47 protein-coding genes are annotated in these 44,608 nt (G+C 66.2%); 35 read left to right on the forward strand and 12 right to left on the reverse strand.

Annotation, left to right across the window (positions count from 1 at the left end):
• Positions 1–36 precede the first annotated feature (36 nt).
• Positions 37–210, forward strand: a complete 174-nt coding sequence (locus tag KDJ86_RS05945) for a YjiS-like domain-containing protein (RefSeq protein WP_291743928.1) — start codon at positions 37–39, stop codon at positions 208–210.
• 53 nt (positions 211–263) lie between these two features.
• Here the strand turns inward: KDJ86_RS05945 and KDJ86_RS05950 are convergent, their stop codons facing one another.
• Positions 264–917, reverse strand: a complete 654-nt coding sequence (locus KDJ86_RS05950) for an alpha/beta hydrolase (RefSeq protein ID WP_291743929.1) — start codon at positions 915–917, stop codon at positions 264–266.
• A gap of 347 nt (positions 918–1,264) precedes the next feature.
• Between KDJ86_RS05950 and KDJ86_RS05955 the strand changes: the two genes are divergently transcribed.
• From KDJ86_RS05955 to KDJ86_RS06000, 10 genes are all read left to right on the forward strand, one after another.
• On the forward strand, positions 1,265–2,431 hold the full coding sequence (locus KDJ86_RS05955; RefSeq protein ID WP_291743931.1) for a cysteine desulfurase family protein: 1,167 nt from the start codon (positions 1,265–1,267) through the stop codon (positions 2,429–2,431).
• Positions 2,432–2,488: 57 nt separating this feature from the next.
• Positions 2,489–3,958, forward strand: coding sequence for a Fe-S cluster assembly protein SufB (gene sufB, locus KDJ86_RS05960; protein WP_291743933.1), 1,470 nt, complete (start codon positions 2,489–2,491; stop codon positions 3,956–3,958).
• Between the two features lie 33 nt (positions 3,959–3,991).
• Complete coding sequence (locus tag KDJ86_RS05965) at positions 3,992–4,489, forward strand: cupin domain-containing protein (RefSeq protein WP_291743935.1); 498 nt, start codon at positions 3,992–3,994, stop codon at positions 4,487–4,489.
• A 187-nt stretch (positions 4,490–4,676) separates the two neighbouring features.
• Positions 4,677–5,432 carry a Fe-S cluster assembly ATPase SufC gene (sufC, locus tag KDJ86_RS05970; protein WP_291743936.1) on the forward strand — a complete coding sequence of 252 codons (756 nt, stop codon included), beginning with the start codon at positions 4,677–4,679 and terminating at the stop codon, positions 5,430–5,432.
• 8 nt (positions 5,433–5,440) lie between these two features.
• The gene (sufD, locus tag KDJ86_RS05975; RefSeq protein ID WP_291743938.1) at positions 5,441–6,766 is read left to right on the forward strand and encodes a Fe-S cluster assembly protein SufD; all 1,326 of its coding nucleotides are present in this window, start codon (positions 5,441–5,443) and stop codon (positions 6,764–6,766) included.
• Positions 6,763–8,010 (forward strand): cysteine desulfurase, encoded by a 1,248-nt coding sequence (locus tag KDJ86_RS05980; RefSeq protein ID WP_291743940.1) that lies wholly within the window; start codon positions 6,763–6,765, stop codon positions 8,008–8,010. The genes sufD and KDJ86_RS05980 overlap by 4 nt, the downstream gene beginning before the upstream one ends.
• Before the next feature lie 83 nt (positions 8,011–8,093).
• Complete coding sequence (locus KDJ86_RS05985) at positions 8,094–8,453, forward strand: SUF system Fe-S cluster assembly protein (protein ID WP_291744010.1); 360 nt, start codon at positions 8,094–8,096, stop codon at positions 8,451–8,453.
• Positions 8,444–8,887, forward strand: a complete 444-nt coding sequence (locus KDJ86_RS05990; RefSeq protein WP_367116755.1) for a VOC family protein — start codon at positions 8,444–8,446, stop codon at positions 8,885–8,887. The genes KDJ86_RS05985 and KDJ86_RS05990 overlap by 10 nt, the downstream gene beginning before the upstream one ends.
• 95 nt (positions 8,888–8,982) lie before the next feature.
• Positions 8,983–9,366 carry a HesB/IscA family protein gene (locus tag KDJ86_RS05995; RefSeq protein WP_291743942.1) on the forward strand — a complete coding sequence of 128 codons (384 nt, stop codon included), beginning with the start codon at positions 8,983–8,985 and terminating at the stop codon, positions 9,364–9,366.
• A gap of 13 nt (positions 9,367–9,379) precedes the next feature.
• The gene (locus tag KDJ86_RS06000; protein ID WP_291743944.1) at positions 9,380–9,751 is read left to right on the forward strand and encodes a TfoX/Sxy family protein; all 372 of its coding nucleotides are present in this window, start codon (positions 9,380–9,382) and stop codon (positions 9,749–9,751) included.
• A gap of 18 nt (positions 9,752–9,769) precedes the next feature.
• Here the strand turns inward: KDJ86_RS06000 and KDJ86_RS06005 are convergent, their stop codons facing one another.
• Positions 9,770–11,197, reverse strand: a complete 1,428-nt coding sequence (locus KDJ86_RS06005; protein WP_291743946.1) for a DEAD/DEAH box helicase — start codon at positions 11,195–11,197, stop codon at positions 9,770–9,772.
• A 233-nt stretch (positions 11,198–11,430) separates the two neighbouring features.
• Here KDJ86_RS06005 and KDJ86_RS06010 point away from each other — a divergent pair, with 233 nt between their 5' ends.
• Positions 11,431–12,405 carry a cation diffusion facilitator family transporter gene (locus KDJ86_RS06010; RefSeq protein ID WP_291743948.1) on the forward strand — a complete coding sequence of 325 codons (975 nt, stop codon included), beginning with the start codon at positions 11,431–11,433 and terminating at the stop codon, positions 12,403–12,405.
• A 6-nt stretch (positions 12,406–12,411) separates the two neighbouring features.
• Here the strand turns inward: KDJ86_RS06010 and KDJ86_RS06015 are convergent, their stop codons facing one another.
• Together KDJ86_RS06015 and parE are read right to left on the reverse strand one after the other, a co-directional pair.
• Positions 12,412–12,858: a hypothetical protein gene (locus KDJ86_RS06015; protein ID WP_291743950.1), complete on the reverse strand. Its 447-nt coding sequence runs from the start codon at positions 12,856–12,858 to the stop codon at positions 12,412–12,414.
• Positions 12,859–12,936: 78 nt separating this feature from the next.
• Positions 12,937–14,997, reverse strand: a complete 2,061-nt coding sequence (gene parE / locus KDJ86_RS06020) for a DNA topoisomerase IV subunit B (protein WP_291743952.1) — start codon at positions 14,995–14,997, stop codon at positions 12,937–12,939.
• A gap of 208 nt (positions 14,998–15,205) precedes the next feature.
• Between parE and KDJ86_RS06025 the strand changes: the two genes are divergently transcribed.
• Entirely contained in the window at positions 15,206–16,138 is a 933-nt protein-coding gene (locus tag KDJ86_RS06025) for a sulfotransferase (RefSeq protein WP_291743954.1), read from the forward strand.
• Between the two features lie 426 nt (positions 16,139–16,564).
• Positions 16,565–17,359: a tetratricopeptide repeat protein gene (locus KDJ86_RS06030; protein ID WP_291743956.1), complete on the forward strand. Its 795-nt coding sequence runs from the start codon at positions 16,565–16,567 to the stop codon at positions 17,357–17,359.
• Positions 17,360–17,374: 15 nt separating this feature from the next.
• Here the strand turns inward: KDJ86_RS06030 and KDJ86_RS06035 are convergent, their stop codons facing one another.
• The 4 genes from KDJ86_RS06035 to xth all read right to left on the reverse strand — a co-directional run bounded on the left by KDJ86_RS06035 (position 17,375) and on the right by xth (position 19,608).
• Positions 17,375–17,782 (reverse strand): hypothetical protein, encoded by a 408-nt coding sequence (locus KDJ86_RS06035; RefSeq protein WP_291743958.1) that lies wholly within the window; start codon positions 17,780–17,782, stop codon positions 17,375–17,377.
• 160 nt (positions 17,783–17,942) lie between these two features.
• Complete coding sequence (locus tag KDJ86_RS06040; RefSeq protein ID WP_291743960.1) at positions 17,943–18,242, reverse strand: hypothetical protein; 300 nt, start codon at positions 18,240–18,242, stop codon at positions 17,943–17,945.
• 103 nt (positions 18,243–18,345) lie between these two features.
• Positions 18,346–18,597 carry a DUF1344 domain-containing protein gene (locus tag KDJ86_RS06045; protein WP_291743962.1) on the reverse strand — a complete coding sequence of 84 codons (252 nt, stop codon included), beginning with the start codon at positions 18,595–18,597 and terminating at the stop codon, positions 18,346–18,348.
• A 228-nt stretch (positions 18,598–18,825) separates the two neighbouring features.
• On the reverse strand, positions 18,826–19,608 hold the full coding sequence (gene xth, locus KDJ86_RS06050; protein ID WP_291743963.1) for an exodeoxyribonuclease III: 783 nt from the start codon (positions 19,606–19,608) through the stop codon (positions 18,826–18,828).
• A 158-nt stretch (positions 19,609–19,766) separates the two neighbouring features.
• On the opposite strand from xth, the gene KDJ86_RS06055 reads away from it, so the two are divergent.
• Both KDJ86_RS06055 and KDJ86_RS06060 read left to right on the forward strand, forming a co-directional pair.
• Positions 19,767–20,186, forward strand: coding sequence for an OsmC family peroxiredoxin (locus KDJ86_RS06055; protein ID WP_291743965.1), 420 nt, complete (start codon positions 19,767–19,769; stop codon positions 20,184–20,186).
• Positions 20,187–20,279: 93 nt separating this feature from the next.
• Positions 20,280–21,767: an AMP nucleosidase gene (locus KDJ86_RS06060; protein WP_291743967.1), complete on the forward strand. Its 1,488-nt coding sequence runs from the start codon at positions 20,280–20,282 to the stop codon at positions 21,765–21,767.
• Between the two features lie 18 nt (positions 21,768–21,785).
• Here KDJ86_RS06060 and erpA read toward each other — a convergent pair whose 3' ends face one another.
• Complete coding sequence (erpA, locus tag KDJ86_RS06065) at positions 21,786–22,112, reverse strand: iron-sulfur cluster insertion protein ErpA (protein ID WP_291744014.1); 327 nt, start codon at positions 22,110–22,112, stop codon at positions 21,786–21,788.
• An 87-nt stretch (positions 22,113–22,199) separates the two neighbouring features.
• Here erpA and KDJ86_RS06070 point away from each other — a divergent pair, with 87 nt between their 5' ends.
• The 13 genes from KDJ86_RS06070 (at position 22,200) to KDJ86_RS06130 (ending at position 36,059) form a co-directional block, all read left to right on the forward strand.
• On the forward strand, positions 22,200–23,399 hold the full coding sequence (locus KDJ86_RS06070; RefSeq protein ID WP_291743969.1) for a deoxyguanosinetriphosphate triphosphohydrolase: 1,200 nt from the start codon (positions 22,200–22,202) through the stop codon (positions 23,397–23,399).
• Positions 23,399–24,433, forward strand: a complete 1,035-nt coding sequence (locus KDJ86_RS06075; protein ID WP_291743971.1) for an MBL fold metallo-hydrolase — start codon at positions 23,399–23,401, stop codon at positions 24,431–24,433. The genes KDJ86_RS06070 and KDJ86_RS06075 overlap by 1 nt, the downstream gene beginning before the upstream one ends.
• A gap of 66 nt (positions 24,434–24,499) precedes the next feature.
• The gene (gene argS / locus KDJ86_RS06080; RefSeq protein ID WP_291743972.1) at positions 24,500–26,257 is read left to right on the forward strand and encodes an arginine--tRNA ligase; all 1,758 of its coding nucleotides are present in this window, start codon (positions 24,500–24,502) and stop codon (positions 26,255–26,257) included.
• 151 nt (positions 26,258–26,408) lie between these two features.
• The gene (locus KDJ86_RS06085) at positions 26,409–28,598 is read left to right on the forward strand and encodes an SPOR domain-containing protein (protein WP_291743974.1); all 2,190 of its coding nucleotides are present in this window, start codon (positions 26,409–26,411) and stop codon (positions 28,596–28,598) included.
• Between the two features lie 17 nt (positions 28,599–28,615).
• Entirely contained in the window at positions 28,616–29,647 is a 1,032-nt protein-coding gene (nagZ, locus tag KDJ86_RS06090; protein WP_291743976.1) for a beta-N-acetylhexosaminidase, read from the forward strand.
• Positions 29,648–29,651: 4 nt separating this feature from the next.
• A complete protein-coding gene (locus tag KDJ86_RS06095) occupies positions 29,652–30,476 on the forward strand; it encodes a segregation and condensation protein A (RefSeq protein ID WP_291743978.1) in 825 nt (274 codons plus the stop codon).
• Positions 30,469–31,194 (forward strand): SMC-Scp complex subunit ScpB, encoded by a 726-nt coding sequence (gene scpB / locus KDJ86_RS06100; RefSeq protein WP_291743979.1) that lies wholly within the window; start codon positions 30,469–30,471, stop codon positions 31,192–31,194. The genes KDJ86_RS06095 and scpB overlap by 8 nt, the downstream gene beginning before the upstream one ends.
• Before the next feature lie 114 nt (positions 31,195–31,308).
• Entirely contained in the window at positions 31,309–31,530 is a 222-nt protein-coding gene (locus KDJ86_RS06105; RefSeq protein WP_291743980.1) for a twin-arginine translocase TatA/TatE family subunit, read from the forward strand.
• A 72-nt stretch (positions 31,531–31,602) separates the two neighbouring features.
• On the forward strand, positions 31,603–32,298 hold the full coding sequence (gene tatB, locus KDJ86_RS06110) for a Sec-independent protein translocase protein TatB (protein WP_291743982.1): 696 nt from the start codon (positions 31,603–31,605) through the stop codon (positions 32,296–32,298).
• Positions 32,295–33,128, forward strand: coding sequence for a twin-arginine translocase subunit TatC (gene tatC / locus KDJ86_RS06115; RefSeq protein ID WP_291743984.1), 834 nt, complete (start codon positions 32,295–32,297; stop codon positions 33,126–33,128). Before tatB ends, tatC begins: the two co-directional genes overlap by 4 nt.
• 87 nt (positions 33,129–33,215) lie before the next feature.
• Positions 33,216–34,625 (forward strand): serine--tRNA ligase, encoded by a 1,410-nt coding sequence (serS, locus tag KDJ86_RS06120; RefSeq protein WP_291743986.1) that lies wholly within the window; start codon positions 33,216–33,218, stop codon positions 34,623–34,625.
• On the forward strand, positions 34,625–35,395 hold the full coding sequence (surE, locus tag KDJ86_RS06125) for a 5'/3'-nucleotidase SurE (RefSeq protein WP_291743989.1): 771 nt from the start codon (positions 34,625–34,627) through the stop codon (positions 35,393–35,395). Before serS ends, surE begins: the two co-directional genes overlap by 1 nt.
• Before the next feature lie 4 nt (positions 35,396–35,399).
• Complete coding sequence (locus KDJ86_RS06130; RefSeq protein ID WP_291743991.1) at positions 35,400–36,059, forward strand: protein-L-isoaspartate(D-aspartate) O-methyltransferase; 660 nt, start codon at positions 35,400–35,402, stop codon at positions 36,057–36,059.
• A 7-nt stretch (positions 36,060–36,066) separates the two neighbouring features.
• On the opposite strand, the gene KDJ86_RS06135 is transcribed toward KDJ86_RS06130, so the two are convergent.
• Positions 36,067–36,867: a hypothetical protein gene (locus KDJ86_RS06135; RefSeq protein WP_291743993.1), complete on the reverse strand. Its 801-nt coding sequence runs from the start codon at positions 36,865–36,867 to the stop codon at positions 36,067–36,069.
• Positions 36,868–37,234: 367 nt separating this feature from the next.
• Between KDJ86_RS06135 and KDJ86_RS06140 the strand changes: the two genes are divergently transcribed.
• Entirely contained in the window at positions 37,235–38,431 is a 1,197-nt protein-coding gene (locus KDJ86_RS06140; protein ID WP_291743995.1) for a LysM peptidoglycan-binding domain-containing M23 family metallopeptidase, read from the forward strand.
• A gap of 10 nt (positions 38,432–38,441) precedes the next feature.
• Here the strand turns inward: KDJ86_RS06140 and KDJ86_RS06145 are convergent, their stop codons facing one another.
• Complete coding sequence (locus KDJ86_RS06145) at positions 38,442–39,329, reverse strand: ATP-binding protein (RefSeq protein WP_291743997.1); 888 nt, start codon at positions 39,327–39,329, stop codon at positions 38,442–38,444.
• Between the two features lie 258 nt (positions 39,330–39,587).
• Between KDJ86_RS06145 and yajC the strand changes: the two genes are divergently transcribed.
• The 5 genes from yajC to KDJ86_RS06170 are packed head-to-tail and all read left to right on the forward strand — an operon-like array spanning position 39,588 to position 43,778.
• Complete coding sequence (gene yajC / locus KDJ86_RS06150; protein ID WP_291743998.1) at positions 39,588–39,920, forward strand: preprotein translocase subunit YajC; 333 nt, start codon at positions 39,588–39,590, stop codon at positions 39,918–39,920.
• Between the two features lie 41 nt (positions 39,921–39,961).
• The gene (secD, locus tag KDJ86_RS06155; protein WP_291744000.1) at positions 39,962–41,566 is read left to right on the forward strand and encodes a protein translocase subunit SecD; all 1,605 of its coding nucleotides are present in this window, start codon (positions 39,962–39,964) and stop codon (positions 41,564–41,566) included.
• 16 nt (positions 41,567–41,582) lie between these two features.
• Positions 41,583–42,533, forward strand: coding sequence for a protein translocase subunit SecF (secF, locus tag KDJ86_RS06160; protein WP_291744002.1), 951 nt, complete (start codon positions 41,583–41,585; stop codon positions 42,531–42,533).
• Positions 42,534–42,536: 3 nt separating this feature from the next.
• Positions 42,537–42,920, forward strand: a complete 384-nt coding sequence (locus KDJ86_RS06165; RefSeq protein ID WP_291744004.1) for an Mth938-like domain-containing protein — start codon at positions 42,537–42,539, stop codon at positions 42,918–42,920.
• 27 nt (positions 42,921–42,947) lie between these two features.
• Positions 42,948–43,778, forward strand: a complete 831-nt coding sequence (locus KDJ86_RS06170; protein WP_291744006.1) for a phytoene/squalene synthase family protein — start codon at positions 42,948–42,950, stop codon at positions 43,776–43,778.
• A 4-nt stretch (positions 43,779–43,782) separates the two neighbouring features.
• Here KDJ86_RS06170 and trmFO read toward each other — a convergent pair.
• On the reverse strand, positions 43,783–44,608 hold an 826-nt coding region (gene trmFO / locus KDJ86_RS06175; RefSeq protein ID WP_291744008.1), incomplete at its 5' end, for a methylenetetrahydrofolate--tRNA-(uracil(54)-C(5))-methyltransferase (FADH(2)-oxidizing) TrmFO.

Genomic DNA, 44,608 nt, shown 5'->3' on the forward strand with positions numbered 1-44,608 from the left:
AAACGCCGATTGCTTCGCACGAGGAGGACATCAGTCATGTCGATCGAGCCCGGGAAGAGCCTTCTCGCCATCGCGGCGTCACGACAGGTCGCGCGAATGGAGCCGTCGGAGAGCCGCCGGACGATACGCGTGATCCGTCGCCTCTCGCCTCATCTGCTCGCCGATATCGGCTATTTCCGGACCCCGCAGGGGATCGTCAGGTCGCTTTGAAGGCTGGTCGGGAAGGAGGGCGCTCCGGCCCTCCCGCGCCATTCGCCCGCTGCCTATGCGGCGTCGATCATCGCCTGGCGCATGTCGACATAGTTGGCGCAGATGTCGAGAAGCTCGTCGACGTGGTTCTCGAAGAAGTGGTTGGCGCCGGGAACGATCTGCTGATCGATCTTGATGCCCTTCTGGGTCTTCAGCTTGTCGACCAGCGCCTGGACGTCCTTCTGCGGCACGACGCGGTCGGAATCGCCGTGGACGATGAGGCCCGAGGACGGGCAGGGCGCAAGGAAGGTGAAGTCGTGGAGGTTGGCCGGCGGCGCGATCGAAATGAAGCCCTCGACCTCGGGACGGCGCATCAGGAGCTGCATGCCGATCCAGGCGCCGAAGGAGAAGCCGGCGACCCAGCAGCCGCGCGCATCCGGGTGGACGGACTGGATCCAGTCGAGCGCGGCGGCCGCGTCCGAAAGCTCTCCGGCGCCGTGGTCGAACTCGCCCTGGCTGCGGCCGACACCACGGAAATTAAAGCGGAGAACCGCGAAGCCGCGCTTCGAGAACATGTAGAAGAGCTGGTAGATGACCTGATTATTCATCGTGCCGCCAAACGCCGGATGCGGATGGAGGATGATGGCGATCGGGCCGTTCTTCCGCTTCGCGGGCTGGAAACGCCCTTCGAGGCGGCCGGCGGGACCGGTGAAAATGACTTCTGGCATGTCTTGTCGACTTCTCTCTTCTGGGGCGCCGGCAGAACGGAGGGACACTCGGGCCGGGCCACGCCTTGTCGCGCGCGAGGGGCGGCATTCATATCACGATCGGCGGGGGCGATTTCAAGCAAAAGGGCGGACGCGTCGCGCGCCCCGGCTTTCGACCGGTGAGCGCCCTCCGATTGACGCGGAACGGGCCGATGTCGAGGGCCGTGTCATCGACCTCGGGGAGCGCCGTGGCACCATGGGCCGGACGATGGCGATCGGCCGGTCGAAATGACGAAGGACGTCGATCTCGGGCGACCCGGGCGATGTGATTTGCGTTCCGCGGCAAAGCATGGTCTTGCAAGTCCGCCATGGACCGCCTTTATCTCGACTATAACGCGACGGCGCCGCTCCGCCCGGTGGTGCGCGAGGCCATCATCGATGTCCTGGCGAAGGTCGGCAACGCGTCGTCCGTGCATGCCGAGGGGCGCGAGGCGCGCCGTCTTGTCGAGACCGCGCGGCGTCAGGTGGCTGCGCTGGTCGGTGGCGATGCCAGGCTGGTGACCTTCACCAGTGGCGGGACCGAGGCCAACAACACGGTGCTGACGCCCGACTGGCGGAGCGGCGGCCATCCGCATCGGGCGGATTTCCTGGTGACCGGCGCGACCGAGCATGCATCCGTGTTGGCCGGCGGGCGGTTCCCCGAAGACCGGGTGAGGACCATTCCGGTCGACGGTAACGGACTCCTGCGGCTCGACAGCCTGGAGCGCATCCTGGAGGGGCTCGCGGCGGAAGAAGGGCGGCCGCTGGTCTCGGTCATGCTGGCAAACAACGAAACGGGCGTCATCCAGCCGGTCGCGGAGATCGCGGCCCTCGCACACCGGGCAGGCGCCATCATCCATACCGATGCGGTGCAGGCGGCGGGGCGGATTCCGGTCGATATCGCCGCCCTCGGCGTCGACGTGCTGACGCTGTCAGCGCACAAGATCGGCGGACCGCAAGGCGCGGGCGCCATCGTCCGCGCCTCGGAGGCGCTGACCTTCGCGCCCCTGATCCGCGGCGGCGGCCAGGAGAAGCGGCTCAGGGCCGGGACAGAGAACGTCGCCGGGCTCGTCGGATTCGGAGCGGCCGCGGAGGCCGCGCTGGCCGATCTGCCGATGGCGGAAAGCTGGAGCGCATGGCGAGACCGGATCGCCGATGCCATCGCCGCGAGCGCCTCGAAGGTGACGGTCTTCGGCGGCGGGGCGCCGCGTTTGCCCCAGACCCTGTGCATCGGCGTGGACGGGGTACCGGCCGAAACCCTGGTGATTGCCCTCGACCTCGAAGGAGTGGCGGTTTCATCCGGTTCCGCCTGTTCGTCGGGAAAGGTCTCGCCAAGCCATGTATTGGCGGCTATGGGAGTGCAGGAGAAAGCCGCAAAAACGGGAATCCGTCTCTCTTTGGGGTGGGAATCCGGGGAATCCACCTTAGATTTATTCGCAAAGAGATGGGCTCGCGTGCTAAAGCACGTAGCGCCGGGACACGTTCGGGCGGCCTGAGCCGCGCCGAGAAGCTCGACCCGCGGTCCTTGAAGCCGCAGTGGATGGAGTAAGACAATGCCTGCCGTTCAGGAAACGGTCGATACCGTTCGCGGGATCGACGTTGACCAATACAAATACGGTTTCGTCACGGATGTCGAAACGGACAAGGCGCCGAAGGGCCTGTCCGAGGATACCGTGCGTTTCATCTCGGCCAAGAAGGGCGAGCCGGAATGGATGCTCGAATGGCGGCTCGACGCCTATCGGCGCTGGCTGACCATGGCCGAGCCGACCTGGGCGCGGGTCAGCTATCCGAAGATCGACTTCCAGGACATCTACTATTACGCGGCGCCGAAGAGCACGGCCGGGCCGAAGAGCCTCGACGAGGTCGATCCGGAGCTGCTCGCCACCTACGAGAAGCTCGGCATTCCGCTGCGCGAGCGTGAGGTGCTGGCCGGAGTCCAGGGCGCCAAGGTGGCGGTCGACGCGGTGTTCGATTCCGTCTCGGTGGTCACCACCTTCAAGGAGGAGCTGAAGAAGGCCGGAGTCATCTTCTGCTCGATCTCCGAGGCGATCCGCGACCATCCGGAGATCGTGAAGAAGTATCTCGGCTCCGTCGTCCCGGTGACCGACAACTTCTACGCGACGCTCAACTCGGCGGTCTTCTCCGACGGCTCCTTCGTCTACGTGCCGGAAGGCGTCCGCTGCCCGATGGAGCTGTCGACCTATTTCCGCATCAACGAGCGGAATTCCGGCCAGTTCGAGCGGACGCTGATCATCGCCGAGAAGGGCGCCTATGTGTCCTATCTCGAGGGCTGCACGGCGCCGATGCGCGACGAGAACCAGCTCCACGCGGCGGTGGTCGAGCTGATCGCCCAGGAGGACGCCGAGATCAAATATTCGACGGTCCAGAACTGGTATCCCGGCAATGCCGAGGGCAAGGGCGGCATCTACAACTTCGTCACCAAGCGTGGCGACTGCCGCGGCGCCCGCTCCAAGATCTCGTGGACGCAGGTCGAGACCGGCTCGGCGATCACCTGGAAATATCCGAGCTGCATCCTGCGCGGCGACGACTCGGTAGGCGAGTTCTATTCGATCGCCGTGTCGAACGGGTACCAGCAGGTCGATTCCGGGACCAAGATGACCCACCTCGGCAAGAACACCAAGAGCCGGATCATCTCCAAGGGCATCGCCGCCGGCTTCTCGCAGAATACCTACCGGGGCCTCGTCACCAGCCACCGCAAGGCGACCGGCGCGCGCAACTACACCAACTGCGACTCGCTGCTGATCGGCAATGACTGCGGCGCCCATACGGTGCCCTATATCGAAGCCAAGAACCCGACCGTGAACTTCGAGCATGAGGCGACCACCTCGAAGATCTCGGACGACCAGCTCTTCTACGCCAAGAGCCGCGGCCTCGGTGACGAGGAAGCGGTGGCGCTGATCGTCAACGGGTTCGTCAAGGACGTCATCCAGCAACTGCCGATGGAATTCGCCGTCGAGGCGCAGAAGCTGATCGGCGTCAGCCTTGAAGGGAGCGTCGGCTAGGCCGGCGGAGACGAAGAACAGGGAAGGGGCGAGATGGGCGAGACGGTGAAACCGGTGGTCAACATATCCGAGGTCGAGTTTCGCGATACCGGCCACGGCGACAAATTCGCCGCCAGGCTCGGCCAGGTCGCCGCCCGGATCGGCTCGAAGGGCATCGGCTGCAACGTGACGATCGTGCCGCCCGGCAAGGCCGCCTTCCCCTATCACGTCCATCACGCGATCGACGAGCTGTTCGTGATCCTGGTCGGGACGGGCGAATACCGCTTTGGCGACGAACGCTATCCGATCCGGTCGGGCGACGTCCTCGCGGCGCCTAAGGGCGGACCGGAAAACGCGCACCAGATCGTCAATACGGGCGAGGGCGACCTGCAATACCTCGCCTTCTCGACGAAGACCGAGACGGACGTGGTCGAGTATCCGGACTCCGGCAAGTTCGCGGTCTCGTCGCGTTTCGACTGGAATACGGGAAGCGGCGGCGTGCGCTATATCGGCCGCGCGGAGAATTCCCTCGACTACTGGGACGGGGAGTAGACGCCCTGAGACGGGTTTGGAACGGGCCGGCGAGCCGATGAGCGCGACATAGGCCGCGGCCGTTATTTGGCCGGGGATCGGGGCTTCCGGCGCGTGCCGGACCGTACCGGGCGGGTAGAGTTGTTTCGCCCCGATGACGACTGGCCGAGGCCGGCGCCGCCGGGACGACAGAACAGGAAACGTGTGAATGGCATTGCTTGAAATCGAGAACCTCCACGCCAATGTCGACGGACGGGAGATCCTCCGCGGCATCGACCTCGCGGTCGAGCGCGGCGAAGTGCACGCGATCATGGGGCCGAACGGCTCGGGCAAGTCGACGCTGGCCTATGTGCTGGCCGGCCGCGACGGCTACGAGGTCACCGGCGGCGCGGTCCGCTTCCTCGGCAAGGACCTGCTGGAGATGGAACCGGACGAGCGGGCCGCCGCCGGCGTCTTCCTCGCCTTCCAGTATCCGGTGGAGATCCCGGGCGTGGCGACCATGACCTTCCTCAAGGCGGCGCTCAACGCCCAGCGGAAGGCCCGCGGCGAGGAGGAGCTATCGACGCCCGACTTCATGCGCAAGGTCAGGGGAGTCGCCGAAGAGCTGAATGTGACTCAGGAAATGCTCCGCCGGCCGCTCAATGCCGGTTTCTCCGGCGGCGAGAAGAAGCGGAACGAGATCCTGCAGATGGCGTTGCTGGAGCCGTCGCTCTGCGTCCTCGACGAGACGGATTCCGGCCTCGACATCGACGCGCTGAAGCTCGTCGCCGACGGCGTCAACAAGCTCCGCTCGCCGGAGCGCGGGATGCTGGTGATCACCCACTACCAGCGGCTGCTGAACTACATCGTGCCGGATTTCGTGCATGTGCTGTCGGCCGGGAAGATCGTTCGTTCGGGCGGCAAGGAGCTGGCGCTGGAACTCGAGGAGCGGGGCTATGCCGAGTTCGTCGAGGCGGCGGCCTGAGGATCGAGATGACTGCTGAGCCACGTACCGTCCGGACCAAGGCGGAAGAGACACTCGCTGCCGAATTCGCGGCGGCGCGCGACGCGCTTCCCGGTGGCGAGCGGGTGCGGGAACGCCGCGACGCCGCCTTCTCGCTGTTCGAGCGCTTCGGCCTGCCCCATCGCCGCGTCGAGGCCTGGAAATATACCGACCTCCGGGCGCTGCTCCGCACCGCGGCACCGCTTGCCGGCCCGGCGACACCGGATCTCCTGGCGCCGGTCGCCGAGGACGATCCGATCGCCGGTCTCGACCGGGCGCAACTCGTCGTCGCCAATGGCGTCTATCGGCCGGAGCTGTCCGACCTCGATGGGGTCGAAGGCGTCACCGTCGAGGCCCTTGCCGATGTCGCGAAGAACGCGCCCGACCGCATCGGCCGGCTGTTCGAGGACAGCGACGACGTGGTGATGGCGCTGAACACGGCGCTGTTCGCGGGCGGCGTCTACGTCAAGGTCGCGGCCGATGCGAAGCCGGCCCGCCCGCTCGAGGTGGTCTATCTGACGGCCGCGGCCGAGCCGGTTTCGGTCGTCTGCCGCAGCGTCGTCGAGGTCGGCGCGAATGCCTCGATGCGCCTCATCGAGAGCTTTCGCGGACCGGCTGGCATTGCCTATCAGGTCAACGCGCTGACCGAGCTCGATATCGGGCTCGGCGCGAAGGTGACCTGGTCGCGCGTCCAGACCGAGAGCGAGGCGGCGCAGCATCTCGCCAGCTTCGTCGCGCGCGTCGCCGGCAACGCGACCCTCGATCACCTGGCGGTCAACCGCGGCGCGGCGCTGTCGCGCTGGCAGGGCTTTGTGATGATCGAGGGCAGGGGCGCCAGGACCGGATTCTACGGCGCGACCATGCTGGCCGGCACCGAGCACGGCGACAATGCCCTCGTCGTGCGCCACGTGGCGCCGGACTCGACCAGCACCGAGCTGTTCAAGAATGTCGTCGACGGCAGGGCGACCGGCGCCTTCCAGGGCATGATCGCGGTCGAGCGCGACGCGCAGAAGACCGACGCGAAGATGATGACCCGGGCGCTGCTGCTCTCCGACGAGGCGCAGTTCGCCTCGAAGCCGGAACTCGAGATCTTCGCCGACGACGTCCGCTGCGGCCATGGCGCGACCGCCGGCGATATCGACCAGACCATGCTCTTCTACCTGATGTCGCGCGGCCTGCCGCGGAAGGAGGCGGAACGGCTGCTGATCGAATCCTTCCTCGACGAGGCGATCGATGCGATCGACGACGAGCCGGTCGCCGAGGCGCTGAAGGGTATCGTCTCGGGCTGGCTCGAACGGCGGGGAGCGGCGACATGAACGCCCCGACGGCAACGACGGCGGTGGCCTATGACGTCGAAGCCGTGCGTCGGGACTTCCCGATCCTCGCCCGCACCATCTACGACAGGCCGCTGGTCTATCTCGACAACGCGGCCTCCGCGCAGAAGCCGCAGGCGGTGATCGACGCGGTGTCGGCGGCCTATGGCAGCGAATATGCGAATGTCCATCGCGGCCTCCACTTCCTCTCCAATGCCGCGACGGAGAAATACGAGGAGGCGCGCGAGACCGTCCGCCGCTTCATCAATGCCGACCGGGTCGAGGAAATCATCTTCACCCGCAACGCCACCGAGGCGATCAACCTCGTCGCCTCGTCCTTCGGCCGCGACGCGATCGGCGAGGGCGACGAGATCGTCCTCTCGATCATGGAGCATCATTCCAACATCGTGCCGTGGAACTTCCACCGCGAGCGCAAGGGCGCGGTCATCCGCTGGGCGCCGATCGCCGACGACGGGACGTTCCTGCTCGACGAGTTCGAGAAGCTGCTGACCGATCGCACGAAGATCGTCGCCATCACCCATATGTCGAACGTCACGGGCACGGTGGTGCCGATCAAGGAGATCTGCCGGATCGCCCATGCGCGGGGCATTCCGGTGCTGATCGACGGCAGCCAGGGCGCGGTGCATGCGCCGGTCGACGTCCGTGACATCGACTGCGACTTCTACTGCCTGACCGGGCACAAGCTCTATGGCCCCACCGGGATCGGCGTGCTCTACGGCAAGAGCGGACGGCTGACGGCGATGCCGCCCTACATGGGCGGCGGCGAGATGATCGCCGAGGTCACTGAAAACGGCGTGACCTATGCCGAGCCGCCGCATCGCTTCGAGGCGGGGACGCCGCCGATCGTCCAGGCGATCGGCCTCGGCGCGGCGCTGGCCTATATCGAGAGCATCGGCCGCGAGAAGATCGCCGCGCATGAGGCGGCGCTCCGCGCCTATGCGATGGAACGGCTGTCGAAGATCAACAGCCTGACCCTCTACGGAACGACCAGCGACAAGGGCGCGATCGTGTCCTTCAACATGGCGGGCGCCCATCCCCATGACATCTCGACCATCATCGACCGGTCGGGCGTCGCGGTGCGGGCGGGGACCCATTGCGCGCAGCCGCTTCTCTCCCGATATGGAACCACGGCTACCTGCCGTGCCTCTTTCGGCATGTACAATACCCTGGGCGAGGTCGATGCGCTGGCCGAGGCGCTGCAGAAAGCCCATGAGTTCTTTGTATGAGCGACGCCATGGATGACCGACCGACCGATACCGCGGGCCGCGAGGTGAAGACGTCAACCGACCCGGTCGTGCTCGACGACGGGATGGCTGAACCGGTCACCCCCCAGGCGACTGGCTCCGCCATTCCGCCGGAGGAGCTGGAACGGTTGACCCAGGACATCGTCTCTGCCCTCAAGACCGTCTACGACCCCGAGATTCCGGCCGACATCTACGAGCTCGGCCTGATCTACAAGGTCGATATCGACGACGACCGCAACGTTGCCGTCGACATGACCCTGACCGCGCCCGGCTGCCCGGTGGCCGGCGAGATGCCGATGTGGGTCGAGAACGCGGTCAGCCTCGTGCCGGGGGTCGGCCGGGTCGACGTAGCGATGGTGTTCGATCCGCCCTGGACGCCGGATCGCATGTCGGACGAGGCGAAGGTCGCCCTCGATTGGTACTGAGGGCCACGCCGGTGACCGGTCGTCCGAAGATCGACGGGGTGCTGGAGACCTGTCTCTATTGCGACGACGTGCCGGCAACCCGCGCCTTTTACGAGCGCGTCTTCGGATTCACGGCGATGGTGGCCGAGGACCGGATCGTGGCGATGGATGCCGGCAAGGGGCATGTGCTGATCCTGTTCAGGCGGGGCGGGACGACGGCGCCGGTGCCGGTCGGGGGGAGCTCCATCCCGCCGCATGACGGCGCCGGTCCCCAGCATTTCGCCTTCGCCATTCCCGCCGCCGCCTATGGCGACTGGAAACGGCATCTGGAAGACGAAGGCGTCGCCGTCGAAAGCGAGGTCGACTGGCCCTCGGGAGGCAGGAGCCTGTATTTCCGGGATCCGGAGGGCCATCTCGGCGAGCTGGCGACACCCGGGATATGGTCGAATTACTGATATCCGCCGGTGACCCCCGCGGTTGTCTGGCGAGGCAAATCACCCCATCTTAGGGGTTCGCAGGCGAAACCTGCCTACGCATGAGGAAGACCGGTATGGCAAACCCACGCCCCCGTCCGTCGGTGATGTATCTGACCGAGCGCGCCGCGGCGCGCGTCCGCGAGATTGTCGACGGCTCCGACAAGGAGCTGCTGGGCGTGCGCGTCGGGGTCAAGAAGGGCGGATGCGCGGGCATGGAATACACCCTCGATCCGGTCGAGACCGCCAATCCCGCCGACGACGTGGTCAGCGAGCACGGCGTCAATGTCTATGTCGACCCGACCGCGATCCTGTTCCTGCTCGGCAGCGTCATGGACTACGAGACGACCAAGCTCCGCTCCGGCTTCACCTTCCAGAATCCCAACGAAGTGTCGGCCTGCGGCTGCGGCGAATCCGTGATGCTGAAGCCGGCGGCAGAGGGCGCGCCGGCCGGCGCGTAGCGGGCCGGTGCCGGTGGCCAGCGAGTTCGAGGAATTCGCCAGGGAGCTGTTCGAGCCCTTCGGGCGCGTCGCCTTCCGCCGGATGTTCGGCGGCGTCGGCATTTTCCGGGAGGGGATGATGTTCGCCCTGATCATCGACGACGTCCTCTACCTGAAGGCGGACGACACGACGCGGGCCCGCTACCAAGCGGAGGGCAGCAACCCGTTTTCCTATGACGCGAAGGGGAGGACCGTGGTGACGTCCTACTGGCGGCTGCCCGACGGCGTCTACGACGAGCCGGAGCGCTTCGTCGAGCTCTCGCAAGAAGCATTTGCTGTGGCCGAGCGAGCGCAGGCACGGAAATCGGTGAAGGGCAGGAAGGGAAGGGCGAAGGGCACGCCCTGAGGCCTCGCCTCGTCTCCGTCAGGACGCGGAGGCGGGACGGACCGACCGCAGCAGGAACTGGGGGATGTCTTCCTGGCTGCCGAAGGCGTTCTGCTTTTCGCGCTGCGCTTCGGAGTCATGTTTTTCGCGGCCGCGGCGCGGCTCCCGCTTCGGCTTGCGCTCTCCGCGCCCGCGTTGGGTGGCATCGCCGTTGGCGGCTTCCTCGCCGGAGGCGCCCTCCGCCGCACCATCGGCAGCCGCAGCGACGACGTCCTGCCTGTCGGCATCGGCCTCGTGCTTGTGATGGCGCTTGCCATAGCGGGCATTGGCAAGCTCGTCGGAAGCCTCGACCTGCATCATGTCGATCGGCTGGCCGGTGAGCTTGGTGATCGCCGCGACGTATTTCTTGTCGAGCGGCGTGACGATGGTGACCGCGGTTCCCTTGCGGCCGGCGCGGCCGGTGCGGCCGATGCGGTGGACATAATCCTCCGGGTGGGTGGGAACGTCGAAATTGAAGATGTGGCTCACCGCCGGGATGTCGAGGCCGCGCGCCGCGACGTCGCTGGCGACGAGAAGGGTGAGGTTGTTGGCGCGGAAATCGGCAAGCGTCGCCATGCGCGAGCGCTGGTCCATGTCGCCATGCAGGGCGCCGACCGAGAAGCCGTGACGGGCGAGGGAGCGCTGGACGATCGCCACATCGCGCTTGCGGTTGCAGAAGATGATCGCGTTGGTGAGGTCTTCCGCCTCGCGGATGAGCTTGCGGAGCACCGCGCGCTTGTCGACCGAGTCGCGCCCCGAGGGGACGAGGAACTGGGAAACCGTGGTCGCGGTGGTCGCCGGCGCCGAAGCCTCGACCCGGACCGCGTTCGACAGGAAGGTATCGGCGAGGCGCTGGATCTCAGGCGGCATGGTCGCCGAGAAGAACAGCGTCTGGCGGGTGAAGGGCAGGAGCTTGCAGATCCTCTCGATGTCAGGAATGAAACCCATGTCGAGCATGCGATCGGCTTCGTCGATAACGAGGATCTCGACACCGTTGAGGAGCAGGTTGCCGCGTCCGAAATGGTCGAGCAGCCGGCCGGGCGTCGCGATCAGAACATCCGCGCCGCGATCGAGCTTGCGCAACTGGTCGTCGAACGAGACGCCGCCGATCAGCAGGGCGACGGTGAGCTTGTGGTTGGCGCCGTATCGCTTGAAATTCTCCTCGACCTGTGCCGCGAGCTCGCGGGTCGGCTCGAGGATCAGGGTCCGCGGCATGCGCGCCCGGGCGCGGCCGCGCTCCAGCGAGGTCAGCATCGGCAGCACGAAGGATGCCGTCTTGCCCGTACCAGTCTGGGCAATGCCGAGCACATCCCGGCGCGCCAGGACATGCGGGATCGCCTGCTCCTGGATGGGAGTCGGTGTGTCGTAGCCCACCGCCTCGACCGAAGCGAGAACCTTCGGGCTTAATCCAAGTTCAGAAAATTTCATCTTTGTGAGCAGCCCGGCCCTTGGCCGAAGTCTGACGGAACGGTTTAAGACGCGACACCGTCAATCGAATTGAATTCGATCCGGAACATATGCAAAGCCGAGGGAATGTCAACGATTACCGGGATTTAATCTAAGGTCGAGGTAAACGGCTAAGTAGATGTCCATCATGCCTCCGTGCTTTGCACCCGGGAAGCGGGTTTGCTAGGACACCCCGTCCAAAGAGATCGAACGACGTGAGCGGCCACCACCACCATCATCATCATGTCGCGGAGGGCGGCGCGGGCGACCGCCGCGTGGCATGGGCGGTCGCGGTCAACGTCTTGCTGACCGTCGCCCAGGCGGTTGGCGGCATTCTCGCCGGCAGCCTGTCGCTGGTCGCCGACGCGCTCCACAATCTCAGCGATGCCGCCTCGCTCGGTATCGCCTTCGCGGCGCGTCGCATCGCCCGCCGTCCCTCGGACGATTCGATGACCTTTGGCTACGTTCGCGCCGAGATCGTCGCCGCGCTGATCAACTACACGACGCTGATCGTCATCGGCCTCTATCTCGTCTACGAGGCGATCATCCGGTTTCTCGATCCGGAACCGGTCGATGGCTGGCTCGTCGTGATCATCGCCGGCGTGGCGCTGGTCGTCGATCTGGCCACCGCGCTGCTCACCTTCGCCCTCTCGAAGGAGAGCATGAATATCCGTGCCGCCTTTCTGCATAACGTCGCCGACGCGCTCGGTTCGATCGGCGTCATCGCGGCCGGCGCGCTGATCCTGCTGTTCGGCTGGACGATCGTCGACCCGATCGTCACCCTCCTCATCGCGGGCTACATCCTGTGGATGGCCTTCGCCGAGATCGGCGCCGCCATCCGCATCCTGATGCTCGGCACGCCGCCCGAAATCGACGTTCCCGATCTCGTCGCCGCGATGTCGGGGGTGAGGGGCGTGAAGAGCGTCCATCACCTGCATATCTGGTCGATCGACGAGCGGCATTCCGCCCTCGAAGCGCATGTCGTGCTCCGGGAGGAAGACGGCGAGGAGCCTGACGGCGAGGTCGTCAAGCAGCGCATCAAGGCGATGGTCAGCGCCAGGTTCGGCGTGAGGCACGCCATGCTCGAACTCGAACATACGGCGACCGAATGCAGGGGCGACAGCGCCCAGGTCGTCGGCCATCGGATGATGGAGACCGCGGCGGCGGGTCACGACCACCACGGACACTGAGCGCCGTCAGTTGGTCGCCGGGCCGAAGATGTACTCGGTCGGCGAGAACATGTGCAATTCGAAGGTCTCGTCGAATCCGTCACTCGGGTCGACCGTCTGAAGGAAGACCGACAGGCCGTCGGCGTCCGACTCCGTCTCGTAGTCGACGACATCGAGGCCGAGGTCGGCAAGTTCGGTGATTTCGACGGACTGGTCGATCACCGCGCTGCCATCCGCCTCGTAGGCGACCCACTGGACGAACAGCCGGGCGGTCACGGGCTCCAGGCCGGTCCGGGCGATGACGACCCGGTAGACGCCGTTCCGATCGGCATCCTCCCAGGTGCCGCTGACCCGAACGTCTTCCACCGAACCGGGAATCGCCCTGACGGACTCGGCGAGATCGTCCGCGAAAGCGCTTCCGGCCAAACCGACGCCGACACTGAAGCCGGTTATCAGCGCATACTTGCGATACATACGGTTCCCCTCACGCGACTGTCGGTCGGTAGATAGGTGACGAGAGAGGGAGGTCCACCAACCGCGGGTAGGTATCGGCTAGATGTCAAGGTCGTGGGCGAACTCGGCCCGTTCCTGAATGAAGCGGAAGCGCTCCTCGGCCTTGTTGCCCATCAGGCTCTCGACCGTCGCTCCGGTCGGTTCGTCCCCGACGATCTCGACGCGGAGCAGAATCCGGCGCTCCGGCGCCATGGTGGTCTCCTTGAGCTGGGCCGGGAGCATCTCGCCGAGCCCCTTGAAGCGCCCGATCTCCACCTTGCCCTTGCCGGTGAAGGCCGACTTGAGCAGTTCTTCGCGATGCGCCTCGTCCCGTGCGTAGACGGTCTTGCTACCCTGGGTGAGGCGGTAGAGCGGCGGGACGGCGAGGTAGAGGTGGCCTTCGCGGATCAACTCGGGCATCTGGCGGAAGAAGAAGGTGATCAGCAGCGAAGCGATATGGGCGCCGTCGACGTCGGCGTCGGTCATGATGATGACGCGCTCGTAGCGAAGGTCCTCGGCACGGTAGCGGCTGCCGGTTCCGACCCCCAGCGCCTGCATGAGGTCGGCCAGCTGCTGGTTCTGCGCAAGCTTGTCGCGGCCGGCATTCGCGACGTTGAGGATCTTGCCGCGCAGCGGCAGGATCGCCTGCGTCGCCCGGTTGCGCGCCTGCTTGGCGGAGCCGCCGGCCGAGTCGCCCTCGACGATGAAGATCTCGGTGCCCTCCTTGCTGCGGGCGCTGCAGTCGGCAAGCTTGCCGGGCAGCCGGAGCTTGCGGGTCGCGTTCTGGCGGCCGATCTCCTTTTCCTTGCGTCGACGGAGCCGCTCCTCGGCGCGGTCGATCACCCATTCGAGCAGCTTGCTGGCGTCGTTCGGCGAGCCGGCGAGCCAGTGGTCGAAGGGATCGCGCACCGCGTTCTCGACGATCCGCGTCGCCTGGGCGGTGGCCAGCCTGTCCTTGGTCTGGCCGACGAATTCCGGCTCGCGGATGAAGACGGAAAGCAGGCCGCCGGCCGAGGTCATGACGTCGTCGCCGGTGATGACCGCGGCGCGCTTGTTGCCAGTCCGCTCGGCATGGGCCTTCAATCCCTTGACCAGCGCGGCGCGGAGGCCGGCCTCATGCGTCCCGCCTTCGGCGGTCGGGATGGTGTTGCAATAGGAGCGGACGAAGCCATCGCCCGGGAACCATCCGACCGCCCATTCGGCGGCGCCGTGGCCGCTCGCCTTGTCGGTCTTGCCGGCGAAGATGGGGACGATCGTCTTCTCGCCGGCGAGCTCGGCCGCAAGATAGTCGGAGAGCCCGCCGGGGAAGTGAAATTCGGCCTTCTCTGGCGTATCCGTCCCCTCGACAAGCGACGAGTCGCACTGCCAGCGGATCTGGACACCACCGAAGAGATAGGCCTTGGACCGGCTCATCGCGAAGAGACGTTCCGGACGGAAGGCGGCGTCCTTGCCGAAGATCTCGGGGTCGGGAAGGAAGCGCACGCGCGTGCCGCGGCGATTGTGGACCTCGCCGCGCTCCTCGAGGCCGCTGGTCGGCACACCCCTGGCGAAGGTCTGGCCATAGAGTCGCCGGCCGCGTGCCACCTCGACCTCGAGCGACTCCGACAGCGCGTTGACCACGGAAACGCCGACGCCGTGGAGTCCGCCGGACGTGTCGTAGACCTTGGAGTCGAATTTTCCTCCCGCGTGGAGGACCGTCATGATGACCTCCAGAGCCGATTTCGACTTGAACTTGGGATGTGGATCGATCGGCATGCCGCGACCGTTGTCAGTGACGGAGACAAAGCCATCGGCGTCGAGCTGCACGTCGATCCAGGTCGCATGGCCGGCAACGGCCTCGTCCATGGCGTTGTCGATGACCTCGGCGAAGAGGTGGTGGAGACCCTTTTCGTCGGTCCCGCCGATATACATGCCGGGGCGCCGCCGAACCGGCTCCAGACCCTCGAGCACCTCGATATCCGCGGCCGAATAATCGGAGTCGCTCACCGGCGCGCCGTTGGCGACCTTGCGGACGGACTTCGCGCGAGGCCGGCGAGCAGCCTCGGCGACGGCTTTGAGTTCGCCAACCTGCTCATCGATCGTGCCGAACAGGTCGTCGGATTCTTTCGCTTTGGTTTTCATTGATTTCGAGAATTCAGGAGGGCATATCGCTGTGGTCGAATCATCCAGCAGTTTGGCATTTCCGGGTCAAAGGTGCGAGGGCGTTCCTGCTACGTTCCGGATAGCGTCGACATGATGCCGGGATCAGGCTCTCCGCAAGGACCGGGCCTGCGGGTGCCGGCCAGATGACCGGCAGGCCCTGATGACCGGCCGGCGAAGGAAACGAGTATTGCGCGATCGGAACATGAACGGGGAAGAGACGCGGCAGACCGGCGATTCCATCCGGCTGTCCCGGATGCGCGGGCCGGACTTCTTCTGCATCGGCGCCCAGAAGGCAGGGACCCAATGGCTCTACGACCAGCTCAGCCTTCATCCCGACTTCTGGATGCCTCCGATGAAGGAGCTGAAGTATTTCAACCTTTCGCGGCCGCGGAGGCGCATCGCGGAGAAGATGCTCGGTGACGCGACAGACGACCTCGATCGTCTCAACAAGCGTCGCCATCGCGACTACCGGCGCCCGATCGTTGCCGAAGATCTGACCTTCCTTTCGGATTTCGCCGCCCTGCCGATGGATTCGATCGACATGGATGGTTACACGGCTCTCTTCGACCGGAAGGGAGGGCGGCTTACCGGCGACGTGACGCCGGCCTATTCGGCCCTGCGGCCGGCGATGGTCGATCGGATCGTCGGGCAGTTCGGCGAGGCGAAATACGTCTTCATCGCGCGCGACCCGGTCAAGCGCTTCTGGTCGCAGGTCCGCATGCATGTCTACAAGCGGCGCCTCTCGGAAGGGCTCGACGAGAAGGCGGTGGTGAAGCTCCTGTCGCAACGCCGCTACGATGCGCGGTCCTTCTCCTCCCAGATCGTCGAGACCTGGAAGAGCCGGGTCCGGCCGGGCCATTTCGGCCTCTTCTTCTTCGACGACCTGGTGTCCGACGCCGCCAGGTTCCGGCACGACATCATCACCTTCCTCGGGGGCGATCCGGACAAGCCGACGGAACGCATCGCGCCGGACTTCAACCGCAAAAGCGGCAAGTCCTCCGCCCCGATGCCCGACCGGGTCAGGGAACTGGTCGCCGAGCGCTTCGCCGGAGAGCTCAAGGCCTGCGCCAAGAAACTCGGCGGTCCGGCCAGGGAATGGCGCAAGCTCTACGGAGTCTAGACCGGCCAGGCGCGCGCAGTCCGGGAGATTCCGCCGGCGCCCGGCCGGTCGGTAAGGGCGATCTGTTGCAGGCTCGCCACAGTGTTCCGGGAAGTTAACCTCTTGCGGGTAGAAGAAACCGACACGCCGCCGTTCGGCCATAAAGTGGCGTGAAGGGTGATGCCACATCAGGTTGCCTGCCGAGGGGGGCAACGCACCTGACCCGAAACCCGTCCTGTCACGGCCCGCGTTGCCGGGAGACGGCTATTGGTGTCGCTGCGCTGCTCGGACCCGGAGGCCGAGGTCAAGGATCGTCGTTGAAGTGCATGTTTGCGGCAAGCATAGACTTTCGGATCGGGACGCCGTGCGCGGCCCGACGCGGGTCGAGCGGACGTCGCAGGGCTGACAGCAGTCGCATGGTCCGACAGACGACGGAAGTAGTGAGCGATGCAGGCGCGTAGCGTGTTTCCCCGACTGGTGGCGTTTGTTGCGTTTGGCGTGTTGGCCAGCAACGCGATGGCGTTCGACGTCAAGAATTTGAACGAAGAGACGGCACCGGTCGATGCTCTCGAATATGGGCTCGATTCATACCGGAGCGGCGACAAGGAGAGCGCGATCGAGGCGTTGAGCTTCGCCGCCGACAAGGGCAACGCGATCGCCCAGTGGAAGCTCGGCCGGATGTATGCCGAGGGCGACGGCATCGCCCGCGACGACTACAAGGCCTTCGAACTCTTCAGCGAGATGGCCGACGCCCATGCCGACGACAATCCGACCCAGCGGGACTCGCGCTTCGTGTCGAATGCCTTCGTCGCCCTCGGCGAATATTACGAAGAGGGCATCCCGGACACCAAGGTGAAGCAGGACCTTCGCCGCGCCCGCCAGATCTATGGCTATGCGGCATCCTATTTCGGCGACCCGGAAGCGCAATTGAAGCTCGCCTGGATGTATTATCAGGGCGAGGGCGGCGATCGTGATCCGCTGCAGGCGGCGCGGTGGGCCAAGCTCGCTGCCGACAAGGGCGATGCCGACGCGCAGGCGCTGCTCGGCCACCTGCTGTTCGAGGGTGACGGCGTGCCGCGCCAGCCGGTGCTCGGCCTCATGTACCTGACGATCGCACGCAACAAGGCCGACCCGTCCGACCGATGGATTTACGACATGCAGGAGCGGGCGGTTTCCATCGCGACGGAGAATGAGCGCCGCACCGCCATGGCGCTCGCCGGCGATTGGGAGAAGCGGCAGTAGCCTCGGCTCAGGCGCCTACCGGCGGGCGAGTGTCGTCACCGTCAAGGTGTCGGACCGCGCGGACTGTCCGGCCGCGGCGATGCGCTCGGCAAATGCCGGGGCGATCGCGTTCAACGGGATATCGTAGGGGATCGGCGACATCGCCGTGCGGACCGGCGCGAAACTTGCCGCCGGCGCCTTCGGCGTGAACAGCGCCATCGGACAGACGTCCGAAATGTAGGTCCAGGTCGCATTCTCGGCTATCGAGTCGCAGCGCGCATAGCGTTGCCGGCCATGGCAGGCGGGCAGGCAGGCATAGTCACCGACCTGGTATTGGTTCCCGGCATTGGTGCAGACGAGCGTTACCTCCGCCGCGAATGCCGGCAGGGTCGCCGCGACACCGGCCGCAACGACCAGAGACCGCATGAGGTGGTTGCCGATCATCGCATTCCGCCTCCCTTGACGCCGCAAGTGTCGCAACGATCCCCGACGGGCTCAACCCACAACCGCGTGATCATCTCCCGCGCGGGCAGCGCCGAGGGGAGTCCGTCGTCGAGGGGAGGAAGGGCCGTAAGCCGGTCCTTCCTCACGTCTTGCGCCGATCTCAGGTGTTGTAGAACGACTGCATCGTGTCGCTCGGCAGCGTCGCGCCCCGCTGGCAGCTCGCAATCGAACCGATAGCAGCCTGCGCTTGTATCTCGCTTCGGAAGAAGCCACTGACCTGGGCTTCGCCGGGCCCGGCCTTCCTGTCCGCGACATAACAGGCGTTCCTGCCGGCATCCTGCAATACGGTCCATGCCGCTGCGTGACGTGGCTCCATCTGGGAACCGGTGGCGGCGAGGGCCGGCGCGGCCAAGGCCGCAAGTGTCGCTCCGGCGATAATCAGTCTCGAGAACATGGTCATTTCCTTCTGTATGGCCGACCCTGGCGGAGGGGCCGTCGGACGGCCGTTTGCCATGAGCGAGGACGTGGGCGGGTGGGAGTGCCTGCCGCGCCCTCGGCGGTGGCTACTGGATGGAGACATCGCTCGCGACGTGCCTGCCATTCTGCATGGCCCAGGTGATCCGCACCTGCTCACCCGATTTCAGACCCGGATTCTTGAAATTCTTGGGGAGGTAGTAGGTCGTGCCGTCCTGGAGGATGAGGGTCATCGCGCCGGAATCGAAGCTCTTCACGGTCCCGGTGGCCTGGTCCGCGAGGGCGAGCGAGGTCGTGGCGAGAACCGCGGCGATCGCCGCGGGCACAATCATGCGTTTCATGGTCTTGGTCCTGTGAGACGGCTGACGGAGGACGCCAGCTCGTTCCTTGATGAGCGGTCCTGGCTCGTCGGGTCGCGAATGGTTGCTCCATCCGCCGGCGGGTCTCCGCTCACACCCGGAGGCTAACGCCGGCCGCGCCGCCATATCCAGTTAAGGAAACTTAATCCTGTCCGGCCGCCGACGACCACGCATCCGCCCGATTTGGCGAGTCATGGCGGGATTGCGGCATCAGAGGTCGAGCTCGATCACCACGGGAACGTGGTCGGAGGGCTTGTCCCAGCCGCGGGTCCGCTTGTCGATCATCGCCGAAACCAGCCTGTCCGCGGCGGGTGGCGACAGGAGCAGGTGGTCGATGCGGATGCCGTTGTTCCGCTGCCAGGCGCCGGCCTGATAGTCCCAGAAGGAGTAGTGGCCGGGCTCCGACGTGCACGCCCGGAAAGCGTCGGTCAGGCCGAGGTTGATCAGGCGGCGGAAGCGCTGGCGGGTCTCGGGCTGGAACAGCGCGTCGTCGCGCCAGTTCTCGGGATGGCGCGCGTCCTCCGGCTCGGGAATCACATTGTAGTCGCCGGCGAGGACGAACATTTCCTCCGAGGCGAGGCGGGCGTGGGCATAGGCCTCGAACCGGTCCATCCAGGCGAGCTTGTAGGCGTATTTGTCGGAGCCGACCGGATTGCCGTTCGGGAGGTAGAGGGACGCGACGCGAATCGCGCCCCCCTCGACCGAAAACACCGCCTCGATGAAACGTGCCTGGCCGTCGTCGTCATCTCCCGGCAGGCCGCGGGAGACTTCGTCGATCGGCAGCCTGGAAAGGATGGCGACGCCGTTGAAGCCTTTCTGGCCGTGGGTCTCGACGTTGTAGCCGAGGTCCTCGAAAGCCTCGCGCGGGAAGGCGGCATCCTCGCTCTTGATCTCCTGGAAGCAGACGACGTCCGGCGCGGCGTCGCGCACCCAGGCGACCGCGCCGTCAATCCGGGCCCGGACGCCGTTGATGTTCCACGTCGCGATTCGCAATCCAATCCTCCGCGCGTCTGTTGCGGGCGAGCATAGCGGCCACGACGGGCGCGACCAGTCTTTTCACCGGGCGAAGCGGAGAAAGGCTCGCTTTGCTCTGGATTTTCCCGCGCCACCGCCATATCGGTGTGACCCACACCAAACCGAAGGAGGCGGATATGGCCGTTGTTTCTAAGGCAAGCGCACAGTGGAACGGTTCACTCAAGGAAGGCGGGGGCGAGGTCGCTTTCGGCACATTCAAGGACGCCTACACCTTCGCGTCGCGGTTCGAGACGGGTGAGCTCACCAACCCGGAGCAACTGATCGCGGCGGCGCACGCCTCCTGTTACTCGATGCAGCTCTCGGGCGTCCTGACGTCGGAAGGTACTCCTCCGACGAACATCAGGACGGAGGCCCAGGTGACGATCGAGGCGGGTGTCGGCATCACCGGCATCGTGCTGACGGCCGAGGCCGAGGTTCCCGGCGTCTCGGAGGCGGCCTTCATGGCGGCGGCCAACAAGGCGAAGGAAATCTGCCCCGTCTCCAGGGCCCTTGCCGCCGTCGAGAACATCACGCTGCAGGCGACTCTCAAGGGCTGATCGATACCCGCGACCGGGGCGCCCCGCCGCCGCGTGCTTGACCGGCGGCGGGCGGTAGTTGACATTCCGGCGCACCTTGAACGAGGTGCAGGAATGAGCCGTTCTTCCCAGGATCTGATCACGCCGCGGCGGATCGCACGGAAGAGCTTCCGGGACGCGGAAGCCGCCGTCGCGCAGCTCGAGCTGATCTACGAGCGCCATACCGCCTTCCTGCGGGAGCAGTTCGCCAAGCTGCTGGAGACGGGAAACCTGGGCGGTCGCGTTCGTGCGACCTATCCCGAGGTGCGGTTCGAATCCGCGACGTTCGCCCAGATCGATTCCCGGCTTTCCTATGGCCACGTCGCCGGCCCCGGAGTCTATTCGACGACGATCACCCGCCCGGACCTCTTCCGCGGTTACCTGACCGAGCAAATCCGGCTGTTGCTGCGCAACCACAATGTGGCGGTCGAGATCGGGCCGTCGGACGAACCAATTCCGCTCCATTTCGCCTTTCCCGGCGGCGTTCACGTCGAGGGCAAGATCGTCGACATGATCGAAACGCCGCTGCGCGACATTTTCGATGTGCCCGACCTCGCGGTGATGGACGACTCGATCGTCAACGGCACATTCGAAGCCGCCCCGGGACAGCCGTTGCCGCTGGCGCCGTTCACCGCATCGCGGATCGATTATTCGCTGCACAGGCTGCCCCATTACACGGCCACCCATTCGGACTGCTTCCAGAATTTCGTGATCTTCACCAACTACCAGTTCTACGTCGACGAGTTCGTCGAACGGGCCCGGCTGATGATGGCGGCTGGCGAAACCGGATATGAAAGCTTCGTCGAGCCCGGCAACGTCGTCACGCTCGCCGGCCAAGATGCGCCGACGACCGGCGTCGCGCCGGAGCGCCTGCCGCAGATGCCCGCCTACCACCTGACCAGGCCCGGACATATGGGACTGACCATGGTGAATATCGGCGTCGGGCCGTCGAACGCCAAGACGATTACCGACCATATCGCGGTCCTCAGGCCGCACGCCTGGATGATGCTTGGCCACTGCGCGGGACTCCGCAACACCCAGGCACTCGGCGACTATGTGCTGGCCCATGGTTACGTCCGCGAAGACCACGTTCTCGACGGCGACCTGCCGAAATGGGTGCCGATTCCGCCGCTGGCCGAAGTCCAGGTGGCGATCGAGGATACGGTTGCCGAGGTCACCGGGCTCTCGGGCTATGAGCTGAAGCGGATCATGCGCACCGGCACGGTCGCGACCATCGACAACCGGAACTGGGAATTGCGGGATCACCGTGAGCCGGTCCAGCGCTTCTCGCAGTCGCGGGCGATCGCCCTCGACATGGAATCGGCGACGGTCGCGGCCAACGGCTTTCGCTTCCGGGTTCCCTATGGGACGCTGCTCTGCGTCTCGGACAAGCCGCTCCACGGCGAGCTGAAACTCCCCGGCATGGCGTCCGATTTCTATCGCCGCCAGGTCGGCCAGCATCTCGAGATCGGGATCAGGGCGATGGAGAAGCTCCGTGCCATGGAGCCGGAAAGGCTGCATTCGCGCAAGCTCAGGAGCTTCGCCGAGACCGCGTTCCAGTAGCGCGGGGATTGCCGGGGGTCAGATCGAGAAGCTGGTCCCGCAGCCGCAGGACGCGGTCGCGTTGGGGTTCCGGATCTGGAAGGACTGGCCGATCATGTCGTCGACGAAGTCGATCACCGAGCCCTCCATGTAGGGGAGGGAGATCGAGTCGATCAGCACCGCCGCGCCGTCTCTTTCGAGGACGAGATCGTCCTCGCTTCGCTCCTTGTCGAGATCGAAGCCATACTGAAAGCCGGAGCATCCGCCACCGGACACGCTGATCCGCAGCGCCGTGCCATCCGGCTCCGCCGCGAGAATCCTCGCGATACGGGCAGCGGCGCTGTCGGAAAGCGTTACGGTGGTGATCGAAACGTCTGTCATCGCTTGTCGTTCCGCATATGCGATAGGTATGAAGCGACGGGGACGAAGTCAATTGCCGGCGCGGGGCTCGGAATGTTGACGCAAGGGATCGGATTTGGCGGCGGCGACCGGTCGGTCTTCGCGGAGGATCCGGCGCGGAGTCGGGGGCGGCTCTTCGCCGAGCCCGCCAGTCCGACGCGAACCGAGTTCCAGCGCGACCGCGACCGGGTCGTCCACTCGACCGGCTTCCGGCGGCTGCGCGAGAAGACCCAGGTCTTCCTTGTCGACGAGGGCGACCACTTCCGGACGCGCCTGACCCACACGCTGGAGGTCTCGCAGATCGCGCGGGCGCTTGCCCGTGCCCTGCGGCTCGACGAGGATCTCGCCGAGGCCCTCGCGCTCGCCCACGATATCGGCCACCCGCCCTTCGGCCACGCCGGAGAACGCGCGCTCGACGCGGCGATGGCGGGTTTCGGCGGTTTCGACCACAATGCCCAGAGCGTGCGCGTGGTCACCCGGCTCGAGCGGCGCTATCCGCGTTTCGACGGGCTCAACCTCACCTGGGAGACGCTCGAAGGGCTGGTCAAGCACAATGGTCCATTGACCGACCGCGGCGGCGCGCCGATCGGGCGCTATGCCGGGGGCGGCATCCCACGGACATTCACCGAGATATCGCACCAGCTCGACCTCTGGCTTTGGAGCTGGCCGGGCGCCGAGGCGCAGGCCGCGGCGATCGCCGACGATATCGCCTACGATACCCATGACATCGACGACGGCCTGCGTGCAGGCCTGCTGACCCTCGACAGCCTCGCCAGGCTCGAACTGCCCGGACGCCTGCTTCGGGAGATCAGGGCCGAATACCCGGATCTGGCCGTCGAGCGTGTCACCCATGAGCTGAGCCGGCGGCTGATCACCAGGATGATCGAGGACGTGATCGGCGAGTCCCTGAGGCGGCTCGACGACATCGCGCCGGCATCGAGCGACGATATCCGCGGGGCGGGGCGGCCGGCGATCGGCTTCTCCGACGCCATGCGTTCGGCCGATGACGAGATCAAACGGCATCTCCACACCGCGGTCTATCGCCATGATACGGTGATGGACGTGATGGGCGAGGCGGAGCGCAAGGTCCGCCGCCTGTTCGAGCGCTACCGCGCCGATCCGGCGACCTTGCCGGCCGCGTGGCGTCCGGGTGACCACCTCGACGACGCCGCGGCCGCGCGACAGATCGCCGATTTCCTCGCCGGCATGACCGACCGCTATGCCTCGGCCGAATACCGGCGGCTGTTTTCCTGATGCACGGGGCGCGACACGGGATCGCGATGCTTGCCGCCGCGGCCGCGGCGGGATGCGTCGCGACCGCGGAGGCGCCCGTCGACAGCTTTCACTACGCCGGCGGCCGTTTCCACAATGTCGGGTCGTTCACCTCGCCCGACCATATCGAACGGGAAGACTGGCGCCGGCATGCCCGCCGGATGTTCCTCGGTCTCTTCGCGGAAGCGGACGACCTGCCGGCCGGCCACGTCCTCACGCCGGAGACGGCACGCGAGGGAGTCGAGAGGGCAACGGACGCGGAGCTGGCCGTCACCTGGATCGGTCACGCTACCACGCTGATCAGGATGGGGGAGACGTGGATCCTCACCGATCCGGTCCTGTTGGACTCGGTCGGCAGCGGCCCGGTGCGACTGAAGCGCCTGGTGCCGCCGCGACCATCGCTTTACGACCTGCCGGACATCGACATTATCCTCATCTCCCATGCCGATCACGATCATCTCGACCTGCCGAGCCTGCGGCGCCTGGCGCACCGATATCCGGCGGTCGAGACATTCGTTCCGGCCGGCACGTCGCCTCTGATGGAGAAGACCGGCCTTCGCCATGTCCGTGAACTCGACTGGTTCGAAAGCACTCGTGACGGCGATGTGTCGATCGAGGCGGTGCCGGCGATCCACGGGGTCCGGCGGCCGCCCTACAAGCTGAATGCGATGTCGTGGAACGGGTGGATCCTGGGGCAGGGTGGCAACCGGGTCTATTTCGCGGGAGACACCGGATTCGGGTCGATCTTCGAGGAGATCAGGCGACGCTCCGGCCCGGTCGACGTCGCGCTGGTTCCCATCGGCGCATGGTCGCCGCGCTGGTTCCAGGAGCCCTTCCACGTCGATCCGGACCAGGCGGCCAGGGTCGCCGCCATCATGGGCGCGAAGACGGCGATCGGCATCCATTGGGGAACCTTTCCGCTGAGCGAAGAAGCCCCGAGGGAACAGCGGCGTCGCTTCCTCGACGCCGGCGGAGCGGTGCCGCGCATCGGCGAGACGCTGATTCTGCGCCCATAGGTTTGACGCTCCAATCGAATTGGGATAGGCGGCGCGGTGAATCGTGACCGTGCGGGCAACTCCATCATGAATATTTTCCGGGATTTCGCGGAGAGGCTTAAAAGCGCCGTGGAACTGATTGCGGAGCAATCGGGAATCCGCGACGTGGACACCGCCCGTGTCGTCGTCGAGCCACCGCGTGACCCCTCCCACGGCGATCTCGCCTGCAACGCGGCGATGGTGCTCGCGAAGCCGCTGGGCCTGAAACCGCGCGACCTCGCGACCCGGATCGCCGCGGTGCTGGCGGAGGACCCCGACGTCGACTCCGTCGAGGTAGCCGGCCCGGGATTCATCAATCTTCGTGTCAGATCAGGCTATTGGCACAAGGCCCTGAAGTCGCTGATCGGCGCCGGAGAGACGTTTGGACGCTCGACCATGGGCGTCGGCGACGCGGTCAATGTTGAATATGTCTCGGCGAATCCGACGGGGCCGATGCATATCGGCCATTGCCGGGGCGCCGTCGTCGGCGACGTCATGGCCAACCTGATGGTCGCCGCCGGTTTCGACGTGACCCGGGAATATTACATCAACGACGCCGGCTCGCAGGTCGATGTCCTCGCCCGCTCGGCCTACCTGCGCTACCGCGAGGCGCTCGGCGAGGATATCGGCGCCATTCCGGAAGGGCTCTACCCCGGCGACTACCTCAGGCCTGTCGGCGAGGCGCTGGCCCGCGAGCATGGCGACATCCTGCTCGCCATGCCCGAGGAGGAATGGATGCCGGTCGTCCGGGTGACGACGGTCGACATGATGATGGCGATGATCCGGGAGGATCTGGCGCTTCTCAACATCGTCCACGAGATATTCTTCTCGGAGCGGACGCTGACCGCCGGCGATCCGAGCGCGGTCGAGGCGGCGATCGACCAGCTCACGCGGGACGGGCTCGTCTACGAGGGGCGGCTGCCGCCGCCGAAGGGACAACTGCCCGACGACTGGGAGGATCGGGAGCAACTGCTCTTCCGCTCGACCGAGTTCGGCGACGACGTCGACCGGCCGCTGAGGAAGTCGGATGGCAGCCCGACCTATTTCGCCTCCGACATCGCCTATCACTACGACAAGCTGCGGCGCGGCTTTCGCCATCTGATCGACGTCTGGGGCGCCGATCACGGCGGCTATGTCAAGCGGATGCAGGCGGCGATCCGGGCGATCAGCGGCGGTGCGGCGCATTTCGAGGTGAAGCTGGTCCAGATCGTCCGGCTGCTGAGCGGTGGCGAGCCGGTCAAGATGTCGAAGCGGTCGGGCGACTTCATCACGCTGCGCGAGCTCGTCGACCGGGTCGGCCCCGACCCGATTCGTTTCATGATGGTGTTCCGGAAAAACGACGCGCAGCTCGACTTCGATTTCGAGAAGGTGACCGAGCAATCGAAAGATAATCCCGTCTTCTACGTGCAGTATGCCCATGCCCGGACCTGCTCTGTCTTCAGGCAGGCGGCGGAGGAATTGCCCGGCCTCGACCTCAGCATCGGCGCGCTCGAAAGGGCGCGGCTCGAAAGCCTCGACGATGTCGGCGAAATGGCTCTAATCCGCCGTTTGCTGGAGTATCCGCGGATGATCGAGGCGGCCGCGGAGGCGCAGGAGCCGCACCGCGTCGCCTACTTCCTTCATGAGCTGGCTTCGGAATTCCACGCCCACTGGAATCGTGGCAAGGAGTTGCCTCAATTGCGTTTTATTAACCATGCCGATTCACATTCGACTTTGGCGCGGCTTGCTCTCGTTCATGCCACAAAATTGGTGTTGTCCTCGGGATTGGCTATTCTCGGTGTGAGCGCGCCCGAGGAGATGCGTTGACGTCGCTGGGAAGGCGACCCGCCTGGCTCCTGGAGTGAAAGCAAGTTTAATGTCCGATCGTTACGATCCGAAAACCTCAGCCCGACCACAAGGGGACAGGAGACCCGGCGCCGCGACAGATGACGATCCGCTGGCCGAATTGGCGCGGATCGTGACGGGGAGGTCGAGCTTCGGTTCGCAGGGAAGGGACCAGGCCGGCGAAGGGCCTGAGGGATCGGGCGACGCGGGCGACGGCGCCGCCGATCTCGAATCCGAGCTCCTGAACGATCTGCAGGCGTCCTTCGCGGCGCTCGGCGGCCCGTTCCAGGACGGATCGGCCCCGGCCGGCCAGCCAGAGGCGCAGGCGCCACGACGGACGCCCGAGCCGAGACAAACTCCGGAGCCGGAGCCGGCCCGCCCGCCGGCGGACGACCTCACGCTTGATTTCGAGAAGAGTGTCGAGGAGGTCCTTGCCGAACTCGAGGGCGCGACCAGGGTCCAGCCGCCTGCTCCCCCCGAGCCGGAACCGGCGCCGCCCTTCGCACCGGAGCCTGAACCTGACCACGGGCCGGTCGCCGGGGCGGAATCCTTTGCGCCATTCGCGTTTCCGGACCTGCCGTCGGTGACGGAAGAGCCGGAACAGCCGCCGCTTCCTCCGGTCGACAGAATGCCGCTGCCTGATCATCCGGAGCCAGAGGCTCCGCCACCGGCGGTGATGAGGCGTGATCGCGGCAACGCGCCTGAGCCGCGCCGCCCGGTGCCGCCCGAACCGGCCGAGGCGCCGGAGCCACCGCCGCGCCCGGAACGGCGGGTGCGTCCGAGGGCCCCCGAGCCCGCCGAGCGTTCGAAACTGTCGCGGCTCAAGTTGCGGCCGGCGCCGCCGCCAGTGCGCCCGATCGACGACGAGGAGGATGAGGCCGTCGCGGAACGTCCGTCCCGCAGGAAAGAGCGGATGGAGCGCGCGCTGCGGCCACGCGAACGGGCGAGCGGCTTCGCGCCGCCGAGGGCGCCGATGCCGCCGCCTCCGGAGGCCGCACCGGAGCCGCATATTGGTTTTCAGGACGCCGAGTCGCTCGGGGAGGCGCCCGATCTCGACGATCCGAGTGCCGGTTTCGACGAGGGGTTTTCGCTCGAGGACCTCGATACGGCGGCCTTTGCGCCCGAGGACGATCTGCCACCGTTTCCCGAGGAGGAGCTTGCCGGCCTGAAGCGTCGGCGCTCGGGCCGCGCGATTGCCGCGGTCGGTGGCATCCTTGTGATCGCGGTGGTCGGCGCCGCCGCGTTTTTCCTGACCCAGGGCGACAGCGGCAGTGGTTCTCCGCCGCCGATCATCACCGCGGACGGTGAGCCCTCCAAGGTGTTTCCCGACGAAGCCGCCGCCGACACCGACCAGCAGGGAAAGCTGATCTACGATCGGGTCGATGACGGCGATGGCAGCGACACGACGCTGGTCGCCACCGGCGACGACCCGATAGCCGAGGTCTCACCCGACGAGGACCTGGCGAACAACCCGATTTCGCGGGTCATCATCCCCGGCGGACCGGGGGTCGACGGGCCGATGGAAAGCGGTGACAACGGGGCCGGCGGCGAGATGGTCGTGGCCGAGGCGGACCCGTCCGACGGGTCGGAGTCCGCTCTCGGTCCCAAGAAGGTGCGAACCGTCGTCGTCCGTCCGGACGGAACCATCGTCAGCAGCGAGGCCGTCGAAGAAGGCGGCGACGCGGTCCCCGGCGACGAGGCGCCCGGCGCCGTGCCCGGTGACGAGTTCAGCAACCTCGCCGACAATACGCGGACGGACATGGACGCGGTTCTCGACGGCCAGGATCTGCCCGTCGTAACCGATCCGCTCGGCGTCACGACCGGGGACGGGACGGAGGCTATCCCCAATCCGCCGCCCGGCACGGTGCCGGCCGAGGACGAGACCGTGGCGGCCGTCGAGGAAGCGGCGGAGCCGGTGCCGCTCGCCGTGCCGGAGCCCGCTGCCCCCAAGCCGGCGGCTCCAAAGCCGGCGGCGGCGCCCGCCAAGCCGACCATCGTGGCGACCACCGGGGACGCAAACGGGCCGATCGACCTGACGCCCGGTACTTCCGGCGGGTCATCGGGTCCGCGAGCCGGATCGGGCGGCGTGCTCGTGCAGGTCTCGGCGCAGCGGACCGAGGACGCCGCGCGGTCGACCTATCGGAGCCTCCAGTCCCGCTATCCGAGCATCCTCGGCCCCTACCAGGCGGCGATCATTCGCGCCGATCTCGGCGACCGGGGCATCTATTACCGGGTACGGATCGGTCCTTTCTCGAGCGGCGACGCGACGCGGCTCTGCAACGATCTCAAATCGGCCGGCGGCGACTGCATCCTGGCCCGATAACTGGTCCAGGGGGCAAAATGACCGTGAAGGCATTCATTTCGGGCTGCGAGGGACTCCGCCTCCTGCCCGAAGAGCTGGCGTTTTTCGAAGAACAGCAGCCCTGGGGGCTTATCCTTTTCAAGCGCAACTGCGAGACGCCCGACCAGGTGCGGGCGCTGACCGCGGCGTTCCGCGCCGCGGTCGGACGCGCGGACGCGCCTGTGCTGATCGATCAGGAGGGCGGCCGGGTTCGACGCCTCCAGCCGCCGGCCTGGCCGGATTATCCCGCCGGCGGGCGCATCGGCATGCTGGCCGGGGCCGATCCCGACAGGGGCATCCGGGCGGCCTGGCTGCACGGCAGGCTGGTGGCCAGCGACCTGATCCAGATCGGGATCACTATCGACTGCCTGCCGCTTCTCGACGTGATCACGCCCGACGCCAGCGACGCCATCGGCGACCGCTCGCTGGGCGGCGATCCGGGGACCGTCGCCATCCTCGGCCGGGCCATGGCGGACGGTCTGGCGGCGGGGGGCGTGTGTCCGGTCATCAAGCATATTCCGGGGCAGGGGCGGGCGCGGTCCGACAGTCATTTCGGGCTTCCGGTGGTTGAAGCCGGCCTCGACGAGCTCGCCGAGCATGATTTCGCTCCCTTCGTGGCCCTCGCCGACCTGCCGGCGGCAATGACCAGCCACGTTGTCTACAGCGCAATTGACCCCGATCGCCCTGCAACCACCTCGGCCGTCGTGATCCGCGATATTATTCGCGAACGAATCGGTTTCGACGGTCTGCTGATGAGCGATGACATTTCCATGAAGGCCCTGTCCGGGGATTACGGCGAAAGAACCGCGACGATCCACGACGCCGGGTGCGACCTCGTGCTTCACTGCAACGGTCGGATCGAGGAGATGCGCGCGGTGGCCGATGCGGCGCCCCGGCTCGCCGGGATTTCCGGCGAGCGGGCGAGCCGGCTGTTCGAATACCTGCGCCCCCCGAGGCCCTTCGACGCCGTCGCCGGCCGCGAGGAATATCTCGGTCTGATGGCCGATGCCGGCTGGCCGGCCAGGGTCTGAGCCGATGACCCCGGCAACTCCCGATCAGGCCGAAATCTGGGAAACCTTCAAACCGCTCGACCGCAACAGCGACGAACCTTCGCTGGTCGTCGATGTCGACGGCTTCGAGGGACCGCTGGATCTCCTGCTGGCGCTTGCACGCAGCCAGAAGGTGGACATCACCCGGATATCGATCCTGGCGCTTGCCGAGCAGTATCTGGCCTTCATCGAAGAGGTGCGGAAGCTGCGGCTCGAGCTGGCCGCGGACTATCTCGTGATGGCCGCCTGGCTCGCCTATCTGAAATCGCGGCTGCTGCTGCCCGAGGAGGAGACCGACGAGCCGACGGGCGAAGAACTCGCGGCGGAGCTGGCGTTCCGCCTCCAGCGCCTCGAGGCGATGCGCGACGCCGCGGCGCGGCTGGCGAACCGCGACCGGCTGGGACGGGACGTTTTCGCGCGCGGGGCGCCCGAGCCGGTCGAGATCATCAAGAAGAGCGAATATTCGGCGACCCTCTATGACCTGCTTTCGGCCTATGCGGCCCGCCGCCAGGAGCAGTCGATATCGGTGGTGCATGTCCGCAAGCGCGCGGTCTGGTCGCTCAAGGAAGCGCGGGACCTGCTTGGGACGGTTATCGGCTCTCTCGCCGATTGGGCACCGCTCCATATCTTCCTTTCGCCGTATCTGACGCCGGAGGTCAGCGCGACCGTCAAGGCGAGCACCTTCGGCGCCAGCCTCGAGCTGGTGCGGGAAGGGCATATCGACCTCAGGCAGACCGAGGCATTCGCACCCATCTATATCCGCGACCACAAGCCGGTCGCCGTGGTTTCATCGGAGGCCGATCATGGCTAACCCCAATTCCGCCGTCGCCATCGCGATCGATAATGACGCGACCGCCGAGGCCCAATCGCCGGAAGAGCGCCGGCAGACGATCCGCATGGTCGAGGCGCTGATTTTCGCCGCCGGCGAGCCGCTTTCGGCCGACGACCTCGCCAACCGGCTGCCGAAGGGCGCCGACGTCACCGGCATCCTGCGGGAGTTGCAGGGGGTCTATGCCGATCGCGGCGTCAACCTCGTCCAGGTGGCCGGGAAGTGGAGCCTGCGCACGGCGGCGGACCTGTCCTTCCTGTTGTCGCAGAATGCCGTGGAGCAGAAGCGCCTGTCGCGTGCCGCGATGGAGACGCTGGCGATCATCTCCTACCACCAGCCGGTCACCCGGGCGGAAATCGAGGAAATCCGCGGCGTGGCGACCTCGAAGGGAACCCTCGACCTGCTTCTGGAAACCGGGTGGATACGGATGCGCGGCCGTCGCCGAACGCCCGGCCGGCCGGTCACCTATGGAACCACCGAGGCCTTCCTGTCGCATTTCGGTCTCGACACCATCGGCGACCTGCCGGGGCTCGACGAACTCAAGGGAGCCGGCCTGCTGGACAGCCGGATACCAACGGATTTCAGCATTCCCGAACCGCATGCCGGCGACGAACTGACGGAGGACGAAGATCCGCTGGAAGATGATGAAATCCGCGAGGAAATGACCGAAGACGAAGGGCTTCCTCCCGAATCCGCCTGACGGCGGTGTTTGCCTTCGCGGGCAATTACCCCTACATCCATCGGAAGGTGGCGATTGCGGCGCGTCGATCCGTCTGCGATAGTCGGCGCACGGTAAGGGATTGGAGTAAAGCTGATGGGTTCTCTCAGCATCTGGCATTGGCTGATCGTTATTCTCGTCGTCGTCCTTCTCTTCGGACGCGGCAAGATTTCGGACCTGATGGGCGATGTTGCCAAAGGGGTGAAGAGCTTCAAGAAGGGGCTCGCCGACGACGACGAGCAGCCGCATAAGCTCGAAGAGCAGCCCGGGGTGACCGTCGACGTCGAGTCGTCGCGGGAAAAGACCAAGGCAACTTGACCGCGGGCGTCGGGCCTGCCGGCAGCCAGCGCTGCCCCGGCTGGCGTGCGTTAGCGGCCGGGTAACCGTTCCATGCTCGATCTTGGCTGGACAGAGCTTCTGCTGGTCGTGGTGGTGGCGATCGTCGTCATCGGCCCGAAGGAGCTTCCGCGTACCTTGCGCGCCGTCGGGCAATGGACCGGCAAGGCCCGCAGGATGGCGGGCGATTTCCAGCGGCAGTTCAACGAGGCGATCCGCGAAGCCGAACTGGACGACGTGAAGAAGTCGGTCGCCGATCTCGGCAAGATCGATCCGGTGGGCGATATCCGCAAGGAAATGGCCAAGGCCGAAGCCGGCATCAAGAGCGATCTTGAAAAGGCGACGAAGGTCGACGAGCCGGCGGACGCCGAGTCCAAGACCGCAACAGCACCGGAGCCGGTCGATCCTCCGAAGGCCGAAGCGGCGCCTGCCGATGATGCGCCGGCCGCGGTGGCTGAAGCATCGCCGGCAATGGAGGCGACTCCCAGGGTGGCGCCCGAGACGACCGCGGCCGGCGAGGCAGCGCCGAAACCGGCTGCGGCGACCAGGGCGGCGCCGAAGAAATCTGCGGCGACCAGGTCCGCGCCGAAAAAGAAAGCCGCGGGCGACACGCCGGCGCCGAAGAAGGCGACCGCCAGGAAGTCCGCGCCCAAGAAGGCCGCGTCGACCAAGAAGGCGCCGACGAAGGCCGCGGTGGCGAAGGTATCGCCTTCCGGGGTCGCGGCGGCAACGGGAGACGCCGAGCATTGAGCGAAGCGGCACCGGGCGAGAAGGAAGAATTCGAGGACGAGGTCGAGGCCAGCCGCGCACCTCTGATCGAGCACCTTGTCGAGTTGCGCACACGGCTGATCAGGACCGTTATCGCGGTGCTCATCGCTTTCGTCGTGTGCTTCGCCGTCGCCGGCCATATCTACAATATCCTGGTCATTCCCTACGAATGGGCGGCTGGACCGACGCGCGAGATCAAGCTGATCTACACGGCGCCACAGGAATTCTTCATCACCCAGCTGAAAGTGGCCCTGTTCGGGGCGGTCTTCATCGCGTTCCCGGTCATCGCCATGCAGATCTACAAGTTCGTGGCACCGGGACTCTACAAGCAGGAGCGCCAGGCCTTCGTGCCGTATCTGATCGCGACTCCGATCCTCTTCGTCGTCGGCGCCGCGCTCGTCTATTTCGTCATCATGCCGCTGGCGCTGACCTTTTTCCTGTCGCTCGAACAGCAGGGCGGTCCGGGGCAGGCATCCATCGAGCTCCTGCCGAAGGTCAACGAGTATCTCAGCCTGATCATGACGCTGATCCTGGCGTTCGGGCTGGTCTTCCAGCTGCCGGTCATCCTGACGCTGCTGGCGCGGGTCGGCGTCGTGACAGCCGACGGGCTGAAGGGCTACCGGCGGTATGCGGTGGTGCTCGCCTTCATCGCGGCCGCCGTCCTGACCCCGCCCGACATCATCTCCCAGCTCGGTCTCGCCATTCCGACGATCCTGCTCTACGAGGGGTCGATCCTCGCGGTCCGCATGGTCGAGAAACGACGGCTCGCAGCCGAAGCGGAACGGGAAGCCCGGGAAGCGGCCGCGGAGTAAAGCTGACCCGGGGCGACCTGCCGCCTTTCCCCCGGCGCGTTTCGCCGCTATGAGGGGCGCCGACTCCCGCGCACCAGGCCAAGTGACATGCTCGACATCAAGTGGATTCGCGAGAATCCGGAGGCGCTCGACACGGCGCTGAAGAACCGCAACGCCGAACCGGCCGCGGAGCGGCTGATCGCGCTCGACGAGGCGCGGCGCGCCCACATCGTCAGGCTGGAAGAGGCGCAGGCCCGCCGCAACGCCGCGTCGAAGGAAATCGGCGCGGCCAAGGCTTCGGGCGAGGAGATGATCGCCCAGCAGCTCATGGCCGAGGTCGGCGAGCTGAAGGCATTTCTCCAGGAGGCGGAAGGACGGGGGCGCGAGCTCGACGGCAGGCTCGACGAAGCGCTGGCGCTCATCCCCAACCTGCCGCTCGACGACGTCCCGGTAGGGCCGGACGAAAGCGCCAATGTCGAGCACGCCCGGTGGGGCACCAAGCCCCGCATCAACAATGCCAGGGAGCATTACGAGCTTGGCGAGGGGCTCGGGCAGATGGACTTCGAGACCGCTGCGAAGCTCTCCGGATCCCGCTTCGTGGTGCTGAGGAAGGGGCTGGCGCGCATGGAGCGGGCGCTTGGCCAGTTCATGCTCGACCTTCACACGACCGAGCACGGCTACGAGGAGGTCCAGCCGCCCCTCTTGGTCCGGGACGAGGTGATGTTCGGAACGGCGCAGTTGCCGAAATTCGTCGACGACCAGTTCCTCGCGACCCGGACGATAACCCGCACCGAATTGCTCCGCGAGGCGTTGCGCTATGCCTCCGAGGAGGACAAGGCGGACTACCACGGCGGCAGGATCACCCTCGATGGCCTGGTGGAGCGCACGCTGGAGCGGGCCCCGCTCAAGGAGGACTTCTGGCTGGTTCCGACCGCCGAGGTGCCGCTGACCAACCTGGTCCGCGACTCGATCCTGTCCGAGGAAGAGCTGCCGCTCCGCTTCACCGCGCTGACGCCGTGCTTCCGGGCGGAGGCGGGCGCCGCCGGCAAGGACACGCGCGGCATGCTGCGTCAGCATCAGTTCGACAAGGTGGAGCTCGTCTCGATCACCACGCCGGAGCAGTCCCGCGACGAACACGAGCGCCTGATCACTTGCGCCGAGGAGGTGCTCAAGCGGCTCGACATCCATTTCCGGACAATGACGCTCTCGACCGGCGACATGGGCTTCGGCGCGCAGAAGACATATGACATCGAGGCCTGGCTGCCGGGACAGGGACAGTATCGCGAGATTTCATCCTGTTCGGTCTGCGGCGACTTCCAGGCGCGGCGGATGAAGGCGCGCTATCGGCCGAAGGAAGGGAAGGGGACCCGGCTGGTCCACACCCTCAACGGCTCGGGCGTGGCGGTCGGCCGCGCGCTGATCGCAGTCATGGAGAACTACCAGAACCCGGACGGCTCGATCACCGTGCCCGACGTGTTGCGACCATATTTGGGTGGGATCGAGAGGATTGAAGCGTAATGCGCATTCTGCTGACCAATGACGACGGCATCCACGCGCCGGGCCTTGCGGCCCTCGAGAGGATTGCCGCGGCCTTGTCCGACGACGTCTGGGTGGTGGCGCCCGAGACCGACCAGAGCGGCCTGTCGCATTCGCTGTCGCTGAACGATCCGCTGCGCCTGCGCGAGATCAACGCGAAGAAGTTCGCCCTGCGCGGCACGCCGACCGATTGCGTCATCATGGCGATGCGTCGCCTGCTGGCGGAGAACCGGCCCGACCTCATCCTCTCCGGCGTCAATTCCGGCCAGAACGCGGCCGACGACGTGACCTATTCCGGGACGGTCGCGGGCGCCATGGAAGGGACGCTGCTCGGCATTCCCTCGATCGCGCTCAGCCAGGCTTCGTCCTTCCAGCATGGCGAACGCCAGATGCACTGGGATACGGCGGAGAAGCATGCGCCGGACATCATCCGGAAACTCATGGATTTCGGCTTTCCACCGGCCGTGCTCTACAACCTGAATTTCCCGAACCGCACCGCCGACGCGGTCGACGGCGTGATGGTGACGACCCAGGGGCGGCTGACCCACGGCCTGCATATCGACGAACGCACCGACGGACGCGGCAACCAGTATTTCTGGCTGGCCTACCGTCGCGAACGGCCGGAGATTGCGCCGGGCACCGACCTCGACGCGCTGAGCCGCGGCGCCGTTTCCGTCACGCCGCTCCGACTGGACATGACCGCCTATGATCTCGGCGATCCCCTGTCGAAGCATATGAGCCGGGACGCCTGACACCATGCCCGATCTCGAGGAGGAGGATCGCCGCGTCCGGATCGCCGATCTTCTCCTTCGCTTGCGGAGGGTCGGGATCACCGACCAGCGGGTGCTGTCGGCGATCGAGGCGGTTCCCCGCGATCTCTTCGTCGAGCCGGACAGCCGCGACCGGTCCTATTCGGAGCGGGCCCTTCCGATCGACTGCGGCCAGACGATTTCGGCGCCGGTGATCGTCGGCATGATGACGATGGCGATCGATCCGCAGCCCGACGACCGGATCCTCGAAGTCGGGACCGGCAGCGGCTACCAGGCTTCGGTCCTGTCGAAGCTCTGCGCGCGCGTCTACACGGTCGACCGCTTCAGGACGCTGGTGAGCGCCGCGGAATCGCGCTTCACGACATTGAAGCTGACGAATATCACGACGGCCGTCGGCGATGGCATGAAGGGATGGCCGGAACACGCCCCCTTCGACAAGATCATCGTCACCGCGGCCGGCGAGGAGGTGCCGGAGGCGCTGTTCGGGCAGTTGCGGGGCGGCGGCGTGCTGGTGGCGCCGGTCGGGCCGCAGGACGGCGTCCAGGCGCTGATGCGCTATAGCCGTACCAAGGACGGGATCGCGGAAACCAAGCTCGCCGACGTTCGCTTCGTGCCGCTTATCCCGGGTGTCGCCGAACGGCTCTGAACCGCGGTCAGCGCCCTTTGGCCTGGGCTTCCAGCGCGATGCGCCGCTGGAAAGGTCCGGCCTTCAACTCCATCACGCCCTGGAAGAAGAGAAGCTTGCCGTCCCGGTCGTCATAGCTGGCGGTGAACCGTTGCCACATCTTGCCGTCGGAGACGTTGTCGTCGCCCTTGGTGAAGGGCGCGAGGATCGCCTTGAGCTCGCTGGCGCCGGGGACGCCAAGCCATTGCACCGTGATGTTGTGCGGGATGTCCGGCCGATTGACCAGATCGAAAGACCAGCGGCCGGCCGCGTAGGAGGCGAATGACGGCAATTCGAGCTTCTCGACATTGACCGACGTCCCTTCCGGTGGATCGAAGGTGACGACCCGTCCCGGCGCGCTCATGGCAAGCGGCCGGGCGAAAAGCTGGACGGCGTCGATGGCATTGACCTCGGGCAGGAAAGCGTCGATCGCCCTGAGCAACTCGTCGTTGTCGCCGGCGAGTTCCTTCGCATGGTCGATGAGTTCGCCGCGCAGGTCCTCCCAGTTGGTCACGCGGTCGAGCGCGCCGTTGGGGGCGAGGCGGATCTCGGCGGTCAGGTCGTCCACGGCCTGGAGGAGAAGGCTGTCGAGATCCGGCGGCGCAAGCACCCGCTTGCGGTCGAGCGCGACGTTCGTCCCGTAGTTCTTCACCGTCATCATGATGCCGTCATCCGAGACGTCGGTGATCCTCGTTTCCATTTCATAGTCGACGCTGAGCACCGGTTCCGGCGACTGGCCGACGACGGTTGCCCGGAGATACCGCACGACCAGCGAGGAGGTGTCGCCCACGGCGACCGAAAAGGGGACCGACAGCGGCTCCGCAGAGGCGGGCCCGGTCGCGCCTCCGGCGAGAGGCAGAACAACGAGACCAACGGCGGCAGCCGTTCGCAGGCACGCGGGGAGCTTCATATTGGTTACGCCTTTCAACATTCGGATCGAGGCATCCACCTAAGGCAGGCATTCGGCCAATCTAGGGCCGACTGGCTGATTTTCGCGACGAATCGCCGGGGACAATCGCGTAGTCGCGGGACTCTTAAATCTTTTGTCAACGTTACCGGTGTTAAGTCGCATCAGTTTGTATGAGTAGAGTGCGAGTTGAGCGATGTGTAACCGAGTTTCCGCGTTCCGGGTCCGCCTTCTGGGGCAAGCGGCCTTCGTGGCGGTCCTCGCTGGTCTCGGGGCAGCCTGCAGCTCCGATGCGGCGCGCGAGCCCTTCTTCACCGGTTCCACGGCAAACCAGCGAGCGATTATCGGCGGCAGCGGCAATACGGCCGTCGCTCAGTCGGCGCTGCCGCCGGCACAAGGGGCGGGCGGGCCGATCAACCTCGCCTCGTCCCAGGGCGGCGCCTGGTCGGCGGTCGGGGGCCAGGTGGTGACCGTCGCCGCCGGTGAATCGCTCAACACCCTGGCGGCGAGATATGGCGTGCCACCAAGCGAGATCGCGCGCGCCAACGGCATTTCCAGCCCGGCTCAGGTCGTGCCGGGGCGTGCGATCGTCATCCCTCAGCCGGTCCAGGCGCAGGTCGCATATGCTCCGCCGCCCCAGACCAATGCTGCACCGACGCCCGCATCGGCGAAGAGCGGCGGCGTGGTCCATGTCGTCGAGCCGGGCCAGACCCTCTATTCGATCGCCCAGGCGCAAGGTGTCCGGGTTGAGGATATCGTCGCGCTCAACGGCCTGTCGTCGCAGAATATCCGCGTCGGCCAGCGGCTCCAGATTCCCGGCGCCGGGGGCGCCGTCCCGATGCCGCAGACCGCGTCGCTGACCACGGCGGGCGATCCGCCGAAGCCGCTCGGGACGCTCAAGGTGAACGCCGACGGCACGCCGAAGCCGGCCCAGGCCGCGCCGACGGTCCGGGTCGTCTCGACCGACAAGAACGCTGGCGTTCCCGATCTGCCCGCGGTGCCCGCCAAGGCGGTCGTGCCGACCGACAAGACCGCGGCGCTCGATCCGGCCGATCCGGCATCGGCCAACGGAACCACCTTCCGCTGGCCGGTTCGCGGCCGCATCATCTCGGGCTACGGCTCGAAGGCGAATGGCGAGCGCAATGACGGCATCAACCTCGCGGTGCCCGAGGGCACGTCGATCAAGGCCGCCGAGGCGGGGACCGTCATCTATGCCGGCAACGAGCTTGCGGGCTACGGCAACCTGATCCTCGTCCGGCACGCCGACGGCTGGGTCTCGGCCTATGCCCATAACAGCGAGATCGACGTCAAGCGCGGCGACAATGTCCAGCGCGGTCAGACGATCGCCAAGGCCGGCATGACCGGTTCGGTGTCCTCGCCGCAGGTCCATTTCGAGCTTCGCAAGGGTGCCAAGCCGGTCAATCCGATGGACTATCTCGGAAGCTGACGCGGATCGGCTAACCCGCGTCGCGGTTGTCGAGGCGGGTGCCGAGGCGACCGGCGAGATCCTGAATGAACTGCCAGGCGACCCGGCCGGAGCGTGCTCCCCGGGTCGTCGCCCATTCCAGGGCGTCGTGACGCAGGGTGTCGTCGTCGATCGTCATGCCGTAGTGGGCGACATAGCCACGCACCATGTCGAGATATTCGTCCTGGCTGCACTTGTGGAAGCCGAGCCACAGGCCGAAGCGATCCGACAGCGAAACCTTTTCCTCGACCGCCTCAGACGGGTTGATGGCGGTGGAGCGCTCGTTTTCCATCATGTCGCGGGGCAGGAGATGCCGCCGGTTCGACGTGGCGTAGAAGACGATATTCTCCGGCCGGCCTTCGATGCCGCCTTCCAGCGCCGCCTTGAGCGACTTGTAGGAGGTGTCGTCGGAATCGAAGGACAGATCGTCGCAAAACAGCACGAAGCGATGCGCGTCGCCGCGCAGCAGCGACATCAGATCAGGCAGCGTCTCGATATCCTCGCGATGGATCTCGACCAGCTTGAGCCGCGCCGAGCCGGCGAGGTCCCGGTTGACGGTCGCCTGGGCCGCCTTGATCAGCGAGCTCTTGCCCATGCCCCGGGCGCCCCACAGCAGGACGTTGTTGGCCGGAAGGCCGGTCGCGAACCGTTCGGTATTCTCAACCAGAATGTCACGTAGCCGGTCGATCCCCTTGAGAAGATTCAGATCAACGCGATTGACGCGCGGGACCGGCTGGAGGCGCTTTTCGTCGGGCTGCCAGACGAACGCGTCCGCCGCCGCGAAATCAGGCGTCACCGGGGCGGGCGGCACGGCGCGCTCGATCAACCTGACGAGGTGATCGAGTCTTTCGGCAATTGAGCGGAGATCGATTTCGGACACGGGATGTCTTTCCGGGCAGCTACGGGCGGGAGGGGTATCACGAGGCGACACGTGCTGCCAATGCCGGGCGCGCGGTTCGCCGGCACACTCAATCGGGCCGCATTTCTCCGCGATGGCATCGGCGCGGCAAAACAGCCGCGACCGCCTCGTACTCGGCGCAGAACGTCCTATATCGTTTGCAATGGCGGGCGGCCTCGCTATAGTCCGCGCCGTTTTCAGGGGAACGGCTCCCCTCAGACGCCGAATCAGGAGACAGGCATGTTCGTTACACCGGCTTTCGCCCAGACCGGCGATGTCCCAGGGGGCAACATGCTTGTCCAGTTCCTGCCGTTCATCCTGATCTTCGTGATCATGTATTTCCTGATCATCCGGCCGCAGCGGATGAAGCAGAAGCGCCATCAGGAGATGATCGCGAACCTTCGCCGCGGCGACACCGTCGTCACCTCCGGCGGTTTGATCGGCAAGGTCGCCAAGGTGGTCGACGAGGCCGAACTCCAGATCGACCTGGCCGACAACGTGCGGGTCCGCCTGGCGCGGAGCATGATCGCCGAGGTGCGTACCAAGGGCGAGCCGGTGAAGGAGAGCGAATGACGGCCCGATTGCCCGCCGGTCCAGCTCTCGGCTGATCAACCATGCTGACCATGTCGCGTTGGAGGACGGTGCTGATCATCCTGACGATTGTCGTCGGGATCATCCTCGTCATTCCGAATTTCTTCTCGAGAGAGTCGCTGAATTCACTGCCGGGCTGGCTGCCGAAGAACCAGATCGTTCTCGGGCTGGACCTCCAGGGCGGCGCCTATCTCCTCTACGAGGTCGACCGTCAGGACTACGTCGACAAGCGGCTCCGCACGCTGGTCAGCGACGTCCGGAAGGCGATGCTGCAGACTCCGCGCATCGGCTATACCGGGATCGGCATCCAGGGTGACGGCGTCCAGCTCCGCGTCCGCGATCTCAGCCAGCTCGACGAGGTGCGTTCGCGGCTCGAGGAGCTCCGGAATCCGCTTGTCTCCTCGCTGCTCGGCGGCGGCGCGGTCAACGAGTTCGACCTGACGGTTTCCGAGGACGGGCTGGTAAGGCTGAGCTACTCGGAGGAGGGGCTCTCCCAGCGGGTCCGCGGCATCGTCCAGCAGTCGATCGAGGTCATCGGCCGGCGGATCAACGAACTGGGCACGACCGAGCCCAGCATCCAGCGCCAGGGCGAGGATCGCATTCTGGTCGAGGCGCCGGGCCTCGGCGATCCCGAAAGGCTCAAGGCGATCGTCGGCCAGACGGCGCTGCTGACCTTCCACCTGGTGCGCGAGACGGTTCAGGGCGCCCAGACCCAGACGCCGACGCCAGGAACGATCACCGTACCCTCCGCCGAGTTCGAGGGGACGTCCTTCATTCTCGACGAAGCGCCGCTGATGACCGGCGAGGATCTGGTCGACGCGCAGGCCTCCTTCGATCAGCAGACCAGCCAGCCGGTGGTCAATTTCCGGCTGTCGACGTCGGGCGCGCGGAAATTCGCCGAGGTGACCCAGAACAACGTCGGGCGCCAGTTCGCCATCGTCCTCGACGATGAGGTGATCTCCGCGCCGGTGATCAGGGAGCCGATCCTGGGCGGATCGGGGCAGATCAGCGGCAGCTTCTCGGTCGAATCCGCCAATGACCTCGCCATCCTGCTGCGCGCCGGGTCGCTGCCCGCGAAGCTGACGATTGTCGAGGAGCGCTCGGTCGGTCCGGGTCTTGGCGCCGACTCGATCGAGGCGGGCGAGATCGCCTCGATCATCGGCGCGCTCGCGGTCGGCATCTTCATGATCGTCGTCTACGGCTTCTTCGGCCTGCTCGCGAACATCGCGGTGGTCGTCAACGTGATCCTGATTTTCGCGGTCTTGTCGGCGCTCGGCGCGACGCTCACCCTGCCGGGCATCGCCGGTATCGTGCTGACCATCGGCACGGCCGTCGACTCCAACGTGCTGATCTACGAGCGCATCCGGGAAGAATCGAACCAGGGCCGATCCGCGGTCGCGGCGATCGACCTTGGCTTCAAGCGTGCGCTCGGGACAATCGTCGACGCCAATATCACCACGCTGATTGCCGCGCTGGCGTTGCTGCTGCTCGGGTCGGGCCCGATCCGCGGCTTCGCGGTCACCTACGCGATCGGTATCGCGACGACCATCTTCACCGCTTTCACCTTCACCCGCCTGATGATTGCGACCTGGTATCACCAGCGGCGCCCGGCGCGGATCGCGCTCTAGAGGAAGGCGTAGCCAGATGCGCAGACTTCGCCTCATTCCGGACGACACCCACATCCGCTTCATGTGGATGCGGAGGTACAACTTCCCCGTCTCCGTCCTCCTTGCGGTCCTCTCGGTCGTCATCTTCGTCGTCATCGGTCCGCAATACGGCATCGATTTCCGCGGCGGCACGCTGCTGGAATTGAAGCCCAAGACCGAGGCGACGACCATCGCCACCATCCGTGCGACCCTCGATGGGCTCAATCTCGGCGATGTCCAGGTCCAGGAGGTGAGCGACATCACCGCCGGCACCAATATCCTCGTCCGGATCCAGCAGCAGGAGGGCGGCGACGCCGCCCAGCAGGAAGCGCTCGTCAAGGTGCGCGAGGCGCTGGGCGACAGCGTCGAGTTCCGCAGGATCGAGGTGGTCGGGCCGCGCGTCTCCGGCGAGCTCGCCTATAACGGATCGCTCGCCATGCTGCTCGCGATGGTCGGCATCCTGATCTACGTCTGGTTCCGCTTCGAATGGCAATTCGCGGTCGGCGCGATCATCTGTACCGCGCATGATGTGCTGATGACGCTCGGCTTCTTCACCGTGTTCCAGCTCGAATTCAACCTGTCGAGCCTCGCGGCGCTGCTGACGATCGTCGGCTATTCGCTCAATGATACGGTCGTGGTCTATGACCGGATTCGAGAGAATCTGCGAAAATTCAAGAAGATGCCGTTGGCCGAGCTGATCGATCGCTCGATCAACGAGACGCTGGCGCGAACGGTCACCACGTCGCTGACCACCGTGCTTGCCCTGCTGGCGTTGCTGATCTTCGGCGGTTCGGTCATCCGTTCCTTCGTGGCGGCGATGATCTTCGGCATCGTGATCGGCACCTATTCGTCGATCTTCATTGCCGCGCCGTTGCTGATCTATTTCAAGCTTCGTCCGGCGGCCTCCTCGGATGAGGAAAGCGAGACGGCGGAACCCGCGGAAGCCTGAGCCATGGCGCGTGGCATCGAGGTCCGCGACGCCCATTTTCCCGGGCGCGCACCGATCGACGCTTACGGAAACGGCGGGTTTCGCTTCGCCGAGATGTCCCATCGCGGCTCTCTGCTCTGCCTGCCGAGCGGCATCCATGGCTGGGAGCCGGTACCGGCCATCGACCGGGAGACCCTCGCGGCGGTCTTTGCCGAGGCCGATGCGATCGACGTGCTGATGGTCGGAACGGGCGACGACTTCGTCATGCTCGATCCGGAACTGGCGGCGGCGCTGCGCGAAGCCGGGATCGTCGCCGAGGCGATGGCGACCGGCGCCGCGGTCCGCACCTACAACGTGCTTCTTGCCGAGAACCGGGCGGTCGCCGCGGCCCTCGTGGCGGTGGACTAGCACCGGGCCGGGCCATATCTGATAGCGATGGACGTTTCCGCTCATTGCGCTGCGATCGTGCGCGCCGGCGATCGTGACCTCTATCTCTCCGACCTGCTGGCGCCGCAGGGCATCCGGGCCGAGTTGTTCGCGCTCCATGCCTTCGCGGTCGAAGTCGCGTCGCTGCGCGACAAGGTGAAGGAGCCGATGCTCGGCGAGATCCGGCTCCAATGGTGGCGGGATGCGCTGCGCGGTGACCACGGCGGCAGCCCGGTGGCGTCGACCCTCGCCCTGGCGATCGCCCGCCGCGGCCTGCCGATCGACGCATTCGACAACGTCCTGCAGGCGCGGATTTTCGATCTCTACGACGACCCGATGCCGTCCATCGGCGACTACGAGGGTTACGCGGGCGATACCGCATCCGCGATCATCCAGCTCGGCGCGATTATCCTGGCGGGCGGGATGAGCGCGGGAACCGCCACGGCGGCCGGCTATGCCGGCGTGGCACAATCGATCACGCGGATGCTGGCGGACCTGCCCGGCTCGGCGGCGAGGGGACAGTGCTTCATTCCGGCCGACCGTCTTGCCGCTGCGGGAACGTCGCCCGACGACCTGCGAACCGGACGGACCACCGCCGGGCTCCGCGCCGTCGTCCAGGAACTCGTCGCGGTGGCGCGCGAGCGGCTGACCCAATCCCGAGACAGCCTCGCCGGCGTGGACAAGGCGGTCCTTCCGGCCTTCCTGCCGATCGCCGTGTTGGAATCGGACTTGAAGGCGGTTTCGTCGCCGGCGCGCGATCCGCTTCGCGATGTCGTGACGCTGAGTCCGCTCCGTCGCCAGTGGATGATCTGGCGAGCCGCCCGGCGCGGCCGTCCTTGAGGCGCTATTCGGCGGCTTCCGACGACGGTTCGGCGAGCCAGCGGTCGACGTCCCCAAGGGCGCGGGCGGAGAGCGCCCGCTTGCGGGCCTTGCCGCGCTCCGGTCCGGGAAGCTTCTTTCCAGCCGGTGCCGTGACCTCGATCGGCGGGAACAGGCCGAAATTGACGTTCATCGGCTGGAAGGAGCGCTTTCCCGGCTCATTGGCGTCGAGATGCCCGCCGGTGATATGGGCCAGAACCGCGCCGAAAGCCGTTGTCGGCGGAGGCGGAAAGACCGGCTGGCCCAGCCTCTCGGCCGCGGCGAAGCGGCCCGCGAGAAGGCCCATCGCGGCCGACTCGACATAGCCTTCGCAGCCGGTGATCTGGCCGGCGAAGCGGAGGCGCGGCTCGGCCCTCAAACGAAGGGTTCCATCGAGCAGCCTGGGCGAATCGAGGAAGGTGTTGCGATGGAGCCCGCCGAGGCGCGCGAATTGCGCATTCGCCAGGCCCGGGATCATCCGCAAGATGTCGGCCTGGACGCCGTAACGCAGCTCGGTCTGGAAGCCGACCATGTTGTACAGCGTGCCGAGGGCGTTGTCCTGGCGAAGCTGGACCACCGCATGGGGCTTGCGGCCCGGATTGTGGGGATTGGTCAGGCCGACCGGCTTCATCGGCCCGTAGCGGAGCGTCTCGCGGCCACGCCGGGCCATTACCTCGATCGGCAGGCAGCCCTCGAAATAGGGAATCTTCTCCCAGTCGTGATGCTTGTGCTGCTCGCCGGCCATGGCCGCGTCGAGAAAGGCGTCATATGCGTCCTTGTCGAGCGGGCAGTTGATGTAGTCCTTGCCCGTA

This window comes from Bauldia sp. (genome assembly GCF_020442045.1).
In the GTDB taxonomy this organism is placed as follows: Bacteria; Pseudomonadota; Alphaproteobacteria; order Rhizobiales; family Kaistiaceae; genus Bauldia.

What these genes read in the sequence shown, in the direction of transcription:
- secD (WP_291744000.1), top strand. Translation starts at nt 39,962, where the DNA reads ATGCTGACCATGTCGCGTTGGAGGACGGTGCTGATCATCCTGACGATT.
- nagZ (WP_291743976.1), top strand. Translation starts at nt 28,616, where the DNA reads ATGACCGTGAAGGCATTCATTTCGGGCTGCGAGGGACTCCGCCTCCTG.
- serS (WP_291743986.1), top strand. Translation starts at nt 33,216, where the DNA reads ATGCTCGACATCAAGTGGATTCGCGAGAATCCGGAGGCGCTCGACACG.
- KDJ86_RS05985 (WP_291744010.1), top strand. Translation starts at nt 8,094, where the DNA reads ATGGCTGAACCGGTCACCCCCCAGGCGACTGGCTCCGCCATTCCGCCG.
- sufD (WP_291743938.1), top strand. Translation starts at nt 5,441, where the DNA reads ATGACTGCTGAGCCACGTACCGTCCGGACCAAGGCGGAAGAGACACTC.
- KDJ86_RS06035 (WP_291743958.1), bottom strand. Translation starts at nt 17,782, where the DNA reads ATGATCGGCAACCACCTCATGCGGTCTCTGGTCGTTGCGGCCGGTGTC.
- KDJ86_RS06070 (WP_291743969.1), top strand. Translation starts at nt 22,200, where the DNA reads ATGTTGACGCAAGGGATCGGATTTGGCGGCGGCGACCGGTCGGTCTTC.
- KDJ86_RS06045 (WP_291743962.1), bottom strand. Translation starts at nt 18,597, where the DNA reads ATGAAACGCATGATTGTGCCCGCGGCGATCGCCGCGGTTCTCGCCACG.
- yajC (WP_291743998.1), top strand. Translation starts at nt 39,588, where the DNA reads ATGTTCGTTACACCGGCTTTCGCCCAGACCGGCGATGTCCCAGGGGGC.
- surE (WP_291743989.1), top strand. Translation starts at nt 34,625, where the DNA reads ATGCGCATTCTGCTGACCAATGACGACGGCATCCACGCGCCGGGCCTT.
- KDJ86_RS05955 (WP_291743931.1), top strand. Translation starts at nt 1,265, where the DNA reads ATGGACCGCCTTTATCTCGACTATAACGCGACGGCGCCGCTCCGCCCG.
- sufC (WP_291743936.1), top strand. Translation starts at nt 4,677, where the DNA reads ATGGCATTGCTTGAAATCGAGAACCTCCACGCCAATGTCGACGGACGG.
- KDJ86_RS05980 (WP_291743940.1), top strand. Translation starts at nt 6,763, where the DNA reads ATGAACGCCCCGACGGCAACGACGGCGGTGGCCTATGACGTCGAAGCC.
- KDJ86_RS06005 (WP_291743946.1), bottom strand. Translation starts at nt 11,197, where the DNA reads ATGAAATTTTCTGAACTTGGATTAAGCCCGAAGGTTCTCGCTTCGGTC.
- KDJ86_RS06040 (WP_291743960.1), bottom strand. Translation starts at nt 18,242, where the DNA reads ATGACCATGTTCTCGAGACTGATTATCGCCGGAGCGACACTTGCGGCC.
- KDJ86_RS06170 (WP_291744006.1), top strand. Translation starts at nt 42,948, where the DNA reads ATGGACGTTTCCGCTCATTGCGCTGCGATCGTGCGCGCCGGCGATCGT.
- KDJ86_RS05950 (WP_291743929.1), bottom strand. Translation starts at nt 917, where the DNA reads ATGCCAGAAGTCATTTTCACCGGTCCCGCCGGCCGCCTCGAAGGGCGT.
- KDJ86_RS06015 (WP_291743950.1), bottom strand. Translation starts at nt 12,858, where the DNA reads ATGTATCGCAAGTATGCGCTGATAACCGGCTTCAGTGTCGGCGTCGGT.
- tatB (WP_291743982.1), top strand. Translation starts at nt 31,603, where the DNA reads ATGCTCGATCTTGGCTGGACAGAGCTTCTGCTGGTCGTGGTGGTGGCG.
- KDJ86_RS06055 (WP_291743965.1), top strand. Translation starts at nt 19,767, where the DNA reads ATGGCCGTTGTTTCTAAGGCAAGCGCACAGTGGAACGGTTCACTCAAG.
- KDJ86_RS05995 (WP_291743942.1), top strand. Translation starts at nt 8,983, where the DNA reads ATGGCAAACCCACGCCCCCGTCCGTCGGTGATGTATCTGACCGAGCGC.
- parE (WP_291743952.1), bottom strand. Translation starts at nt 14,997, where the DNA reads ATGAAAACCAAAGCGAAAGAATCCGACGACCTGTTCGGCACGATCGAT.
- secF (WP_291744002.1), top strand. Translation starts at nt 41,583, where the DNA reads ATGCGCAGACTTCGCCTCATTCCGGACGACACCCACATCCGCTTCATG.
- KDJ86_RS06060 (WP_291743967.1), top strand. Translation starts at nt 20,280, where the DNA reads ATGAGCCGTTCTTCCCAGGATCTGATCACGCCGCGGCGGATCGCACGG.
- argS (WP_291743972.1), top strand. Translation starts at nt 24,500, where the DNA reads ATGAATATTTTCCGGGATTTCGCGGAGAGGCTTAAAAGCGCCGTGGAA.
- KDJ86_RS06165 (WP_291744004.1), top strand. Translation starts at nt 42,537, where the DNA reads ATGGCGCGTGGCATCGAGGTCCGCGACGCCCATTTTCCCGGGCGCGCA.
- KDJ86_RS06105 (WP_291743980.1), top strand. Translation starts at nt 31,309, where the DNA reads ATGGGTTCTCTCAGCATCTGGCATTGGCTGATCGTTATTCTCGTCGTC.
- KDJ86_RS06075 (WP_291743971.1), top strand. Translation starts at nt 23,399, where the DNA reads ATGCACGGGGCGCGACACGGGATCGCGATGCTTGCCGCCGCGGCCGCG.
- KDJ86_RS05965 (WP_291743935.1), top strand. Translation starts at nt 3,992, where the DNA reads ATGGGCGAGACGGTGAAACCGGTGGTCAACATATCCGAGGTCGAGTTT.
- KDJ86_RS05945 (WP_291743928.1), top strand. Translation starts at nt 37, where the DNA reads ATGTCGATCGAGCCCGGGAAGAGCCTTCTCGCCATCGCGGCGTCACGA.
- KDJ86_RS06030 (WP_291743956.1), top strand. Translation starts at nt 16,565, where the DNA reads ATGCAGGCGCGTAGCGTGTTTCCCCGACTGGTGGCGTTTGTTGCGTTT.
- KDJ86_RS06130 (WP_291743991.1), top strand. Translation starts at nt 35,400, where the DNA reads ATGCCCGATCTCGAGGAGGAGGATCGCCGCGTCCGGATCGCCGATCTT.
- scpB (WP_291743979.1), top strand. Translation starts at nt 30,469, where the DNA reads ATGGCTAACCCCAATTCCGCCGTCGCCATCGCGATCGATAATGACGCG.
- sufB (WP_291743933.1), top strand. Translation starts at nt 2,489, where the DNA reads ATGCCTGCCGTTCAGGAAACGGTCGATACCGTTCGCGGGATCGACGTT.
- KDJ86_RS06095 (WP_291743978.1), top strand. Translation starts at nt 29,652, where the DNA reads ATGACCCCGGCAACTCCCGATCAGGCCGAAATCTGGGAAACCTTCAAA.